The sequence below is a fragment of the Paraburkholderia sediminicola genome (assembly GCF_046027825.1).
In the GTDB taxonomy this organism is placed as follows: domain Bacteria; phylum Pseudomonadota; class Gammaproteobacteria; order Burkholderiales; family Burkholderiaceae; genus Paraburkholderia; species Paraburkholderia sediminicola_D.
Genome location: NZ_JAQQDU010000060.1, coordinates 1 through 55,802 on the forward strand (window position 1 = coordinate 1; position 55,802 = coordinate 55,802).

A 55,802-nucleotide genomic window follows, 5' to 3' on the forward strand; every position below is an offset into this window, starting at 1 on the left:
GTATGGGTCGGAAGGGGGGCCGGAAGCCATGGAAGGTTATCTGGTGACGAAGGCGGTTTCGGTTATGGCTGTGTAACGTCGACTGGGCGTTTCTTTCACGTTCTTTGCGACCCCGCTTCTGGCGATACCCGCGTGCTATGGTCTGTCCGGAATTGAGAAACAGGCATTCAAGGCCGACGGACGCGGGGAATGGAACGGTTCTTTATGCGGCGCGCCAGCGCCGTGATCATGTTGCTATATCACCGCCGCGACTGGCAGGGAAAGATTGCGGCCGTCGCGAGCGGCAACGTCGAAAGGGAAATGCTCGAAATCGAATCGATAGACCGGCTGGTGCTCGACGTCCGCGCCGGTCGGATTCGTACATTCGAACTGACCGATCCAAAAGCCGTTGAAGTGAACGTCATTGACTAACGGCTGGTTGAAGGCATTTATCGCTAGCGAGTTGGCTGATCGCGACACAGCCACCCAGGTTAGCTACCCTGATAAATATCGCACGACAGACCCACCACGCACGGTTGACCGTCTCGGGTTTTGCCGTAGCCATTTCGTCCGCCCGGTTGGGCTCCATAGTCCCACGTACTGCCGCCGTCCATCGGCATCGCCTGCTGCGATGAATTGATTGGCTGCTGACTGGATGAGTGGCTAGTGACGTCTGACGGCTGCATTTCCTGAGCGTCGGCAGCGCCGGCCGCGGTGAGCAGGAATAGCACGACGGTTACAGCCAGGGGTTGCACTTTCATATCTTTACCTTTCGTCATCAACGCGTTGCGTTAGCGACGCCGAACTTGAAACTGGCGCAGCTATTCGAACGCAAGCTTCGCGACCGCCCAACCGCTCTTTACGACGCCCATTCCGCTTGCTCCTGAAGCCGTCGCGCCTCTCGTGCGCCTGTTAGCTCCCTCCGAAGAAAACGTTGCACTGTGGATCCACCCGGCACGGTCTGGCATGGCTTGCACCGCTTTGTACCCGTGTGTCGGGCGTACCGCCGTATGCTTCCATCCCCGCACTCGGGTCAGAGGTTTGGGTCGCGGCGTTTTCTTGCGTGGCGGGTTGAGAGGTTTGTGGTGTGCCTTGCGAATGCGCAACACCGGCCATGACAAACAGCACGACAGCGGATGCAACTATCAGGGGAGATTTCATGTTGGTTCCTTTATCCACGTTGAGTTTTCCGTTCATGCGATTCGTTATTCGCGTTTCGCACGAGCCAACGCCGGTTCAGCTCATCACGACGAGCAACCGTTCCGGGTGCACTTGACGAATGCCCCCTCAGCGTTGCTGTCATATTCATTCTTGGTCAGGCGAAACGCCGTCGCAACGCACATGTGTAGGCGGTGGACAGCAATCGTCGGCGAAAGATGTATGCACTAACACCGCCGTGGGCGGAGTGATAGCCGGCAGGGTGCCGAATGGGGAACGGCTTCGCGTAGATGTGGGGACACGGACGTAGGTATCGCGCACGAGTATCGGGACGCGACATTCGCCGAGTACGATCAGATTGACATGCCTGATCGCGATCGATCGAAAGCACGCTGGCTGAAGTCAGTGGGTTGGGTGCTCGCCGGCAGCCGGCAGGTTTCGGTCAAGCGCCGGATCCGTGACCGGCGGGACGCCAAGCTTGATCCCTCTATCCGCCAGCATGACGATGAGTTCGGTACGGCGCCGCAGATTGAAATGCGCAAGCAGATGACTGACGTATTTCCGGATCGTAATGTCCTCGAGCCCCATTCTCAGGGCAATCGCCTTGGACGGAAGTCCGCGCACCAGCCACGCCAATGTTTCGAACTCTCTCGGTGTGAGTCCCAGCTCGGATGCATTGCTCGTTTCCGATTTAACGTGCGGCTGTCTATCCTCAGGTCCATTTGCCGGAGCCTTGTCAGTGTCCATATCACGACTGAGGCTGGCGATGCTGGAGGCTGGAAGGAACACGCCCCCCGCAAGCACCGCGCTTATCGCGGCACGAAGCGCTTCAGGCGGCGACGATTTGGGCACGTATCCCATGGCGCGAAGCTGGATGCATCGACTGATGGTTTCCACTCGCTCATCGGCCGATATCACGATCACCGGTAACGACGGTCGCGACGCCTTCAATTCGGCAAGCGCATTGCAACCGTTGCCATCGGGCAGGTCGAGATCGAGAAAAACGATATTCAGTAGCTCGCCAAGCGCGTGATTTACCCCCTGCAACAATGTGCTCGCGTGCAGCAATTCGATGTCCGGAAAGAGCTCCGTCAGTAGAAGCGCCAATCCGGCTCTGAACAGTTCATGGTCGTCGACGATCAGTACGCGCATTCCGTCGTCTCCTGGAACTGTCTTCGAGCCGAGCTGTGATCACACATCGGAGGATGGCTAAACCGGTAGTAATCGTCAGATGTCTTCAGGTCAGATAGTACGCAGTGGCGGCTGATCTATATGGCGTTGCCTGAAAAGTGGCGGTTTTCGCCCATCATTAGACGAATTAAGCGTACCAAGCGTGCCAATAGGACCACCGAGGGACCACCGCGGGACCACCGCGGGACCACCGCGCTCGGGACGCTTGCAGTCACTGATCCTTCGCGAGATCGAGTTTCATCTTCCGCTGAGCGCTCACGTACCGGCTGATCTCCGCCAGCAGGTCTTTGGGGGCAGAGGACTTGCGCAATAGCACGAACGGTTCGGGGAAGTCGCGAAGGACGTGATCGGACAGCAGCTCGCCGGTGATAAATGCGACGGGAATAACGCCCGCCCACGCGAAATGACGCCTGATCCGATTAGCAACCTCCTTGCCGGTGGCTCCGTCGCGCAGACGGATGTCGGCGACGATGAGATCGGGAATGCGGCTGTCATCGGCAAGGATGGCTTCGAATCCCGCCATCGACTCGGCGGCGTACACGAGCGCGCCCGCGCTTGAGAAAAGACGCCTCAGGCCTTCGAGGACGGTAGGTTCATCGTCGCACAGGAGCATGAATGTGCCAGTGAGATCGGCCGTGTAGACGTCGCCATCCTGCGCATCTGCCCCGACGCTCGGGGTTGATGCCGAAACCGTCGCGTAAAGGGAAAAGCGCGATCCGCGCCCTTCCACGGAGGCGAAACTCATGCTGTGTCCCGGCAGAATATGGATCGCACGATGCACAATCGACAGCCCCAGTCCCAGCCCTTTCGAACGGTCGCGCCCCGGATTGTTGATCTGATAGTACTCGGAGAAGATCGCGTCCCGATGGGCGGGCGCAATACCGATGCCGGTATCCCAGACATCGACGCGCAGCCGTTCATTCAGTTGCACCCAGCCAAGCACAACGCCACCCGATGACGTGTTCTTGATCGCGTTCGAGACGAGATTCGAGACGGACCGCTTGAAGAGCGATCGGTCGGTCTCGATGGACGGCGGGTACCTTCGCCGTCCCGCGATTCTTAGATCGATGCCACGCAATCGGGCTGTCTCCCGGTATTGCTCGAAGACCTCGGTCAATAGGCCGTGGGTATCGACCGGTACGACATGGGGAACATATGAACCCAGCTCGCTGTAGTCCTGAATGTCCTTGAACATGTCGAGGATGTCGGACGCGGTCTCCTCGATGACATCAAGCTCGCGATCCACGGTGTATCCGCTCCTGATCCTCGTCCGGGCGCTTCGGATGAAAAGGTTGATTGCGGCGAGAGGCTGCTGGATGTCGTGATACGCCGATGAAAAGAATCGCTCTTTCTCCCTGACGAGCTCTTGCATGCGTCTGTTCTGCTCGTTGACCGCGCGCGACGCCGCTTCGACGCGCGCCTTGGCCGCGCGCAAGGTGCGCCGGTAGATGAATTCGCGCCTCGCGGCACGTTCCAGCGGGATGCTGAGCAGCACGCCGACGACAGCCATCAACGGCAGCATCGTGGCGTGCGCAGCGACCGACTCCACGCGCAGTTCGACACTCCCGCCGACGGGTTTGAAATAAAGCATGATCAGATAGCTGACGATGCATATCCCGATTAGCCAGGCCGCCGTGATGACCCGAAGCCGAAAGGCCATGAATATCACGAAAAGACAAAGCATCAGCACCGGATAGACTTCCCGCCAGCCAAGGTCGCCCGGATAGAACTGCAGCATTCTCAGGGTGGCGAACCAGCAACTGATCGTCCAGACACTGAGCAGCCCAACGGCCCAACGCTCATCGAGCGCGCGCGGGGTCCAGAACAGCACGGGAATCGCCATTCCGATCGCTGCGGCGACTCGCAGGAGAATGAGCTCGTTGTGGTGCAGATGGGCGGGATCGAGTACGTTTAACCGCGGGAAGTCGCGGATGGAAAATACGACCCACAACGCGGTGAAGATTGCGATGGCGAGTCTGCGCTGTCCGGAGAACCGTCGCGCGTAGTCCCACCGGAACGCGCGCTCCTGAGCCGCCGAGCTGAACCTGCGCACCCTGAGGCCTGACGATCGCATGACGACGCTCGATCAGGAAATTCGCCGCCTGCGGATAGGGCAGCGTGCAATTTAAACAGAATAGCAGGGCGCGATCCAAAGCTATACATACAAATGTAGTGATCTGGATGCCAGGCGTTCGCTCTCACGGCTGCCGAGGCGTCGGTGGTAAAGATCGAGTTGGCGCTCGCGCTGCAGCGCGCGACCCGTGGACCAGCCTTGTGTTGCATACTTAAGCGAATCACATCAACGGATACATCGACATGGTCGCGGACCTTGCACACTCGTGGTTGACCTACAGCGCACCTGTGGCCGCTGCACAGGCCGCCGGCCGCCCGCTTGTGGCGCTGGAATCGACCATCGTCGCTCACGGCATGCCCTATCCGGAGAACGTTCGCACGGCGCGCGAAGTGGAGGCCTTGATCCGTGACCTGGGCGCCGAGCCCGCGACTATCGCACTGATCGGCGGGCGAATCCGCATCGGCCTTTCGGACGACGAACTGGAACTGCTCGGCCGCTCGGACCAGGTACACAAGGTCAGCCGCCGCGACTTGCCGGCAGTGCTGGCCGACGGAGGGCTTGGCGCCACGACAGTCGCTGGCACGATGATATGTGCCGCTCTCGCCGGCATCGAGGTCTTCGTTACCGGAGGCATTGGCGGTGTGCACCGAGGCGCGCCGGAAACCTTCGACATTTCAGCCGACCTGCAGGAACTGGCAAAGACCTCGGTGGCGGTGGTCTGTGCCGGTGCGAAGTCCATCCTGGACATCGGGCTCACGTTGGAATACCTGGAGACACACGGCGTGCCGGTGCTCAGTTGCGAGCAAGACAACTTCGCTGCGTTTTACACGCGCGACAGCGGCTTTCGCGCGGACTTCAGGCTGGACGACGCGGCACAGCAGGCACGCTTCATCCGCACCAAGTGGGACTTGGGCCTCGTGGGCGGCGTGGTGTTGAGCACTCCGGTGCCGGAAGCGGCAGCGATGAGCGTCGAAGAGATCGACACGCTGACTCAGCAGGCGCTCGCCGAGGCCACAGCGAAAGGAATTGCCGGCAAGGCCGTGACACCCTTCCTGCTAGCTCGCATCAAGGCACTGACGAGTGGACGCAGCCTTGCGACAAACATCGCACTCGTCAAACACAATGCCGAGGTGGGGGCAAGGCTGGCGCTGGCGTTGGCACACGCAGCGAACGACGATAACCGAGATCTCCGACCGTCCCGTTAGTTAGCTGATTAGCTGATTAGCTGATTAACGGATTTTCCGATTTCGTCCGTTTCATTGATCATCGTCATTTCCATCATGTTGCCGGCCACCTCTCGACCGGACCGCGATCCCGCCCAGGGTGACTGGACCTGGGGTGGAGTCCTCGATGACCTGAGACGGCGCCACATTGCCCCTTGCCCCCGGCGCGAACGCGAGAATGCGCAGGTTTGGCTCGGCATCAAGGAGCCGCCCGTCCGAGGAGATGGCGATCTTGTTTCCCGGTAAGCCAGAGCCAGTGATTCCGGTGGCTGGACCGCTGATTGTCCGTACCGGCGCCACGTCGCCGTTCGCCTTGGCGGCGAAAACGCTCACCTGGATCTGCGTCACGTCCGCGGTCTGGTTGTAGACGAATAACTCGTCCGTACGCGGATCGACAGCGATCGTCATGTTGTTCCTTGCAAAAAGTCCGGCCCCCGGCAGCAGGCCGGTTTTGCTACCCGTGAGGCTGCGCAGAAGCGGCGGGGAGGTCATGCTCCGACGCGTGCCAAACGTGTCGATGATCGCCGCGCCCCGTATGTCGTAACCCGCAATCAGCAGATTGTCCTCGCTGTCGATCGCAATGCTCACGTACTGGACGATATTCGGATCTGTAATGTGAATCGCGTTGGTCACAGGCCCAGAGCTGTTGGCGGGAGCGACCAGCACCCCCGCCTCCGAGGGGCGAACGGTCAGGACGAAGTCGTTGAGGTGGGAATCCACCGCGATGCTGAGCAGGTCATTTGTTATCGTCAACATGAACGACCGACTGGGTGCCTCATTGCCCTCGGCCTTCCGCGGAAAGATGTCGACGGTGCTGTCGGTAAGAAACTGCGCGACGTGAAAGGCGTCCTTCTGGTCGATCACCGTCGCTCCAGCGGTCATGAGGGTGGTGAGCGGCCCTTGCAGCACCTGGCAGGGCTCGGTCGCTCCGTTGGCACGCAAGGAGTAACCGCGAATCTGATCACCGAGAATGAGGAAGACGGCGTCGTTGGGGCAGGCGGCGTGCGCCAGTTGGACCCCGAACAGCATACTGACGACGGCGACACATAGCGCGGGTTTCATGACACGCCTCCTTGGTCATATAGTGCGAATGCGCTAATCAAGCATAGACCCGTTGGAGGCCGAACGGAGTTCCGCCAGTTCGAGCCTGTGTTTCGGTGGCAGGCTGAAACGGTGGATGCAACACACTAAGACTGCGCGAGCAGAAGCCGTGTTGCAAATAAAGCTGCGAAATGGATCTGTCGCGTCAGAAAAAGCCGCTCAGGATCGGATAAATAATTGGCAGGGCAAACGACGTCAGAACACCGTTCAGGCCCATCCCGAGGCCTGCAAATGCGCCGGCTTCTTCACTCATCTGCAACGCACGAGCAGTGCCGATTCCATGGGACGCGACACCCAGTGCGAAGCCACCCAGGTCGTGCCTCGACACGTGAATCAACTTCAAAAGGCCGCTGCCGATCACCGCGCCAGTGATGCCGGTCATGATCACAAGGACGACCGTCAGCGACGGTAACCCGCCGATTTTCTCGGAAATGCGGATAGCAATTCCTGCCGTCACGCTCTTCGGAGCAATAGTGGCAAGTATTTGACCCGTGGCCCCCAGGAGCCTTGGGATCAAAATGGCCGATGAGATACCCATCGCACACCCCGCCACAAGTGCGCCAGCCAACTGCGGGGCTAGCCGGCGCAATTTAGGCAATTGTCGGTGCATCGGTATAGCGAGCGCGACGACGGCGGTTGTCAACGTACTTGTCGTGTCACTTCAAGCAAACTGCTTTAGTTTTTCCGGCTGCATGCGCTCCGGATTGAGCCAGACTTCATCCTTCAATTCCCAATTACGCGTCGATCGGGACCAACGCCGTGGATTGCGCTCCCTAGCCTCTGCATAAACGGCTTCACGTTGCGCGAGCACTGCGGCGGCTACGCCGTTGTGGCGCTGCGCCGGCGTAACGAATTTCAGGCCGCTATGTTTGTGCTCCTGGTTGTACCAACGCACGAACTTCTGCGTCCAGGCCCGGGCCTCATCCACGCTGCCGAACGGCCTGCGCGGGTAGTCGGGCCGGTACTTGCAGGTGCGGAACAGCGACTCTGCGTACGGGTTGTCATTACTCACACGCGGCCGGCTAAACGAGGCCGCGACCCCCAAGTTCTCCAGAGTGGCAAGCATCGTCGCACCCTTCATCGGGCTGCCGTTATCCGAGTGCTGCACCAGAGGACGTCCTGCCAGGCCCTCGGCCAGACTGGCACGCCGCATCAGCAACGCGGCCAGTTCCGCCGATTCGGCTTCATGCACTTCGTGAGCAACAATCTTACGGCTGAACACGTCCAGCATCATGTACCAGTAGTAGTACTGTCATTTGACCGCCGCCGGCAGCCACGTGATGTCCCACGACCAAACCTGATTCGGCGCTGTCGCACAATGACTGGTCACCACCCGGGTCGAAGGCTTGCGCGCACGACCCCGATGATGCTGCTGCGAGGCGCTGCGCAGCACGCGATAAAAGCTCGATTCCGACGCGACATACACGCCGCGATCCGCCAGGCTTGGCACGATCTGACTGGGCGGCAGGCTGGCAAACTCCGCACTATTGGCTACCTCAAGAATCTGTTGCCGTTCGGCCTCACTCAGTTGGTTACCCGGCGGCGGCCGTTCGGTCGTGGTACGGCCATCGGCGCGCACCGCGTCACCGTCACCCACCCAGCGCTGGAACGTGCGCAAGCTCACGCCCAGCTCGTCGCAAGCGTTCTCCAGCCGACAGCCCGACTGCGCCGCCTCGCGTATCAACGATATACATAACAGGCGATCCGGGACGTTGATCAATCGTCCTCTTTGTCTCCCCCGATCGCCTGGGCTTTTTTTCTCAGAATCAGCAGCGCAGTCGCTTCCGCCAGCGCCTTCTCCTTGCGCTGCAATTCCTTCTCGAGCTGCTGGATGCGCTTCCTGTCCTCTTTCGACTGATGGCGTTGCTCTCGTGCCTGCTCCGTGACATTCGCATTGGCCGAACGGCAAGCGGCTCGCCAGGCGGAGATCTGTTCTGGATAAAGACCTTTTCGACGGCAATACTCGGCCAGCTCCGCTGCATTGAGCGGCGCGGTTTCCAGCACTACTGCAAACTTGTCCTCCGAAGACCATCCTTCGGGATTCTTCCCATCGCCCGGCACGGCCAACCCTTGTCCTTTCGCCTGTCGGCGCCACGTGTACAACGTCTGTTCGGTAATTCCCGTTTCTCTGGCCAGCGCCGAAACCAGCGCGTTTTCCGGCGGCATCATGCGCCGCACCAGCGCTTCTTTTCTTTCTGCTGAGTAGGTTTTCATTCACCCTGATTTTACCGCCCCCGGACCATGTCTATAAGAATCAGATAACACGACAAGTAGTCTGACGCCGGGGGTAACCGGAACGACCGCGACATCGCCGAGCATGATCACCTGGTGTGTTGCGATGTTGTTAGACCAGTCCTGTTCGTCGTAGTCCTGCACCTTCGTGAAATAGTCACTGTCGCCGGGCAGCTTGTTGTGGCGGTAGGCGTTCCGAAGTCCGTCGACCGTTGCCTTGGTCACGTAGACATAAATGCCCTTGTCCAACAACGGATAGGTATCTTTAGATTCCAACTTGATATACCAAGCATAAAACGCCTTCGTGCTTGCATCAGGAGTAGCGCTATCCGCAAACGCCCCTTGCTGGAAAAGCAAACCGCCAACCAGCAGCAGTACCGACACGGCGAGGGTCAATAGCTTCTTCATCTTTCGTCTCAGTTGTATCGATAAATTTTGTATACCGGCTGCGATTGTCGATAAGACGTGCCCGGATAGAAGCCTTGCGAGCCTAGGTGCGTTTGCTTGAAATCAGATACCCATATGGAGCCGTCAAAGATCGCCATGTGCCCTGCAGGATTTCCCGGGGCTGGCTGTATCACGATCACATCGCCTATCTGCGGATCGCCGACCGCTTAACGAAAGCCGACGGCCTCGAGAAGTGGGCCGTAGTCTTTGGCGTAGTGAGCGTGGTGCAATGAGATTCCGCCCGATTCGATTGCCTTGCGCACGTACCTTGCACAGTTGCCAGTGCTGTGTGATTCCGCATGGTTATCCGCATAGGTCGCTGCTGAAGATTTATCGAACGGCATTCTTATCTCCCTTAACGATTGAGTTGGAACGCTAACACATGGGATTCGTCGTCGTTGTTAAATTCGGTCTGGAACGGCAATGTTATGCGAGTTGCATTGCACCTCGGACTGTTAATGGCGGCATCGCTGAGTGGGTTAGTTGCTTCCTTCGGAAGCAGCGGTGTCTCGGTCGTTTCCGGTATGAGGCCGATGACTTTCACGGCAGCTTTGGAAAACCGCAGACCGGCCGAGTGAGAAGTTGGTTACAGGTCCAAATCCTTGACATTCATCACGGCGTCGTAGCGCTTAGCGACGTGGACCAGTCGTTTGATTCACACCGACGACGGTCAAACGCTACCAGGCGGCCGTTTGTCCGAGTCGAGGGGTTGCCACTACCCGTCGACAATGGCCGACGAAGCGTTGGTGCGAACCGCCCCGGACGGCGACCGGTCATCGGTCTTCGCGGGCGTTCGATTCATTGCTGAAGTTCCGATTTCGAATGGTGGCTTTTGAGAACATCGAGCATGCGCGATTGCTCCTAGCAACAGTCATTAGGCTCAAGCGCGTCAACGGCGGTTTTCTTGCCGTAACGGGTGGTATCTCGATCGGCGGCGGCGCCCAATCAGCGATGGCTTTGCTCATCTCGGGAAAATGATTAATTTGAGCTTGACGGGCGGCTAAACGGATAACGAAAACGTTTGCGCCGCACATTCGAAGCGAGGTTCAACTTGCAAATTTTCACGTTGTTCCATCTGTCGGGTGGAGACCAATAGAAAGTACTCGCTTAGCCCCTAAAGTGTTTCCATAAAATGCCGATAACTCCTTTGTGCGTCATTTAGGTGGGCCCGGGTGATTCGCCGCCAGCAGCTTTTTTGAGCCTGCCGTTTCAGAATTCGCCAGTGAAGTTTCATGTGCGGACGTCCTGATACGGACAAAGACGTTATTGATCATCGCGTTGATATGCTTCGCGAAAAATGCTGAGACCGGTCGATTCGTTAAGAACCGGCTCACCACGCCAGATGCGATTAGGCGGTCTGATGGCACATTCGCCGGAAAGCGCGAAATCAGGCCGCGGCTGAGAGAGAAGAATGAAAGAGAAGGATGGTGAATGGGCGCTGCCCTCGGGGTCATGGCAGCAAACCAATGAAGCGTTCGCATTGGCCGAAACGGCGCGCGGTCGCCCTGTATCTGCACATGTTTCGGCGGTCGATGTAGCCGGCTTCTTGGGCGCTGCCTTCGACGACGCAAGGCCGCCACGTTTCTATCCGCCGGAGTTCACGCATTCGCCGTTGACAGGTAAGTCTCTCGGCGCCCCTCCCGTCAGCGCCGCAATCGGTTGGGCGCCGCCATTCGGTAATGCGCCGATGAATACCGGAAGTGCGACCGACGCACGCGGACTACGTCGCACTCAGCGCACACTCGCGCTCAGCGATCTCAAAGCGCGTCGCGCCGAATCAGAACCCGACCGCACTATAGAGTTGCCGCCACCCGGCGAGTATCAGTTCTTCTCGGCACCTTTCGCGTCGAATGCCGCTTCGTTGATCGCGCTCGATCCGGCCACGGCTTCGCTGTTCGTGTGGTTGGCCGGTTCACGCGAATGGTTGCCGCTCGAACGCGCCAGCCATTCGCTCCTCGACGAATGCCGTCTTCCGCATCATGCTTGGCGAGCCGAGATTGCAAAGTCCGCCAACGCGCCTGCGAGCAGCCTGTTCGTGCCGACGCAATCCGGGTTGGCGTGTATCACACCCGATGCCGCCTCGCTCAGCTATGACGTCGAGCATATCGGCAATGCGCCCGCGGTTGGTTCGCCCATCGCGTTCGACAACCTGATCTGGGTTCCCCTGCAAGCCGCAAACGCCGCGATCAGGTTCATCGGTGTCGATGCTGAGGGAACCCTGAAAGGCGAAGTCACCTTCGAAGGCGCAGTGAACGTCGACGGCATCGGTTTGCCGGTGTCATACAGCCGCGGTGCGGTCTGGGTTTGCGGTGACGGGCAGTTGCGTCTGCAAAAGCAGAACGACGGCGTGGTCAACGCGAGCTTTTCGCCGTGGCCGGACCACGTGAGTCCTCGCTTCGAGTTTGGCAGCCCCTATCTCGCCAGTGACGGCGCTTTCTGGCAGTTCTGCTTCAACACAGCCACTGAGCGCTATGTGTGCGTGCGTATTGATCGTCGTGAAGCGGAGATCGTCGACGCAATGACGCCCCGTCTATGTTCGGGCATGATCAATTTCCGCTTCGGTTCGATGACAAGAACACCGCCGTGGGAAGAGCCCGAACATGCGGACGACGCAGCTTCCAATGAATTCGTCATCCCGCTGCTGGAATCTTCAGTAGGTGACGGGGTCATCGGCCTGCGTGTCGCGAGCGATGTCGGCATTGAGAACGCGCTCCACTCGAAAGAGCGCACGCCATACACCTTGTGCTTCGACAGCAGCGACAACGAAGTACGCTTCTTTAGCGGGAACACCCCGGAGCCGTGGCGCACGAGGTTGTTCATTCACGACGGCGCGCTGTGGGCCTATCACTCACGCGTCCGGCGCATTCATGGTTGGAAACTCGCATGAAAAAATGGCTTCGCATCGCCATTGGTGCAATGGCGATGGGTGCGTTCGGTTGCGCGTCCGCCGCCGGCGTCCAGCAGGCGTTCCTCGTTCAGAACTCGGGATGGATGGAGCCGTTCTATACGGATACAGCTTCGCAGTTCAAGCCGCTTGTAACGGCAGTCGCACAGGCGGTCACGTCCGTCGATGATCCGGTCTTCCTGCTGGCGTTTAGTCAGAGCAGCGGGGCGAATGTTTCGCCTCAACTGCTCGAGGCGGGCAAAGGTGCATCCGACTTCGGGGCGCGACTGGGACCTCTCGACGTTGCACACAAGGGCGCTAGCGCCGCCCTTGCCGATACGGATTTCAAGGAAGCGATCGTCAAGACGATCACCGGTCCGTTCAGGTCCACGTCCGGCATCTTGTGGATATTTACAAATAACAAGAACAGCCCAGGCAACGATCAGGCCACGGCCGCGCGCAATCTCGACTTCTACAAACTGCTTCATCTCGAGCCTTCGATTACGAAAACCCTCGTCTTTCCGCTCCGGATGCCGGTCAAGGGGCGGCTCTACGAAGCGCAGGGATTGATGGTCTACGCGCTCGCTTATGGTGAACCAGCTGCACAGGAACTGGATCGAATCCTGAAAGAGGGACGTCTGTCTCAGGTTTTGACGCGCCCACCGGCACGGCTCAAGCCACTCGACTTCGACGCACTGCGGATCGTGCCGGAATCGATCGCTAACTCCCCCGACGTACACACAAGTCTTGCCGCCGATCAGCGCACGCTGGTGCTCGACGTGGATGCGGGCAAGGTCGTCCCGACAGTCGTATTGCGCGCGTCGCTCCAGAACCTGTTCTATCCGTACGTCATCCAGCATGCCGCCATAAAGGCGACTTTGACAATTCCGGAGCGGTCGGTGCCGGTCGAAGTATCGCCTTCGACGGTCACGGGCTTGCAGCCAGGACAACGCGAATCCGTCGAAGTGCGCCTTGTTCTCCCTGTCGAAAAGGTGCCGTCCGCGTGGTCCGTGCAGGCCCTTTCCGCGATGGGAAAACAGGTTCTGGTGCCGATGACGGTGAAACTCGATCTCAGTGACCAGCAGCTTGGACTTTCGGACGAGTTCAAGTCGGAGCTGAATCGTGAGTTTCCGGGCGATCCAATCTCAAGCATCTTCGCTGCGCCGTCGAGCGTGCGTGCCTCGCAGGCTTTCGTTCCCGTTGTGTTGCGTATCCAGTATCCATTGTTACCGGTATTGCTCGTCATTGTTGCCGTACTCGCACTGGTAGGCGCGCTCGTGACGATTACGCTCCTATCCGGCCGCGGCAGGCGATATTCGCTCGTCGTCGATGACGTGCATCGGCACGTCGTGCTGAAACCTTTCGCGAACCTCCAACTTCGAGACGAGAACGGCACGCTGATCGGGACGGTCAAGCGCGGACTGGGCCGTCCCAAGGTGCTCAAGGTCGCCGATGGCCATTCGTTGAGTTTCAGATAACCAACCACACTAACCAACCTATTGATTTGCCAGGAGCAAACCAGATGGCGCAAGACCAGAAAGACCAGAGCGGGTTCGCATTGCCCGCACCGCAAACCGCTGGCGCGAGTGCGGCCAGTGCCGCCAACGTGACCAGTACGAGCAGCAGTGTGACGCAAACGCAAATCGTCACGTCGACTACGGCCGAACTGAGCGTTGACACCTCGTCCCGCGACCTGATGATCGGTGGCGCGATCCTGCTGGTGCTGTTCGTCGCGTTCTTCTTCGCCAAGGGTGCCTACGCGAACACGCTCGTTTCAAAGCGTGTGCCGCCGAACAAGGCAAATGCGGCGGGTTGGTGGCTCTTTGTGTTCCTCGCAAGCCTTGCTGTCGGTGTGGTGTTGTCGGCCGTGAATCCTGCGAAGTTTCTGGCGCCGCTAATCATTGGACCGCTCGCCGTTGTCGCGGTCGTTGCTATCGTTCTCATGATTCTGTCGAGTCGCAAGTAGGCAGCACCGTCCTCGAAGAAATCACCCAGATGCGCACGACGCGCGGACAGTTCAACATCCGGAATTCGCGACACCATGGCAGATAACATCAATCAAACGATCGGCGCCGACGCGGGCAAGAAGCAGGAACAGACAATCGAACTGCGCCCGACTTTGTTCATCGGTGTCGGCGGCACCGGCATGGAAGTACTGATGCGGGTGCGTCGTCAGATTCTCAATACGCTTTGGGGTGGACCGAACAACGACCGCAAGCGGGTCGAGAGTCTCACGGATTTCCCGATTGCGCAGTTCATTCAGTTCGACCTCGACACGGGCGCGATTGTCGAACTGAACCGCGCTCAGGCGGACGATTTGCAGTTCCCACTCGTCAAGTTCACAGACGACGAAAAAATCGTCGAGTCGTTTGACATGGACAAGTACAGCCGCGACGACGATGCGCTCGAAAAGTATCCGCACGTCAAGGAATGGCTGTCGCTCACGCCGAAAAAGATTCGCGAACTGGGTATCGATCCCGCCAAGGGCGCGGGTCAGATCCGGGCGGTGTCGCGTTTGTATCTGTTCGACAAGTACACAAAGATGCGAGACAAAATCCGCCTCAAGCTTCGCACGCTGAAGGCGGGTCTCTCGCACGAACGCCAGCTTGCCGAACTCGGTTTGCGGATGGAAACGAGTAAGTTCCGTGTGGTGGTGGTTGCTTCGGTGGCGGGCGGCACGGGCTCCGGCGCGTTTCTCGACGTGGGCCTGATGGCGAGATGGCTTGCGAAAACCGAAGTTGGACACGCGGATGTCGAACTGATGCTGTTTCTGCCAACCGGCTACGCTGACAAGAACAAGGACCGCACCGCTGCCAACGGTTACGCAGCGCTAATGGAACTCGAGTCGGCAATGATGGGCAACAAGGGATACGTGGGCCGCTGGGACGCGTACGATCAGCCTGAGTTGCCGCGTGAGCCGTATCAGGAGGTCTATCTGATCGACTCGGGCAACCTGGCGCAACAGAATACGAAAGACATCAACGATGTCTATCACATGGTTGCCGACGCATTGTTCGAAGATTTTGCCTCTGGCGATTTCGCGCGCCGCAAGCGTTCTGTGGCGGTGAACCAGGCGCAGCACAAGAACTTCCTGCACGACGCTCTCGTGCCACGCAATCGTTTCGCCGACATGCGGCTGTCGTATTCCAAACGATTCTCTTCATTTGGGCATGCCGTGCTCGACACCCGCCAGGAGGCCCGGCGCGATGAACTCGCCCATCGTTGGGCGGGTGCGATGCTCCAGGCATTCTTCGGCGTGGGCAGCGGCGATTTCGGTGCGAATCGTGCGACCGACAAACAGCGCGACGATTTCATGGCGTCGCATGTGTCGCTTCGCCCGATGCCGTTCAGTGAATTTCCCGATTTTTCCGATAAGAACATCGAGCTTCAACGATCAAGCGGGGAGTTCACCGATTACGCGATCACAACGGAACTGCTGCAGGATAAGCAAGGGTTGTTGCTCGCAGGCGTCGAACAACGTGTGAACACGCAGATCGACGCTATCCGGACGGGCTTTCAACGCCAGGAATGGCCTACGCATATTCGCGAGGCGATGAAGCAACTCGAGCGGGACGCGGTCCGAGACCAGGATTCGACCGCCGATACGACCGAGGATCGCGTGACCAAGCGTCGTCGCGAGGTATTCGAGCGCGTCAAGAAAACCGTGCGCGACCAACTCTATTCATATCTCGACAACAAAGACTTTGGTGGACTCGAATACGTGCTATCGCTGGTCGAGCAAATCAAGGACCGTCTCGAGGCGCCGGGCACGGGTCTGATCGCAGCACTCGAAACCAATGCGGAACGTTATCGGGAAATCAAGGAGGCAGTGCGCAGTCGCGAATTCGAGCGTCTGCTGGACAACCTCTCGCAAACCAGGTCCCGCCTGTTGGGCGGCGGCGACAAGCAGGCCAGCGCGGTGCTCGATCATTTGCGTACTGAAATGGCCAACGCGCTTAAGTTTCATCTCCGCGCGAAAGCCGCAACCGAAGCAGCTTTGCTGATGACCGACGTGTCGGCGTGGCTCGGTCGAAAGACGGGTATCGACGCACAAGGGCGCGTGGTCTGGAGTGGCCTTGTTGGCGAACTACAGGCAGGACGCGACCATGTGCTCGGCATGCTGGCGGATCTCCAGAATGCCAACACGATTCTCCAGCAAGACCTGACCAAGCAGCACAGCACGCTGATTGTCGTGCCGGCTGCAATTCGCGAAGTGCCCATGCCCGCAGCGCCGCAATTGCGCGAATGGGCCGACGCCGCTTTCAAGGACCTCGGTGGTTCGAAGACGCTATTTCCGATGCTCGCAGAGCCGGAGCAGCGTGGCGAGATTCTCCTGAAGGTCAAACGAATGGCCGAACGGCAGTTGGCAATGCTGAGCGCAGATGATCAGGCAGTGGATGCCCCCGATCCGCTTCTCGACGCACTCGATCAGATGTCACCTGGGCAGCGCGCCGAATACTTCCGTAAGTTGCTCGCATGCGCGATGCCTTGGATCGACGCAAACCTTGGCGGTGATTTCGCGCTGAACGCGGACCAGTACAAATGTTTTATCGGCGTGAACGGCGCGGATGAGTTTCGGCGTAAGTTTGGCGCGGAGTTCGACGCCAGCGTACCGACGCATGCGGGTATTACGCCGGCTCAGATGTCGATCGTCGAGACCGGTATTCCCGGCCGCGCCGTGTGTTACTGCGAGCTCTCCGGTGTACCGATGACGGTACTGCGCGGACTCGAAGGCTGGCGCACCAGTTACCGGAAAGAGTCGGAGAAGAGCCCAACGCACGCGCATATCGATTCGACGCAATTTTCCCACCCGATGGCGCCCAGCACCGACGAGATCAACAGGCTCGCAGAAGACTTCAAACAGTACATTCTTGCGATTATGCTCGGGATGCTAACGCGTGCGACGCAGCGCGTAATGCCGCCGGGCCAGTACCAGTTTGCGGTGGCGCGCGGTGATGTGCGTCGCATTGGCAATGAACGCGCGATCCGGCAAAACGGTCTGCCTGTGACGTACCGTGGCGCGATCGTCAGCCGGGTTCAGGAGATGCTTGCGGACCTCGACGCTCTGCAGACCAGCGCGCTCGGCGCGCTGTGTGCTTACTACGAGACGGCCGTCTACACGCCGAAGCTCGTCTCGGATTCGACCGGCGCAGAACAGGTACGCAAGGGCTTCGCGAGCGCGATTGCTGCGGAGGCAAAGCGTGATCTGCGCGACAGTGCACGACGCAAGGGCTTGAGCGAAAGCGAGCTTGACCGCCATGAGCGCCGCTTGCTCGAGGATCTGCCCTCGTGGGCAGTCGTAATTGCGGATTCGGACGCAGACGCGTACGAGTGGGAAGTGCGGGAGCCGAACGAAGACCAGTTGCCCCGCCTGAAGTTCGCCATCCGCCCGGAGAGGCTCAATGCCGGATGCTTCGACGATCTGCTGCGCGTGCAAGCGGCCACGGCTGGCGCGATGTCCGCCGCGCCGTCTGCGCCGTTTGCAGCCGCCGTTCCGGGAGTGCCCGGGATGCCGCCGTCACTGGCGTCCGCACCTGGCATGCCGCCGCCGCTTGGACTGGCTCCGCCGGTGCTTCACCAATACTTCTTGGGTGTGAACGGCCAGCAGTTCGGCCCGTATACCGCACAGCAGATCAGTCAATTTGTGCAGGCCGGGCAGGTCGCGGTTGCGACAACAAAAGTTTGGCGTCAGGGCCTTTCCGAGTGGATGGATCTGGGCAACTTTGCTGAACTGACGGGCACTTTGCAGGTGGCTCCGCCTCCGCTGGTGCCATCAGCGCCGCCGCTTTCAATGTAGGAACATGTTGTGGAAAACTGTACTTTCTGCAAGAAGCGCCATTTCGGGCCGGTGAAGTTCTGCCCGTTCTGCGGAATGGCGACCAGTGCTGCGCCGGCGCCTGAGTTGGCACGCGAACTGGCTTCGAGCGAGCCGGTTGCGTCGTACCCCGATGTGCCGGAAACGCAATCTGGGGCAACGCCGGCATCGGCGGTGGCCGTCCCCGTAGCGTCGGCAGATGCCAAAGAGCAACCAGCGCCTACTGCCCCGCGGGCGGCCGCAGACTTGCGCAAGGATGCGGGTGTAGCAACGCCCGTCAAGGCGGCAAGGAAAGCGCGGGTGACAACCACCGAACCGGGCGTTGAACAGCCGACACCGCCTTCGAAGCCGCGAAAGCCTCGCAAGATCTTGCGCAATTTGGCGCTCGGTGCGATCGCGATCGTTGCACTGCTCGCGTTTTTAGGGCGCGGACCTAACAAGCAGGACATTTTGTGCACCCAGCAGGTTGAGGAAGGGACGCGGCTCGTGCAAAAGGGTGACTTGGCCGGCGCGACAGCGCAGAGCGATCTCGCCGCTACGTCGTGTACGGGCGATCAGTCTGCGAAGGCCACTCAGTTGCAGACGCTTGTTGCTACGGCGAAGGCGACGCGCAGTGAGTGCATGCGGGCATACGAAACGGTCACTGCCCGTCTGAACGATGGGGGTCTTAGCGCTGCGGTTAACGGATTGAACCAACTCTCGCTGACGTGCGCCGACTCGGACGATGCCGCCCGCCTCAAGACGCAGGTGGAGCAAGCGAGCGCGGCTGCCGATGCTGCGGAACAGCAGGTGCGTACAGCGATCACCGGCGGCGACAGTGTCTCCGCTGCAGCTGCCGTCGCGGATCTGGCCCGTATCGATCGATTCCGCCCGACGCTGGCATCGCTGCGTGCTCAGATTGCGGACATACCGGCGGCGAAACCTGTTGAACCGACGCCGGCGCCACCTGCTCCCGTACCTGTCGTGGCCGGTCAACCTGCGAACGCCCAGTCGACGATGCCGCCCGTCGTTCAACAGAGTGCTCCCGCCTTTAATGGCCAGGCCGCTGCGGCCCAGCAATTCCTAAACGACGCACAAGCCGCTCTCGCGCAAAACCACTTCGACGCGGCCATGACCTATATCGACAGCGCACGACGCATGGATCCCACCAACGCGCGAATCAATGCCTTGGCACGCGTTGTTCAGGATCGCGAGCGCCAGGTTCTGCAAGACGATACAACCATCAAATAACGAGTTAGCGAATGATCAGGACCACAAATAACAGGCTGTTAGTTTCCGTCGTCGTCACGTGCCTGCTGGCAGGCTGCGCCGTACCGCCGCAGAACGGCGCTACGCCGGGCAGTACGAGCGCATCCACCAGCGATCCATGTTCTATCGGCACGACGGCCGTAGCGGGAGCCGCAGTCGGTGCATTGATTGGGGCGCTGGCAGGCGGCTCCAAAGGCGCATTGATCGGCGCGGCAGCGGGAGGCGTACTGGGCGGTGCTGGCTGTTACGCAGTAAACGTCCATTCGCGCCAGGTGAAGACCGCGGCACAGGCTGACAGCGACTATGTCGCAAAACGCGGTGCCTTGCCGCCACAACCCCAACTCGTCGCGTATAACGTACAAGTCAATAACCAGGCCGTTCGGGGTAAGCCTTTCACTGTTAAAACAGAAGTCGAGTTGGTGAACGGTCGTTATCAACAGATCCACGACGTCGACGAGCAGATTGTTTTGCTCGACCCGAAAGGCCAACCGTTCAAAAACGGAACCAAGCCGCTCGAGTCCAAGAATGCATCCGGTGGCCGCTTCGAAAACTCGTTTGAATTGACGTTGCCCGAGGGCGTCTCGCAGGGGACGTATGCGATGAAGACGAACCTGTACGTGAACGGCACTCTCGTTGCGACACGCGACTTGCGCACACAGCTCGTTTTCGACCACGGACAAGCGACCGTAGTCGCAGGTCTGTGACGTCGGTCAACCTGTCGGTAGTCAATTGAGCCTGAGGCGATCGTACTGTCCAGCGCGGTTGCCGGGAATTCGCTTTTGACCTGCGGAGATTCTCTGTTTGACAATCGGGTGTGGTGGGGGACGCCCTTTGCAATGCACGAATCTGTGTCAGTCAACGGTCGGTTTCTGGTTGATGCCGCTGATGGCTGGAGCCCCGCTGTTTCCGTAGGACGGGGCCCGTTCAGTCATTCGCGCGGCCGTGTCGGATGGCAAGTATTCTTGAGGTTTATTCAACGCCTGCCCGCACGCATCGTCGCGCGCCCACGAGCCCGCGGACATGGGCAGGCGTCGAACAAACCTCAAGAAGACCGGCCCGTCGCAGAACCGCAAATGGGACTATGATGCAAGTCGCACGAGGGATAAGGTCTCACGGTGGATATTGGGCGCTGAAAAGTGTCAGCGATGACCGGCCCCTACCTGCCGCGCCTCCCCAAACCCTACTTCACCGCCCCCAACGCCAACCCCTTCACCAAGAACCTCTGCAACCACGCAAACACAATCGAAACCGGCAACGTCGCACAGAGAGTAGCAGCCATCACCAGATGCCACTCAACGACATACTTCCCTGCGACCATATCCGTAACCTGCACGGTAAGAGTCTTATTCTCCGGCGACCGAATCAACGTATAGACCACTGCAAACTCGTTCCAAGCATTAATAAAAGTAAAGATCGCCGTCACAACAATGGCAGGCACAGCCAACGGCAAGAACACCTTAAAAACAGCCCTAGTCCTCCCACACCCCTCCAACCAAGCCGCCTCTTCCAGATCCCTCGGCACCGTCTGAAAATAAGAAGACAACATCCAAACCGCAAACGCGATATTGAATGCCGCATAAGAAACGATGACCCCGATCTTGGAGTCAACCAGATTCCCATCCCCGTAAGGAATCATCGCAGCCAGCCGGAACAAGCCAACAACCAGCAAAATCGGCGACAACATCTGCGTCACCAGCAAAAACTGCGAATACAACCCTTTCCCGCGAAACGGAAACCGCGCCAACGCATAAGCCGCCGGCAAGCTCACAGCCAACGCCAACGCAGTCGACAGAAAGCTGATCACACAACTATTCCTCAGCGCCACACCAAAGTTCGCCGCAACCCACATGTCCGAAAAATTGCTCCACTGCCAATGCACTGGCAACCACCTCGCCGGATAAACAAAGATCTCAGTAGCCGGCTTCAACGCAGTAAACAACATAACAGCAAACGGAAACAGCACCGCCACTATAAGAGGCGACAACGCCAACCAGCACCACAACGAGCGCTTCATCTTGACGCTAAGACTCATGACGCCTCTCCTTCTTTCGCAGGCTGCAGGCGCAGATAGATCATCGAGAAAACAAACAGCATAACGAGCATGATCAGCGACACTGCCGCGGCCTGCCCCGGACGTCCCAACCTGAACCCAAGCTCATACAGATACGTGACGAGAATATGCGTGCCGTTATCCGGCCCGCCTTGCGTCATCACCCAGATGATCGGGAAAGAATTGAACACATAGATCACGTTCAACAGAATCGTCATGTTGATGAACGGGCGCAAGAGCGGCATTGTCAGCTTGCGAAACTGCTGCCACGCACTGGCGCCATCCATCCGCGCCGCTTCATAAATGTCGCCCGGCACCGACGACAACCCACCCAACAGAATCGTCACCGTAAACGGAATCGACACCAGAATACCAACGGCAATTTCCACGGGAAACGCAAGCTCCGGCGTCGCAAGCCAATGTATCTGACCGTGGATCAACCCAAGCCGCTCCAACGTGACGTTGACCATGCCGTAGTCATCGTTGAAGGCCCAGCGCCACACCACGGCGGTCATCGTCAGCGAGACGGACCACGGCAGCATCACAATCGTGCGCGCCACGCCACGTCCGTAGAAATCCTGATTCAGAATCAACGCAACCGGCACGGAAATCAGCACCGTGCCGCCCACCACGCACACGGTCCAGATAACCGTTCGTCTGGCTGCCGAAATAAAGTTTGGGTCGGTGAAAACCGTAATGAAATTCTGCAGACCAGTGAAATCGCGGATCGCGCCGAAGCGCGAGACCTCGTGCAGCGATTGCCACACGATGTTGAAAATCGGATAGCTGATGATAAAAAGCGCCAACACCAGACTCGGCGCAATCAGCAACCAGGGCGCCTGGAGGCGCGAAGAAGCGGAACGGCTCATGCGTGCTCGATCGTAAGACGCGTCCACATTAAAAGAAAGCGGGCGCGACGGGATGGGCCGGATACTGCATTACGTGCATCAGTGCACTACAACCGAAACGCGCACCGCCTTCGCAACGGCGGCGCGCGTTTCGTGTTCAGCAAATCACTACGAGACTACGCGATCACTTACCGAGCGACTTGTTCGCCTGATCCGCAGCGGCATTCAACGCATCAGCCGGCTTCGCCTTGCCCAGGTAGATCGATTGCATTGCATCGGTCACGGCCTTCGCGGTGTCTTCCCAACCGGTCACGGTCGGCGCAAAGTGGGCCGTCGGCAGCAGCGCGACGAACGCTTTGGTGTCCGGATCGTTGAACGCCGGATCGGTCGCCTCAGCCTTGGTGGTCGGCAGGAAGCCTTCGGTCGTCGTGAACTCGACACGCGGTCCCTTCGTGAACAGATAGTCGAGGAACTTCCAGGCCGACTGCTTCACCTTCGAGTTCTTGAACATCACGATCGAGTCGGTCACGGCATAGGTGGCGTGCGTCGTGCCCATCGGGATCGGATCGATGCCGTACTTCAGATTCGGCGCTTCCTTCTTGATCTGCTTGGACAGGAACGGCGCCGAAATCACCATCGCAACGCGGCCTTGCTTGAAGAGGTTCTGCACGTCTTCACGGCTATAGCCGGTCACGCCAGGTTGCGTCAGACCCTGGTCGATCATCGTCTTGTACAGCGTGGCCGCCTTGATGCCGGCCGGCGAATTGAACGCGGCCTTGCCGTCCTTGCCGACGACGTCGCCACCGTTGGTCCACAGCGCGTAGTAATAGTAGACGTCCGTTTCGATTTCCTTGCCTTGCAGGCCGAAGCCGGCAATGCCCTGCGCCTTCAGTTTCTTCGAGGCGTCGATCACGTCATTCCAGGTTTTCGGGCCGTCGGGATAGCCGACCTTCGCGAGCAGATCCTTGTTGTAGTAAAGCGCACGTGCCGAAGCGGCGATCGGCAGGCCATACACCTTGCCGTTGATTTCACCCGGGGCGAGGAACGGGCCGATGAAACGGCTCTTGAAGCTCGCGTCCATGTAGCCGTCGAGCGGCTCAGCCACGTCGTCCTTCACGAAGTCGAGCAGCCAGCGCGTGCCGACGATCGCGAGGTCGGCGTTGGCGTTACCCGTAATGTCCGTCTGCAGTTTCTGTTGCAGCGTGTCCCAGCTCACGTCTTCGATCTTGATCGTCGTGCCGGGATTGGCCTTCTCGAAGTTACGGGCCATCTTTTCGAAGTACGGCGCGGTCGCATCGCTGTAATGCGCGACCGTCACGCGGACCGTGTCGGCGTGAGCCGCGACGGCAATACCTGCAAACGCGAGCGCCACGGCAACTTTGCCGAGCGCGAGGGAAGCACGGGCATGCAACGACATTTCTCTCTCTCCTGTGTCGATCGGAGTTAGCGTTTTAGGGCTTGCTCCGGTCCCATCCAACGATGGTGGGGGTGGTTTGCTGCCGTCGCCGGCCGCTTTGGGTTAAATTGTTTGAAAAAATCCTACATGACGCAAAATAGCTTGTCACGTAGGGTCTGCCATATTTTTTCTTAGTCAGTTTTGTGCATAAGATGCTGTAAAGCAGGGGTATTCTGCATAACGCGAAGTCTCGGATACCCAATCTTCGGGATGACTAGACAACTGAGCGGCGTCAGCTCTGTAGGAAATTTACACGCTAAACGGGCGCTGCAACGCGGTTGAAGACGAGGGCAGACATGAATCGTGTGGTGTTGGTGACGGGCGCTTGCGGCGGTATCGGCAGCGTGTTGTGCAAGCGCTTTGTGGAGCAGGGCGATACCGTGCTGGCGCTCGATATCGACGCGGTCGCGCTTCACGGATTGGTGACGCAACTCGGCGCGACGCATGTCACGCCGATCGCGGTCGACCTCGGTGACGCTGCCGCAGTGCAGCAAGCCGTGGCCGAAGCGGTCAAGACGCGCGGTCCGGTGGACGTGCTGGTCGCCAATGCGGGCGCAGCGAAAGGTCTGACGCTTGCCACGACCGACGCCGCCAGTTGGCAACGCGACATCCATCTGAATCTGAACGGCACGTATCACACGGTGGAAGCGGTGCGCGCGTCGATGATCGAACGGCAGAAGGGCGCGCTGGTGCTGATCGGGTCGGTGAACGGCATGGCCGCGCTCGGGCATCCGGCGTACAGCGCGGCGAAGGCCGGGCTCATCAGCTACACGAAAGCGCTGGCGATCGAACTTGGCCGCTATGGGATTCGCGCGAACATCGTGTGTCCGGGCACGGTGAAGACGCAGGCATGGCAGGCGCGCGTCGACAAGAATCCGCAGGTGTTCGAGGATCTGAAGAAGTGGTACCCGTTGCGCGACTTCGCGACGCCCGACGACATCGCCGATGCGGTGCTGTTCCTCGCCTCGCCGATGGCGCGCGTGATTACCGGCGTCGCCTTGCCGGTCGACGGGGGGCTGATGGCCGGCAACCGGCTGATGGCGGAAGAACTGACGCTTGAAACACTTTGATTCGCTTTGATTCACCGTGATTCGCTTTGAACTGCTTTGACCCGATAGCGCGGCGTGTTGTTTGCTCGATGAAGCAAGGCAGCACGTCCGCATGACAGCACGACGATGAGGACAGCATGGCAGCAGTGCAACTGAGCGGCATCTTCAAACGCTATGGCGACACGCAAGTGGTGCACGGCATCGATCTCCACATCGACGACGGCGAGTTCGTCGTGCTGGTCGGCCCGTCGGGTTGCGGCAAGAGCACGCTGATGCGCATGGTGGCGGGGCTTGAAGAAATCAGCGGCGGCGATCTGATGATCGGCGGCACGCGCGCGAATACGCTTGCGCCGCAGCAGCGCAATATCTCGATGGTGTTCCAGAGCTACGCGCTCTATCCGCATCTGTCGGTCTACGAAAACATCGCGTTCGGGCCGCGGATTCGCAAGGAATCGTCGGAGAGTTTCAAGCCGCGGATCGAAGCCGCCGCGAAAATGCTGAACCTCAGCGGCTATCTGGATCGCTTGCCGCGCGCGCTGTCGGGTGGTCAACGTCAGCGGGTGGCGATGGGCCGCGCCGTGGTGCGCGAACCGTCGCTGTTCCTGTTTGACGAACCGCTGTCCAATCTCGACGCCAAACTGCGCGTGCAGATGCGCACTGAAATCAAGGCACTGCATCAGCGTCTGAAGAATACGGTGATCTACGTCACGCACGATCAGATCGAAGCGATGACGATGGCTGACCGCATCGTCGTGATGAACGCGGGGCGGATCGAGCAGGTCGGCCGTCCGCTGGACCTGTACGACCGTCCGGCCAATCTGTTCGTCGCCAGCTTCCTGGGTTCGCCGTCGATGAATTTTGCGGCAGGCGTGTTGGTCAATCGGGCGCAAGGGCAGGGCCTCGCGTTGAAACTCGATGACGGTAGCGAGATCGTGCTGGAAGGCACGCCGGCGTCTGCGGTGGTCGGCGCAAAGGTCACGCTTGGGGTGCGCCCGGAGCACATCGAGACTATGGCGCCCGCGCCGGACGCCACCATGGAAGTCGAAGTGGTCGAGCCGACTGGCGCCGAGACCCATTTGTACGGGAAAATAGGCGGCAGCACGTGGTGCGTGACGACTCGCCAGCGCTCGAAGATCGAGCCCGGTCAGCGCGTCACGCTGCGCCTGCCGGCCGAGCATATTCATCTGTTCGATACGGAGAGTGGACGCAGGCTCGTCTGAACCGCGTGTTGCCGCCTGATCCTGCTCGCGCTGATTGAAGCGGCGACGCAACGCGGATTCATTTAACCCTTAAGGAACACCGGGTGTCCGCACCGAACTTGATTCCCCACATCCGCGGCGCGCTGGCCAGTCTGCGGCCCGCCGAGCGCAAAGTTGCCGAGATGGTGCTGAGCGACGTCGACTTTGCGATGCGCGCGAGCATCACCGAACTCGCGCAGCGCGCGGAGGTGTCCGAGCCTTCCGTCACGCGCTTTTGCCGCGCGATCGGTGCGCATGGTCTGCGCGACTTCAAGATGCAACTGGCGCAGAGCGTGGCGGGCGGGGTGCCGTATGCGTCGACGGCGGTTGCGCGTGATGATGACGTGCAGACGTTGATGGGCAAGGTGGGGGAGGCGGCTGTCGATGGGATCACGCATGCGTGTGCTGCGTTGGATCCGGCCGTGTTTGAGAGCGCGATTGCGGCCTTGTCGAGCGCCGGGCGGGTTTTCTTCTTTGGCGTGGGCTCGGGGTCGGGACTCGTTGCGCAAGATGCGGCTTTGAGGTTTTTGCGGCTGGATATCGCGGCTACGGCGTTTACCGATGGTCATTTGCAACGGCTTTACGCGGGTCTCATGGAGCCGGGTGATGTAGCGTTTGCGATTTCACATTCGGGGCGCAGCGTCGAAGTGAATGAAAGCATTCAGATCGCCAAGGAGCGCGGTGCGACTACGATTGCGCTGACTAATGTCGGTTCGCGGCTGGCGTGGCTGGTCGATATTCCGCTGTTGCTGCGCGTGCCGAGTCCGATCGATCCGAATACGCCAGGCGTGTCGCGGCTCGTGCATCTGTGCATCATGGATGCGCTGGCGATCGGCGTGGCGTTGAAGGCGGGTCCCAAGACGCTTGAAAAGATGCGGCACGCGAAAGCGCGGTTGTCGTCGCATGAGCCGGAGGCGGCGGGGGATTGACCCGGATGGTCCGCTTCAGGAACCCTGCGAAGAACGTGTGAACCGTTACGCTGCTTGGGGACGGTAAGCGATCATGCCTTCTGTCCGTGCTCGAACCTCCGGCGAGGCTAAGCAGGTCGCGACGGCCTCGTAGCCCGGTGTGCCTGGATAGGGGGCGACTAGCATAGGCGGGCTGTGATTGGCTGGGCACAGGATAATGGATTCATCGGGGCCGATTGCGGCCAGATCCAGGATCGCTGAAGAGCGCGTCATCAGAAACAGCGGGCGCGCGCCTACTTTGGCGCGTTGGCGCAGATTGATGATCAATGCTTCCTGCGTGGCCTGATCCAGCCCTTGCTCTACCAGGTCGACGACTAGCACGGCTGGCCCTTCAGCCTCCAAACCGACCAGCAGTGCGGTTAGTGCTTCCGATTCTGCTGCACCTTCGTCAATGAGCCAAGCCAGTGTCTGATCGACTCGCGATGTGAGAGCCGCGTCGGCTTCGAGGCGGGCTGCGGTATTTTCATCTTTTATCCGATCAAGACCCAGAAATGCGGCATTCGGTAGGTTCTCAGCCAGACATAGCGCCAGCCGTGTCTTGCCGCTTCCCAAAGGACCGATGATGTAGTTCAGCGGCCGGACTTCGCGAAGTTCGAACCGCTCGCCGCCCCACGGCCAAGGGAGGTCAAAGGCCGTGCTGAATTCGGCCGAAGGGTTCAGCAGGCGTACGAGTTCGCCGTCGGCAGGCGCCTGACCTCGGGCAAGATCAGCCCGGAGCGCTTTAACCTTGGTTATCGTATCCACGAGCTGGCGAATGCCAGCTTCGAGCGCTGCCTCATGCGCAGCCAAGGCGGGTTCGAGACTCTGAGGGTCGCCTTTCAGCACTTGTTCCACTTGCGGGAGGCTAAGGCCGAGTGCGCGCAGGGCCACAATTTCTGCCGCGCGGAGCATTTCGTCGGGACCATAGTTGCGATACCCGGCCGCCGTGCGTTCCGGCGTCACCAGGCCGCGCTGCTCGTAGAGCCGCAGGGCCTTGATCGAGACGCCGAGCTGCTTTGCCGCTTCGGACGCACTTAACAATGGAGTGGAACAACGCATGAGTCACCTCTTCGTTTGCTGACCACGCACATCATGCAGTTGGCCCTTGGGGACGAGTCAACAAGATATTTAAAGTGCGTCATTGCTTTCGCGTCATCGTTTTACAACGAACCGCGCGCACCATAAAATCCGCCGGATCAGTTGAACCCGCAAATGCACCGCGCATGGCCACAAAACCCGCAAAGGGAAAATGAAAAAACTACTCGCTTCCGCCGTGCTCTGTCTGCCTCTGTTCGCCCACGCCGGTACGGACGCCAACGCCGACTGCCAGTCCCACCTCGCCACGTGGATGAAAACCTTACACCCCGGCCGTCAACTCGACACCGAGCATGCAGCATGCAAGGTCTGGCCCGCCGACCCTTCACTGACGCTGGCCGTGCAGGCACTGCCGAAAGCCGGCAACACAGACGACGAAGGCGAATACGACGTCGAAGTGCTGGTCGCCGACAGCAAGTCTGGTGCAATCATCGCGCATGCATATGAACCGTCCGCTATCAGTTCAGACGCGATCCGGTTCAGTCAAATCGATCTGGATACGGCGCGCTATCAACTCACCCCGCAGTTGCGTGCATTCGGCGTTCGCGTGACCTACGAGGGCGCGTCGCGCGTCAATCCGTACGAAGGCCAGGCGCTGAGCCTGTATGTGCTGGATGGCCATACGCTGCGGCGCGTGGTCGACGATCTGGCCGTCGAGAACAATTCCGGCGAATGGGACGGCAATTGCGCCGGCACGTTCTCGGCCATCACGCGCACGCTCGCCATCGGTGCGGCCAGCAGCGCGGGCTACGCGACGCTGCGCGTCGGCGAAACGTCGAAGGACAGCGTCAGTAAGCAGACCAGCAGCGACTGCGTATCGACCGATCATCCGTTAAAGCGCACCACCACGACGCTCGAATACGACGGTACCGCTTACCGCGTGCCCAAAGCGTTGCACTATGAATGACGACGGTTCAGCACCGGCGCAGCGGCGAGTGCAGGGCGGGCTCGCTGCCTGGGCCGTGCCGCTGCTCGTGTTGTTGCTGACGCTTTTTAGCGCCTGCAGCAAGCCGCCAGCGCCGTTGTCGAACGACGCCTATATCTGGCAACGCAAATGGACACCTTCCGTCACATCCGCGATTGAATACAGCCGCGGCTTCGTTCAAACGTGGCATGTGCTCGCCGCAGAGAAGGACACCAAAGACGACTGGACCATCGTCTCGCCCGACTGGGCGACGCTTACCGCAGCGCACGCGCCTGTAACCGCCGTCATCCGGATCGATGGACAACTCGACGATCTGAACACGCTGCCGGTCGCGCGCATCGTCAAACTCGCCGCCGATTGGAAGCAACACGGCATCACACTCGAAGCTATCGAGATCGATCACGACTGCGCGACATCCAGGCTCGCCGCGTACACGCGCTTCCTCTCCGCGCTACGCACGCAACTCGATTCCACCGTCAAACTGACGATCACCGCTTTGCCCGTCTGGCTCGACAGCACGGCGCTCGACGCGCTGCTGGCCCAGGCCGATGAATCCATCCTCCAGGTGCACGCGGTCATGAACCTGGCGCAAGGGCTGTTCGACCCGACGCAAGCGCGCGCATGGCTGGGCGCATTCGCGCAACGAACAAAGCATCCGTGGCGCGTTGCCTTGCCGACCTACGGCTCGCGCGTGACATGGGGTGACGACGGACGCGTGGCCGGCATCGAAAGCGAGCGCCCGATGTTGCTCGCGAACGGCTTCACGCAAGGGGCATCGCATGAACTCGTCGCGCAACCTGAGCAGATCAGTGCTTTCGTCACGCGGATTGAACGCGATGCGTTACTGGGACTCAAGGGCATCGTCTGGTTCCGCCTGCCCACCGACGCCGACGAACGCGCATGGAGCCTCGCCACCTGGCGTGCCGTGCTCACGCGCGCGCCGCTGACCGCCGCCATTGCCGCCGAGTTGCGCCAAAGCGCTCAGCAACCGGGGCTTTACGACGTGTCGCTCGTCAGCGGCGGCAATACCGACGCGCCATTACCCGCTGTCGTGCGCACCGATTCCTCATGCGAAGCCGCCGACGGCATCAACGGTTACGCACTCGACTACGACGCGCATGGCATGCTGTTGCGGCGCGTTCAACCCGGCTTGCTGCGCGCAGGCATGCGCCGCGACATCGGTTGGCTTCGCTGCGGCGAAGTCGATAACAAAAAGGTCTCTGTTCATGTTGAACCGTAAAACTCTTGCGCTTGGCGGCGGGGTCGCGTTGTTGGCTGGCGCGGTGATCGTCCACGCGTGCGGACCGTTCTTCCCGCTGCAATTGCTCGACAATCGCGCGGGCACGCTGTCCGGTACGCCGAACAATTCGTTTGCGTACGAGGCGTCGCATCTCGTGACGCCGGGTGACCATCTGCAGGCTCCTGAAGCCGCGAGCGTTCCGGCGGGGCAACAGCCTGTCGATCCCGCCCAGGCGGTGTTGGCTGGTCTCTCGCCAGAACAGATCGCCACGCTGGCTGAAATGGCCAAGGCCGCCGACGGCGATGCGGCCTATGCAATGGGCGCGGGCGTGCCGGAAGCACAGCGGCTCTATGCAGCCGCTGACGTCGATTTCGGGCACGCGCTGGCGGCCTGCATAAGCATTGCAAGTGCCGCGTCGGATGCGGCTGCGCCCAGCGCAAATGCCGCCGCGTCCAGCTTGAACTCGTCCAATACTGCGGATTCAGGCGCAACGTCCGCCAGCCCCGCAGCTGCGTCCAGTGCTCCGTCAGCTACTAGCGTGCCGAACACCACGGCCTCGGCCACTGCCACTTCGCGATCCATCTGCGCCGCACACGAATCGCTACTCACCCGCGCGGCCACGCGACTCGACGCGATCCTTGCATTGCCCGCTTCAACCGGCGCTCCACGCGCGGTCGCCGCAGCAACCGAACTCGCGGCCATCGCCCAAGCCCGCGCGGATAGCTGCACAGGTGGCGACGCCTGCGCCGCCCTCACGGCAGCATTGCCGGCGGCCTATGCAAAACCGCGTACGCTCGCGGCGAACGGCGCCCCCGATCCCGAAGGCCTCGCGGTGGCCAGCTTCGGCGACGAAGCGCTGACCTATCTGCACAACAAGCAGAGCGGCAAACAATGCGATTACCGCAGCTTCCTGAATAACACGTCGTGCGCGGCGGCAATCGCGCCGGCGAATCTCAAACAGGCCATCAACCTTTACGCGCAGCAGGCGGCGCGCGGTGGCAATAGCGGCTTGCAATCCATGCGTTTCATCGCTGCGTGGACACTCGCCGACAAGGCGCGTGTCGCGTCACTGATCGACGATCCGGTCGCGCAACGCCTGCTGGTCGCGTATGCGCTCGCCATGGAAGGCGACATCGTCAGGGACCAACCGTCGAGCGCGTTCGAATACTACGGTGGCTACGACAACAGTTACGGCCCGACGGGCTATGCCGATGCCGCCCGCGGCGACAAGGGCATCAAATCCAACCCGGCGTTGGTGTCGCTGGTCGAGGCGATCCAGCAACGCGGCATCGATCATGTAGCGGGCGCCGATCGCCTCGCCGCGCTTGCCTATCGGGTCGGCCGCTACGATTTCGCCAGTACGCTGGTGGCGCGTGAACGCAGCGCACTCGCAAGCTGGGTGAGCGCAAAGCTAGCCTTGCGTCGTGGCGATACAGCGGCTGCCGTGCAGGCGTATGCGCAGGCATCCAAAGGTTTTCCGGTTACCGATTCGAGTGTCGAACCTGCCGGCGCGGAGTTGATCAAGGGCGAGCAGGCGGTGTTGACACTGTCACGTGGGCAGTATGTCGAGGCGCTCGGCTACCTGTTTGACGCGGCGACGCGACAGGACAAAGTCGGCGCGTACGATGACTCCGTCTCCGAAGTCGCGTACGGCAACGACATGGCTTACATCGCGGAACGCGTGCTCACCACCGACGAGCTCAAGCACTTCGTCGACTCGCGCGTACCCGCATCGGCGCCCCCGCCGACGCTCTCGCCCAGTGCGGGTGCTGACGCCTACTACGCCCTGCATCAGACCACCGCCGACACCTTGCGTTATCTGCTCGCGCGCCGCCTCGTGCGCGATGGCCGGATCGACGAAGCGCTGCCGTATTTCCCCGCCGACGACGATCCGCGCTACAGCTCTTTCAGTTGGGAAGGCGGCCAGACGACCCGTACCCAATTGCAGCTTCGCAAGCTCGCGAGCGACTATGCGGCAGCGTTGGATGAGGCGCAGCATGCGTGGACGCGCACAAACCGCGCGCGCGGCTGGTTCGATGCGGCGACGCTCGCGAAGCAGTCCGGCATGGAGTTGATGGGGTATGAGCAGGGACCGGATTTTCACGACGTCGACGGTGCATTCGCAGGCGGATCGGGGCGCTCAGGTGTCATCGGTGCGCGCGTGAATCGCGCTGCCGATGCTGGCGCGGCCAGTGCGGCGGCGGTACCGGACACGCCGGCGGCGCGCGCGGAGGCGGATCTGGCTGGACCGTTCGTCACTGCCGACGAGAAGCGCCGCTATGCGGCCAGCGAGAGTAAACCGCTGACGCGTTTTCACTACCGCGAAATTGCCGCCGACTACATCGTCAAAGCGGCGGATGGGCTGCCGCCGCGTTCGCAGGCATTCGCCGCCGTGCTGTGCCGTGGGACTGGCTGGATGCAGAACGATGATCCGGCGCGCGCCCGTGGTTTTTATCAGCGGTATGTCAAGGAGGGGGCTTACGTCGACTTCGGTGGCCGGTTTGGCACGCAGTGCCCTGAACCGGATTTCCCGGCCGCGGCGACGCTCACTTATACGCAGGCGTGGCACAACGTGAAGCGCGATGCGGGGCGCAGCAAGAAGCGCGTGGCGCTGATCGGGTTGCTACTTGCAGCGGGTGTGATCGGCGTGGGCGTGTGGCGCTATCGGAGGGGGAAAGCGCAGCGCACCGACGCCAATGGCAAGTGATCTTGCTTCGGCGGGGGCTAGCGGTTGTTCTCGTCCGAAAATGATTCGGTGACAGCCTGCACGATTTGCGCACTCAACTCCGGCCGCTCGTCAAACAGCGGATAGCGCTTGCGCAAGCTGTTCGACACGCTGTTGCCGTTCTGCCGGACGCTACGAATGATGCTGTCCAGATCGTTGTCCGGCGCTTCAAGAAACTCCTTGATGGCGCGCCGTGCTGTGTCATTGGCGTGCAGAAAGCGCGCTTCGGCGCGCATCTCATGCGTTAGCGTCATGTTGATCACATCAGCAAGATAGATGACGTGTGCGGTCAGATCGGGATAGCGCCAGGCGGGCAGCGCGTCGTCATAGGCGCGAAAGTGCAGGTTGTATTCGACACCGTCTTCCGCGATCTCGGTCTTGCCAAACGTGTACAGGTCCGCATAGTGCTTCATCAACGGGCGCGAAAAGCGTTCGAGCACTTTGTCGTAAGCGGCACGATCGCGCGTGCTGTGGGTGATCGTGGCGGATACCGGCAAGATGATTGGCGCAGGCACCGCGCCGTCGCGACGCAGAATATCGTTGATCAGGAAGCGCGAAATGCGGCCGTTACCGTCGGCCATAGGGTGAACGTAGACGAAGCCGAACGACGCCGCGGCAGCACGCACGATAGACGCCCCCCCTTCGGTACGTTCCAGAAAGCGGCTCAGCCCTGCGAGCATCGTTTCGATGTGTTCCCAGTGCGGCGCGATGTAGTCGACCACCGGTTGATAGCGGGCGATGTGTCCCACATACACCGGAGAGCGGCGGATGCCGTAGCGCAGGGCCGACTGCCCCAGGATGCCGCGTTGCAAGACGTCGAGCGTTTCAGCGTCGAACGGATTCGCATGCTGTCCGCATTCGCTTTCCATGACCGCGGCAAAGCGGCGGATTCGATCCTCTTTGTCCTGCTCGTGTTCGATCAGAAAACTCGCGCGACTCTCTTTGACCGTCAGCCAGACGGCGCTGCGCAAGATCAGATCGATGCCATAGGCCGCTTCCAGTTCGGCAAGCGGTGCGGCAAGGTCGTAATCTTCGGCGCGCTGGACCGCTTCGACACGTCGAATCACCGGGCAAAAAACCCGATTGCCCGGCAGGTTGTCGCGCACACGCCAACGTGCGTTGTTGACCGGCGTGCCTGCGATGAAGTCCTCGGGATTCAATGCATCGACATAGTTTCCCCGGGAGACGCCCGGCGCGTCTAACGCCTCCGGCATCAACCACTCATAAAAGAAGCAGGCGCGGCGGGCATACGCGCCTGTGGGTTCGCGGGCGATCCATGCCTCCAGTTCGTGGCGCACCGGTTGCAGCGCAAAGAGTCGCGCGAGGAATTCGAGGTGAATGCCCTCGTGCCGGAAGGCGAAAGTCAGGTTATCGGTCAGGCTGGCGCCCGGACGATAACGTTCGGGATAAACCTCGCGGCGGATGTCACCGTCGGTGGACGTTGAGCGAATCCGGCCGATTTCACTCTGAACGGCGAACGGGTGGACCGGTACGACGCCGTACGTGTTCGATAGCCATTGATAACCGATCTGCGGCATGATTTTCGATCCGGGATGGCGGAGACGCGCGCGAGGACACGTTGTTTCGCTCAGTTTTGCGTAGTTTCGATTACTCGGCTCGCAAAACGATTACAAAACGTATGTTTTCTGGAAAAACGATTATACGGCGTCTGCGCTTCATTTCGATTACTGGGCGCGCAAAACGATTACAAAGTGCCAGTTTTCCGGAAAAACGATTATTTATCCCTGGTTGAGGCAGCTTTTCAGGCCTCGCTTGCCACCGCCATCCACCCAAACCGCCGCGACAACCTCAGGGTTGCCGCGCGTAAGGTCTGCGCAGGGCCGCCCGCGAGCTCGCTGTCGAAGCTGCCACTCGGGCCCATCAACGCGAGCACCAGACAGATACTGCCGGTATGGTCCAGCACCGGCGCGGCCAGGGTGTCGATGCCTGGTACGGGCCGGCTCAATGCGGTGTCGATGCCGTCCGCGCGGATTTGCGCGAGGCGTTGTGTGTAGGCCTTGGTCAGTTGCTGCAGCGGTGGCGCGGCGTCTTTGCGACCTGAGGCCGTAGCTGGTTCAGCCGCCGTCGCCGCCCCCACAAAAATCTCCCCCGCCGCAGCCCCCGCCAGCCGCAAATGATCCTGCGCCAGCAGACCATGACGCACATCGTCCGCGACATACGCAGCAAACACCCGTCCGATCGCCGTATTCACCAGCGACATCACCGTGCCGACCCGCAAGCTCACGTGCAGCGGCCGGGCCGACTCCTCCAGACGCACGACAGTCGGTCCAAGCGGCCCAAGCACCGCCATCGCGACGCTCATTCCCGTCGACGTCGCCAGTTCGACCACTTCCGGCTCAGCCTCCCGCGTCGGCGACAAACGCTGCAAGCCGATCAAGCCAAGCTCAAGCGCCAAAGGCCCGGCTTCGAAACAACCCGCGGCATCGCGGTTCAGCAAGCCGATCTTGAGCAGACTCACCAGATGCGGAAACGCTTTGGCCGGCGGCATGCCCGCAGCCGCCGCAAGATCGCGCAAACTCAACGGCCGCGCGGCCGCCACCAGTGCGCCGAGCAATTCGCCGGTGCTATCGAGCGACTGGATGCCGCGCTGCGGTTTCGCATCGGCGGAAGCAGCGGAAGCGCCGGGGGCGGCGTAAGAAGTGTCGAGCGAGTTAGTCACGATGCGGAAGAAGCTAACAAGGAAGGCGCTGCCGCCAGTTCGGCGCTGATGTCATGGGCCGTCGAAAGCAGCGCGCGAGCTGTCGGGCCGTCGGCGGCGACGTCGATCACGCCGGTCGAGCCGATCACGGTCAGCGCGAGGCACAACTGGCCGTTCGCATCGAGCACCGGCGCGCTCAAACTGCTGATACCCGGACTCGGCAAATCGACACTGCATTCCAACCGGCGTGCGCGGATTGCGTCCAAAGCGGCCTCGAAAGCGGTGCGTTCGTCAGGCGGCGTCACCGCGCGACCCATCGAGCCCGACTGATTCGCCCACATCCCCTCCAACGCCTCGCGCGGCAGATAAGCGCAAAACACGCGACCTGTCGACGTCGCCGGCAGCGACATCACCGTGCCCACATGCAGATTCACATGCAACGGAAAGCCCGCATGCTCATAGCGGACGATGGTCGGCCCCTGCGGCCCGGCAATACAGATTGCGACGCTGAACCCGATCGCCTCGGCCAACGCCGCCACGCGCGGCACGGCGGCGCGAAACGCCGGCTGGTTCTCCAGATGCATCAATCCCAGCCGCAATGACAGTGGGCCGGGTTCATAACGGCCCGACAGCTCGTCACGTTTGATCAGACCTAAGCGGCTCAGGCTTACCAGATAAGCATGAGCCTGCCCCGGCGCGATCTGCGCGGCGCTGGCGAGATCGGACAAAGCCAGTGGACTGCGCGCCTGAGCGAGCGCCAGCAACACGCGGCCGCCCACTTCGACGCTCTGAATCCCGCGCTGCGTCTTGCCGCCATCCGCCGTCTCGCTGCCGCCCGCGCCTTTGCCGGTGGCCGGTTTCGCTGCTTTGCTCACACCCGCGCTCGTCCGTAAAAAGGGTCCATGTTAGCCGAAGCCCTGCGCGAAAGCCCGCGCCATCCTGTTCTCATCTTAGGCGCCCGAGATTTGCGTATAGCGATACATTTCGCTATTGACAAATAAACTGGTGCGGCCATAAGATGCATTCACCCCGACATACCGGTGCAGTCACAGAGTCAAAACGGGGCGAGACAACCCCCAATACCGCCAGCCCGCGCATCTGGAATCTGAACGCGCAGCCGGCCGTCTCGCCTCACGTCCAACTTTTGAGGGAGACAAGCATGGCAAAGGCATTCGCATCCCAGGCAGACCTGGAAGTCAAGAAAGTCACGTGGACCAAGCTGTCCGAGAACGCTTACGCGTACACCGCTGAAGGCGATCCGAACTCGGGCGTGATCATTGGCGACGACGGCGTGCTGATCGTCGACACCACCGCCACGCCGGCCATGGCGCAAGACCTCATCGAGAAGATCCGCAGCGTTACCGACAAACCGATCAAATACGTCGTGCTGTCGCACTACCACGCGGTGCGCGTGCTTGGCGCGTCGGCGTATTTCGAAGAAGGCGCGCAAGAGGTGATCGCGAGCCGTGGCACGTACGAGATGATCGTCGAGCGCGGCGAAGCGGACATGAAGTCGGAAATCGAACGTTTCCCGCGTCTTTTCGCCGGTGTCGAAACGGTGCCGGGCCTGACGTGGCCGACGCTCGTGTTCGAAAAAGAAATGACGCTGTTCCTCGGCAAGCTCGAAGTGCGCATCGCGCATCTGGGCGCGGGTCACACGAAGGGCGATACGGTGGTGTGGCTGCCGTCGCAGAAGGTGCTGTTCTCCGGCGACCTGGTCGAATACGACGCGGCCTGCTATTGCGGCGATGCTCAACTCGAACAATGGCCGGCCACGCTCGAAGCGCTGCGCGCGCTGAAGGCCGACAAGCTGGTGCCGGGCCGCGGCCCGGCATTGACCACGCCGGAAGACGTCAACAAAGGCCTCGATTACACGAAAGACTTCGTCACCACGCTGCTGCAGCAAGGCCGCGAAGCGGTCGAACAGAAGCTCGATCTGAAGGCCGCCATGGCGCACACGCGCAAGGCAATGGACCCGAAGTTCGGCCAGGTGTTCATTTACGAGCACTGCCTGCCGTTCGACGTCTCACGTGCCTTCGACGAAGCAAGCGGCATCACGCATCCGCGTATCTGGACCGCGCAGCGCGACAAGGAAATGTGGGACGCGCTGCAAGCCTGATTGAAACCCTGATCACCGCATAGAAACGCCGGAAAGCGTCAAGCAGAGCAGAGAAGGACGGAGACACAAGATGAGCATCAACTACCAGACGCTGTCGTTCGAGTATCAGCCGAGCCGCGAACAAAGCGGGCAATGCGGGCAAAGCGGTGCCGAGCAGACGGTCTATCCCGTGATCGTGGTCGGCGGGGGGCCGGTGGGCCTCGCTACCGCGATCGATATCGCGCAGCAGGGCGTGCCGGTCGTACTGGTCGACGACGATTGTTCGTTGTCCACCGGTTCGCGGGCGATCTGCTTCTCGAAGCGCTCGCTCGATATCTTCGACCGGCTCGGCTGCGGGCAGCGAATGGTGGACAAGGGCATCAGCTGGAATGTCGGCAAGGTGTTCCTGAAAGATGAACTGGTGTACACGTTCAATCTGCAGCCGGAAGCGGGCCACAACCGGCCCGCGTTCATCAACCTGCAGCAGTACTACGTCGAAGGCTTTCTGCTCGAACGCGCGCAGGAGCTGCCGAATCTCGAGATCCGCTGGAAGAGCAAAGTGGTCGGCGCGCAGCAGAACGGCACGCCGGGTACGCAGGAAGCCAGCGTGACGCTGACCATCGACACGCCTAACGGGCAGTACCCGTTATGCGGCCGCTATGTGGTGGCCGCCGACGGCTCGCGCAGTCCGATGCGCAACTTTCTGGGGCTCGACAGCAAGGGCGTCACGTTCAAAGACCGCTTCCTGATTGCCGACGTGAAGATGGAAGCGGAGTTCCCGACCGAGCGCTGGTTCTGGTTCGATCCGCCGTTCCATCCGAATCAATCGGTGCTGTTGCATCGTCAGCCGGATAACGTATGGCGGATCGATTTCCAGTTGGGCTGGGATGCCGATCCAGTGCTGGAAAAAACGCCGGAACGTGTGATTCCACGCGTGCGTGCGTTGCTCGGACCGGATGCAAAGTTTGAGCTGGAATGGGTTAGCGTCTATACGTTTTCGTGTTTGCGCATGGACCGTTTCCGGCACGGTAACGTGTTGTTCGCGGGCGATTCCGCACATGGCGTGTCGCCGTTCGGCGCACGCGGCGCGAATAGCGGCGTGCAGGACGCGGAAAATCTCGCCTGGAAACTGGCGATGGTGCTCGAAGGCAAAGCGTCCGATGCCTTGCTCGACACGTATGCGAGCGAGCGCGAATTCGCCGCCGACGAAAACATCCGCAACTCCACGCGTTCAACCGATTTCATCACGCCGAAGAGCCCGGTTAGCCGGGTGTTCCGCGACGCTGTGCTGAAGCTTGCGCGGCATCACCCGTTTGCGCGGCAGTTGACGAATAGCGGCCGCCTCTCGGTGCCGGCGGTGTTGCGTGATTCCCCGCTGAATACGGCAGACGGCGACAGCTTCGACGGTCTGATGGTGCCGGGGGCATCGTGTGTCGATGCGCCGGTTCATGCAGCCGGACAGCCGGCGTGGCTGTTACAGCAACTCGGCCAGCAATTCACGGGCGTGTTGTTCTGCGGCGAGCAAGGTATCGATCAGGCGACGCAATCGGCGTTGGATGCGTTGCGTAGCAGTCCGATTCCGCCGAAGCTTGTCGTGGTGACGAGTAGCGCTGCGCAGGTCGCTGTGACTTCGGGTGTCAATGTGTTGCACGACATCGACGGTCTTGCCGCCGCGCGTTACGACGCCAAACCCGGCACGTTCTATTTGATCCGTCCGGATCAGCATGTCTGTGCGCGTCAGCGGCAACTCGACGTGAGCTTTGTGGAAGTCGCATTGAAGCGGGCATTGTGCGTTGAAGGCACGGCCTGAAGTCTCCGCGTAGATGGCACGGAGCGAAAACGCGGTGAAGGCGGCAGGCGCGCAATATGCCGCGCACGCAGCCTGGCCGACATACGCAGCACATCGGTAGAAGAAAAGAGCAGGAGACAGTCATGGCATTGAACACGCAACCCAATCTCGCCCGCCCCGACGATTTCTACGAGGCGCTGATCGACATGCATCGCGATCTGGACGATGCGCAGAGCCAGTCGGCCAATGCGCAACTGATCCTGTTGCTCGCTAATCATATCGGCGATCACGCGACGCTGCTCGAAGCGATGCGGCACGCACGCGAAGGCGTGACCGACGTGTCGACGCAAGGCGCACAGGCGCATCCGCTGGCTGCCTGAACACGCGGCACAGCGAACGGTAACGATAAAACGCTGTACGCGCGGGGCCGTTCGAGCCACGCGCAATCCACCACGGCGCGCGGCGCACCTATACCGTCGCATGCCGTTCCAGTAGAAAACAGAAACGCGGCGCATCAAGACGCCGGACCCAGCGGGTCCGCTGGACCCTCACGTTTGGAGATAACCGATGAGCCAATCCCTCGCCCCTGCGCTGGGTGCATCCGCCGTTGCGCACGACGATCTGTTATATCGCAAGGTTTCGAAGCGGATTATTCCGTTTCTATTCCTCTGTTATGTGGTGTCGTTTCTCGACCGCATCAATATCGGCTTTGCGCAGTTGCAGATGAAGCACGACCTCGGTTTCAGCGACGCCATGTACGGTTTGGGCGCCGCGGTCTTCTATATCGGCTACGTGCTGTGTGAAGTGCCGAGCAACATGCTGCTGGCACGCTTCGGTGCGCGTCGCACGTTCACACGGATCATGCTGCTGTGGGGCATCGCATCGGTGGGCATGATGCTGGTGTCGAAGCCTACACACTTCTATGTGCTGCGGTTCATGCTTGGCGTGTTCGAAGCGGGGTTCTTTCCAGGCATCGTGCTGTATCTGACCTACTGGTATCCGGCGCGGCGGCGCGCAGCGGTGCTGTCGATTTTCTTCGCGGGCGTCGCGGTGGCGGGTGTGCTTGGTGGTCTGGTGTCGGGCTGGATCATGCGCGATATGGGCGGCGTAATGGGGCTGTTCGGCTGGCAGTGGATGTTCGTGATCGAAGGGGCGCCGGCCATCGTGCTTGGTTTGCTCGCCGCGTTTTATCTGGTCGACGGTCCGCAGCATGCAACGTGGCTCAATGCCGCGGAGAAGGCGCAACTGATTGCGCAGCGCGATGAAGACCGCCGCGTTTCGTCGGACGCGCACTCATCGCGTTCCGTCATGCAGTCGCTGCGTAATCCGCGGGTTTATCTGTTTGCGTTCATCTATTTCTCGCTTACCTGTGCATCGCTGACGCTGAACTTCTGGATGCCGTTGATGATTCGCGACTTCGGTGTTCACGATGTGCTGGCGATCAGTCTGTACACGGTGATTCCGAATGCGGTCGGCGCGGTGGGCCTGATTCTGATCGCGCGGCACTCGGATCGTCGTGGTGAACGGCGTCGGCACTTTGCGGTTTGCACGATCGGTGGCGGCATTGCACTGTCTCTACTGACGCTGCATCTGAGTAGCTTCCCGGCGATGCTCGCGATCCTTTCGCTGGCGGCCGTGCTGATCTTTGCTGCGTTGCCGATTTTCTGGACCGTACCGTCGGGCTATCTGTCCGGTACCGCGGCGGCGGCCGGTATTGCGCTGATCAGTAGCATCGGTATTACGAGCGGCATTGTCAGCCCGTGGGTGATTGGTCTGATCAAGACGCACACCGGCAGTATGGACAATGCGCTGTATCTGCTGACCGCGCTGCTGTTCGTCAGCGGTGTTGCGTTGCTGATTGGCGTGCCGAAGGAAATGAAGCGGATCTAAAGATCGAAGGGGTTCGGACGTCATATCGGGTAGAGTCGCGCATATTCCTTGCGACGCTTACGTGTGAAGCCCGAACCTGCGATGTACTCGATCGAACCTCTTGCGTTACCTCATGACGCCCCGTCCGACGTTTCGTTGTGGCGGGTCGATTTCGCTTTCGGTGCGTCGTTGGACGATGCCGCCTTCGCCGCGCTAAGCGACGACGAACGCGCGCGAGCCGGCAAGTTTCGTCGCAACGAAGATGCGCTTCGTTTCGCGTCCGTGCGCGTGGCGCTGCGAGAGCAACTCGCGGGGTATCTCGGCATGGCGGCACACGCCGTTCGGTTCACGCTCGACGAAAACCGCCGCCCCCGTCTCGCCGATTCCGATGCATACGACTTCAACGTTTCACATGCGGGTGCACATGGACTGATCGCGATGTCGCCGTGCCGGCGCGTCGGCGTCGATATCGAGCAATGCAGCGATAAATTCGATTGGCATTCGATCGTCGATTTGACGCTCAATGCGAACGAAGCTGCGTGGATCGAGCGCCTAAACGTCACGCAACAGTCCAGCGCGTTTTACGACGCGTGGGTCGCCAAAGAAGCGCTCGTCAAAACGACGGGCGTGGGCATCACGCGCGGCTTGCAGCATCTGACGGTCCTGCCGCGCGACAGCATGCAGGTGACGCTACGCAATGAGATGCCGGATGACATGCACGAGATTGCCGCGCGCTGGATCGCGGCACCAGAAGGCTATGCTGCATGCGTGGCGTGGTCGACGAAAACGTTCGCCCACTAGGCGCTCGGTTTTCCAAACACCAACGCCTTAGGCCATCCAACGGCCTGCACCTGCGTAACCGGCTGAGCCAATGCAACCGCCGCGCGAATCTTGCCCGACATCGGCAGATCGAGCACGTGCCAACGGCCATGCCCGGCGAGATCGAGCGCGCAGACTGCGGCATCGCTCGACAGCAGATCCAGATCGACATCGGCGGGCGCATAACGCAGCGCGTTGCTCAAGCTGCCGTAACGCGCACGTCGGCGGGAGCCTTCCGGAGGCTCGTCGAGCGCAGCGCCCGGCGAGGGGATGACCACGTTCAGCCCGAGCGTCGCCGATGCAATACCGATCACGATCCAGATGCCCGCGTACGCGATATCGATCGTGATGCCGCGACCGTCGTGCGGATGACGCGCACGCAACTTCTCGTGGCCGTCGTCCTGCAAATCGACGGCATGCGGCTTGCAATCGAACAGATTCGCGACGATCCAGCGCGTCACCACGCGTGCGCTAACAAAGCGTTTGCGTAGCGCCGAGTTCGGATGAAGCCGCGCGCGTTCGCGCTCGCCTTTCGACAGCCACGCATCGCCTTCCTGCACCGGAACGGGCAGCCATTCGCAACGGAACCGCCACAGATGCAACTCACCCGCGCGAGGCGCGGTGACGCTGCGCGGATAGTGGCGCGTTAGCGGATGCGAGACGAAACGCGGTAGAGCCGCGTTGACGATAGCGTGCGCGGTTCGAACGGATTGTGCAGGTTGAGCAGGATGAGCGGCTTGCAAGGCGTTTGCGCTATTCGTCGCCTGCGAGCCGATGTTGTCACGCACACGCGACGGAGCGGGAGGAGCGAGTTCTAACGGCATACGCTCGGGTCCTCAATGCATATAGGTGACGCGGCGCGCTTGCACGTCGAGTTCGACACCGGCGTCGAGCAGATCGATGGCGAACCAGCGGATCAGCTTCAACACGCCACTGACGGCCGGCCCCGGCAGCCATTCGCTCAGCATGCGCAAGGCAGCGCCGCTGTGTGTTTTTTGCAGCAACGCGATGGTTTGCAGGATCACGGCTTCGTCCTTGCCGAGATCGCTGGCGCAGCGGCATCGCATGTCGAGCGGACGATAGGACACGTGCATCAGCGAACGCATCAGCAGATCGAAATGTTCGATGCCGTCTTGCCGCAAGCCCACGCCGCTCAGGATGTCGCGCCAGTGCACGCCGCCGCGTGCCGATTCACACGCCGGCCGCAGCCAGGTGCGCACGGCGCTCAGGACCGTGCGGTCAGGCGCGTCGGGGGTATCCGTGACGTGATCGTCGACCAGTTCGGGACGGCTGCTGTAGTGAGAGCGGAAGTTCATCTTGGCTCCTGAATGGACACGGTCCAATGAGTCGCGCCGGCCTGATCGGAGAAGGGCCACGTCGCAGGCCAGCGCATGTCGCGTGCGACGGACAGGCGGTGACGCAGTGCCTGCGCCGGATGCTTGCTTCAAACTTTTGCCGGCTGCGCTGGCAGCCATTCGCGCACATGTTCGCTGCGTGCCGGACGGGCCGGTTGTTTACCCGGGTTTTTCGGCGTGCCGACAAAGAGGAAGCCCACCAGTCTCTCGTTCGGCGCGAAGCCCAGCGTGTCGCGCAGTTGCGCTTCATAGCTGTCGGGGCCCGTGGCCCAGAACCCGCCGTAGCCGAGCGCGTGGATCGCATTCAGCATGTTCATTGTGGCTGCGCCGACTGCCAGCAATTGTTCCGTCTCGGGCACCGTCGACTGGGCCGAGATCGCCGCGCCGAGCGCGATCACGAGCGGTGCCGCGTAAGCCTTCTGCCGCCGATGCGCATGCGCGGAGCGCGGCTCGCCGGGCGAGCGGGCGCAGGCGAGGTCGACCAGCACGTCGCCGAGGTGGCCGCGAGCGTCGCCGCGGATCGTGACGAAGCGCCACGGCCGCAGATTGCCGTGATCGGGCGCGCGCAGGGCGGCGTCGAAAATCAGATCAAGTTCGGCGTCGGCCGGAGCCGGTTCGGTGAGCGGCCAGTGGGACTGGCGCGACAGCAGTACTTCAAGCGCGGCCGCCGCCTTGGGCCCGATGGCGGTGTCAGGCGTCGCGGTTGCCGGGCGTTCGTTTTCGGTTTCGGGGCGGCTGACGTCGAGTGTGCTCATGATTTCGGTATCCGGCTGATGGTATGAGCGCCATGATGAATCAATTCGTCTGTAAATGCAAATCATTCGCATTTAGAAAATGAATTTGACAGGTCATCGCATCGCGGGTCGGCAGCGTCTGCAAGCGTCCCGGCGGGCTTGTAGTCGAACGTCGGACGTCTGGTTCGCAACTAACGGTCAGCCGTATGGAGCGTCCGCAGATATGATGGCGACATGCCGCAGCAGGCCTGCCGCATCCCTGTCTACCCACGTTAGCCAATGCCGACAAAATCTCTCGACGCCGCATCGTCCGCCCCGTCCACCGACGCAGCGCAGCGTCTGCCCACCTTGATGCTCGCCGCCGGCCTGTCCTTAGGTAGCGCGATCGCGCTGGGTCTTGCGCGCTTCGCTTACGCGTTGCTGTTGCCGGCGATGAAACTCGACCTCGGCTGGAGCTTTGCGCAAGCCGGCGCGATGAACACCGCTAACGCGCTGGGCTATCTGCTGGGCGCGTTGGCTTTTCCGCGACTCGCGCGCCACTGGTCGGCCGGGATGGTGTTCGATGCCGGTTGCGTGGCCACTGCGCTACTGATGGCCATCGGCGGTCTGCTTGCCGATACGCATTCGCTACTCGTGTTGCGCGTCATCACTGGTGTGAGCAGCGCGGCGATTTTCATCAGTGGTGGCGTGCTGGCGGCGCGGCTGGCGTCGGCGAGACCGCACGATGCGGGGCTCGTGCTCGGCTTGTATTACGGCGGAACCGGTTGGGGCATCGTCGCTTCGTCGGTGCTGGTGCCGCTGACGATCTTCAACGTCGCGCATGGCTGGCAGTTTGCGTGGTTCGCACTGGCGGTTGCGTGCGCGGTGTTCGCCGCAGTCGCTATCGGCGCGGCGAGGAAAATCGAACGCGCGCATGCGGCTGCACCTTCGGCCGCGCATGTTTCCGATGCCGCCGACGCGCCACGTTGGCCGCGTTTCAGTCCCGCACTGGCAGGCTATGGATTGTTCGGTGTCGGGTATATCGGCTACATGACGTTCATCGTCGCGTTGCTGCGCAATGCGGGCATGAGCGCCGCAGTGGTGACGGGCTTCTACCTGCTGCTCGGCGTAGCGACGGTTGTCTCGGCGCGCCTGTGGTCCGGTCTGCTCGACCGCATGCGCGGTGGCCACGCGCTCGCGATACTCAACGCGTTGCTCGCAGTGGCGACGCTGTTGCCCGCGCTCTTCACGCAACCGTGGGTGGCGTTCGTCTCCGGCGTGCTGTTCGGCGCGACGTTTCTCTCAGCGGTCGCATCGACCACGGCTTTCGTGCGCCACAATCTGCCCGCGAGTCATTGGGCCAAGGGCATCAGCGCATTCACGATCGTGTTCGCCTTCGGACAGATCGTCGGGCCAATGGTGATTGGCTGGGTTTCGGATGGCGCGGGTCTCGCACGCGGGCTGGTTTATTCCGCGTTGCTGCTCGCGGCCGGCGCGGTGCTGGCGGTTTGCCAGAAGCCGTTGCGTGGAGTTTGAGTCGGCTTAGCGATGCGCAGGCGTATGAGTGCGCCAAGGCCAGGAAGGCACCCACATCCTAAATCTGCACCGACGGAATACTCTTCATACACCGCAGTGCAAACATCGAGCGGCTGTGACGGATGCCGGCGATCTTGTAGAGCTTCTCGCGCAGAAACCGCTCGTAGCCCGCCGTACCGTCGACTGCCACTTTGACCAGATAGTCGTAATCGCCCGACACCAGATACGCTTCCAGCACTTCAGTCAGTGTTGCCAGCTCGGCGCCGAAGCGGGCGAGGGCGTCATCGTCGTGACGGTCGAGCGTGACTTCGAGCAGCACCACGTCCGCGAAGCCGAGCTTCTGCTGATCGAGCAACGCAACGTAGCCGCGGATGTACCCCTCCGTCTCCAGTTGACGCGTGCGGTTCCAGCACGCCGTGGTCGACATGCCGACCAGTTCGGCGAGCTCGGCGTTGCTCAGGCGCGCGTTCTTCTGCAACTCGCGCATGATCTTCCGATCCTGGTTGTCCAGTGGGCGATTTCGGGTGGTCATGGCATTTGTGGAAGTTTGTTCAGGTAAATGCCATTTTAACGGAAGATCATCCTTAAATCGGCGAATGGATGCATTGCTTTAGGAAGCATATCCAGCCTGCGCCTGGGTATATTTTCAGGGTGCATTCATGCCCGGGACAACCGTCCGGGCCGCCGGCCTCAGGCCTGCGGTCAAGCGCTGCCACAAGCTGCCATCCGGTGTCTCGCTGCCTTCACAGGAAGGCGGCACGCGGGCGAATTCCGGCGTTACCTACGCCGGAAGACGCGCTCGCCGGGCATGGGCGCATTTTCCTAACCGAATGCTTGCCGGTACCTACCGTCCGTACGCCGTCCTTGAACGATCTTCGAACGCGGCGGCGGCGCGCACTGCTGGCAAAGCCGTAACCTGGCCTATCGATGTCGATTCAGCTTTACGTTTCATTTCTCCTCGCTTCCCTCGTACTCGTTTATTCCCCTGGTCCGGTCAACGTACTGACGATGAGTCAGGCGCTCAGCGCCGGCTGGCGCGCCGCGTTGCCTTGCGTGTGGGGTGGCACCTGTGCCGTGCTCCTGCAACTGGCATTTACCGCGCTCTGTCTGAACTCGCTGCTGCTGATCGACGCGCGTGCATTGATCGTGTTGCGCTGGGCCGGTGCGATCTATCTCGTGTATCTCGGCTGCAAGCAATGGCGCAGCGGCAGTCTTGCGGCGGCCACGGGCACCGATCAGCAACGCAGTCTGTTCTGGCGTGGGTTCGCTACGTCCGGGCTCAATCCGAAGACGCTGTTGTTCTTCCCGTCGTTTTTCCCGCAGTTCATCAGCGCGCCTTCGGAGGAGGTGCACTGGTCCGCGAACCAGCAATATCTGCTGCTGGCCGCGACGTTCGCGCTGGTGTTCGCGCTAGGTGTGGCATCGACGGCGGTGTTTTCGCACCGCTTGCGGACGGTGTTGCAGAGGCCGAAGCGCTTGCGTGCTGTCAATCGTCTGATGGGCAGTCTGCTGGTCGGCATGGGCGCGTTGATGGCGGCGGTTCGCTGAGCGAGTCAACTGCGTACCGCCGCCATCAACGTCATACCACTGACGATAAAACTCATCACTGGCGAGACAGATGACAGGCCACGTTCAGCTTGGTTTGGTTGGCGTTCTGACCGCGCTTTGTACCTCGACATTGCGATAGACGTCACGACAGAATTGCACGCCGCCTTCATGTGTGCCTTTGACGGCGACCGCTATCTGCGCAGCGCCTTCAATATGTGCAGACACCGGCGGATTGACGAGCGCGGCGTCGATAGCGAGTGGATCAGTAGGCGAGGTCCGCATGATGCCGATGCCCTTGATCGTCACAGCGAGGCAGGGGTCCGGCACTTGCGGACCGTGAGTGGCGGCGACGTTGAAATTGATGTTCAGCGTCCAGAAGCCCTCATGAATGTTCTGATGAATGATCACTGCCTTCACCACGTCCTGATGTGACAGTGTGTATTCGTTGTTTGCCATTGGTCCCTCCTTGCTCGTACGCAGTCTGTGCGTGCGCGTGCAGATATGGCATATGTGAGGACTAGGGGGCTAGTTTTACGCACCGTTTTGTACCGCGCAAGTGAAAAGGCACGGGCGCCGATGCGCGACGCTGCGCTGAGGGGAGGACGACAGCCGGGGTGCGGGTGTATAGGGACGCGCGGCTGCCGCAGCAGGCGGCACCACGCGGATGACCTTCAGGTGAACTGTCTATGCTGAGGATTAATGGAAAATGAGGTACAGGATGACCAGAACGATAACCGGGACGCCAAGAAGCCAGCCGAGAAGGTAAGGCATGGTGTGATCTCCTTTCGTATCAACGTTTGAATACGATGGTGATTCAGCATCCCGCGTGCCTGACGCTCTTCGCTCGCCGTTGCAGGTCTGTGAAAAAGGCCAAAACCCCCGCTAATCAAGGCAGATTCTCCCTCAGAACAATAGTGAACTGCACGGGCTTAACATCACTCATGGCATCGCGCTTCTCTCGTACATTGCGAAAAATCCTCAAACAGTTCCCCACCATGGCCTGCGGCGTCTGCGTGATCAACGCGTCCATCGTCCCGTCGATTAGCAGCGCTCGCGTGTCAGGCGTCAACCCGTGCCCGACAAACAGGATCTTCTGCTCGGAGCGCGCTTCCACAATTGCGCGCGCCACGCCGTCGGATCCGCCGCCACTGCTGTAGATCCCGGCGAGATCAGGGTGCTGTTCCAGTAGCTTGCGGGTCTGTGCATAGTTGCGCTCGCTATCGTCGTGCCCTTCGCGTAGGCCGATTACCCTGACCAAAGGAAACGTCGATTCGACCAGGTGTAGAAAGCCGATTTCTCGCTCCTCATGCCCGCGATAGTTGAGGCTGCCCGCCAGCATCGCGATTTTCCCGCTCGGTCGTGGACCCATGAAGCGCCCTAGCAGCAGCGCGGCCGTGCGTCCGGCAGAACGATTGTCGATGCCCACGTAAGCCAGCCGCCGTGCATTCGACAAATCGGAAATCAACGTAATCGCCGGCACGCCCTGATCGGCGAGCGTATTTACCGCGTCGCGCACAACGGGATGCTCGAGCGCCATGAACACCACGCCATCCGCACGTTGGCCGTAATGCAGCAGACGGTCGGCGAGTTCTTTCGGGTTGAAACTCTCGACGTAATGGACACGGCACTTCATGTCCAACGCGTTCCACTGATCGTGCGCGAAGTCGATGTAGTCGCCGAGCATGTGCAAATAGCGATTGGTGCCGGCAGGCAAGAGGAAAGCGATGCGCATCGGTCTCGCAGCAGACACCGCGGGTGCTTCCGGCGTTAGCAGATAGCCGAGTTGCGCCGCCGCTTGAAGGACACGTTGCGCGGTGACGGCGCGAACGCCTTCGCGGCCATTGAGTACGCGATCCACCGTGGCGGTCGAGACGCCGGCGGCGCGCGCAATGTCGGGAATGCGCGCCCGTGCGGTGGCGCTGAGGAGAAGCAGTTCGGACATAGCCGTCCTTCGCAAAGTGGAAGTCCATCAAAAACCATCAAGTTCGCGGTTTGACAGCGATTGCCGCGCACGCCTAGTCTTGCAGCTATCACACGACGACTGATGTGCAGTGAACGGAAATCAGAGCAGTGTCAGCGGGTGATGATGGTTTTTGATGGATTCGACAGTCACATCAATTATAAGCAAGGAGACACCCAAATGACCAACCTCGCGAGACGCACGTTGCTGCGTGCCGCGGCCGCCCTGCCGGTAGCCAGCGCGCTGGGCTTTCCGGCGATCGTGCGCGCGGCGTCCGGCCCGGAGTTCGTGTTCAAGTACGGCAACAACCTGCCGCTCACGCATCCGCTGAACGTGCGCTCGCAGGAAGCGGCCAATCAGATCAAAGAGGCATCGAAGGGGCGCATGGAGATCCGGATATTCCCTAACAACCAGCTAGGCGGCGATACCGACATGCTTGCGCAAGTGCGCAGCGGTGGCATTGAAATGTTCACGCCGTCGGCGCTGGTGGTGTCGACGCTCGTGCCGTCGGTGGCGATCAATGCAGTCGGCTTTGCCTTCAGCGACTACAACCAGGTGTGGAGCGCGATGGACGGCAAGCTCGGTGCCTACGTTCGGGCCGCGATGCAGAAGGCCGGTCTCGAGTCGTTTGAAAAGATGTGGGACAACGGTTTTCGTCAGACCACCACCAGCAATGGTCCGATCGCCAGCGCGCAAAACATGCGCGGTCTGAAGATCCGCGTGCCGGTGAGCCCGCTTAGCATAGACATGTTCAAGGGCCTCGGTGCCGCACCGACTAGCCTGCAATTCAGCGAGGTCTATTCGTCGCTGCAAACGCATATCGTCGATGCTCAGGAAAACCCGCTGCCGATCGTGCAGGTCGCGAAGCTCTACGAAGTGCAGAAGTATTGTTCGTTGACCAACCACATGTGGGACGGCTACTGGTTCGTGCTGAACCAGCGCGCATGGCAACGCTTACCAAAGGACTTGCAAGGTATCGCGAGCGACGCGTTCAATCAAAGCGCGCTGAAACAACGCGATGATGTTCGCAAGCTCAACGATGCTGCCGTCGCGGATCTGCAAAGCAAAGGACTAGCGATCAATCGTCCGGCGCCGGACACGTTTCGCGCGGCACTGCGTCAAGCGGGTTTCTACGCCGAATGGAAGAGCAAGTTCGGCACGCAGGCGTGGGACCTGCTCGAACAATCGGTCGGCAAGCTGGCTTAGCTGTGAACCGTGATCTGTGAATCCTGAGCCCGGACCGTGCGGCACATCGGTGAGCATGAGACGAAGCGCGGCGAGTGGCCGCGAGGAGGCATCCGCATGTCGAATCACGCATTGAATCCTGCCGAGGCGGCCGTCGCGCTGGACGCGGCGAGCATGCCACGCCGCTGGCTGAGGGCCTTCGACCGCGGCCTGATTGCACTTGTCTCATGCTGTGCGGCGGCGCTGCTGGCGGTGGAGATTGTCGTGATGCTGGCGGGCGTTATTTGCCGCTATGCGCTGCACCAGCCGCTGGTGTGGTCCGACGAACTCGCCGGGATTCTGTTTCTGTGGCTTGCCATGCTTGGCGCCGTGCTCGCGTTGCGGCGCGGCGAACATATGCGGATGACGGCTTTCGTCAGTCGTCTTTCGCCGGAGCGGCGTGCATTCGTCGATACGCTGGCGATTACCGCATCGATTGCCTTGCTCGCGCTGTTGATCGGACCCGCATACGACTACGCGTCTGGCGAGGCGGCGATCGTTACGCCCGCGCTGGAGATCAGCAACGCATGGCGCGCGCTCGCGTTGCCGATCGGTGCCGTACTCATGCTGATCGTCGGCTTGATTCGTCTCGCACAGGTGAGCCGCGTGCGCGACGTACTGATCGTGCTCGTGATTGCCGCACTACTAGGCGCAGTGGCGGTTCTCGCCGGTCCGTGGTTCCAGACGCTTGGCAAGGTCAACCTGGTGATCTTCTTCGTCGGCGTGGTGGCGATTGGTATTTTTTCGGGTGTGCCGATTGGTTTTTCTTTCGCGCTCGCCACGTTTGGTTATCTTGGTCTTTCGACGTTTACTCCGCTCGAGGTGGTGGTCGGACGAATGGACGAGGGGATGTCTCATCTGGTGTTGCTGGCGGTGCCGCTGTTCGTATTTCTCGGCTTGCTGATCGAAATGACCGGTATGGCGCGCGCAATGATCGAGTTTCTCGCGAGTCTCGTCGGTCACGTGCACGGCGGTTTGTCTTTCGTGCTGATCGGCGCGATGTATCTGGTGTCGGGTATCTCCGGTTCGAAAGTCGCGGATATGGCGGCGATCGCGCCGGTGCTGTTCCCGGAAATGAAAAAACGTGGCGCTTCTGAAGGCGATCTGGTTGCGCTGCTTGCTACCACCGGCGCGCAAAGCGAAACCATCCCGCCGAGCATTGTGCTGATAACGATCGGTTCGGTGACAGGCCTGTCGATTTCCGCGCTCTTCACCGCGGGGATGCTGCCGGGCGCCGTGCTCGCGTTGATTCTGTGTGTGGTGGTGTGGTGGCGCTACCGCAAGGAGGACCTGAGCGGCGCGCAGCGTTTCAGCAAGCGGCAGATCGGGCGTCTGTTCATTGTGTCGCTGCCCGCGCTGGCTTTGCCGTTCGTGATCAGAATGGCGGTGGTCGAAGGCGTGGCGACGGCGACCGAAGTGTCGACCATCGGCATCGCGTATTCGATGGTGATCGGGCTGTTGGTCTATCGGCGGTTTGAATGGAAGCGCCTTGGCCGCATGCTGGTGGATGCGGCGACCTTGTCCGGTGCGATTCTGTTCATTATTGGTTGCGCGACGGCCATGGCGTGGGCCCTGACGCAATCCGGTTTCTCGCAGGACCTCGCGCAATTGATGGGTTCGATGCCCGGCGGCGCGTACGGCTTTCTCGCGGTGTCGATTGTCGTGTTCGTGATGCTCGGCAGTGTGCTCGAAGGGATCCCCGCCATCGTGCTGTTCGGACCACTGTTGTTTCCGATCGCGCGGCTTGCGGGCGTCAATGAAGTGCACTACGCAATCGTCGTGATCCTGTCGATGGGGGTAGGCCTGTTCTCGCCGCCGTTCGGCGTCGGCTACTACTCGGCGTGCGCGATCAGCAAGGTCAATCCCGATGCGGGCATTCGTCCGATTGTCGGCTACATGGGCGCTTTGATCGTCGGCCTGATCCTGGTCGCGGCGATTCCGTGGATTTCGATCGGCTTTATTTAAGGTCTCTTTCAAGTCTCTTAACAGGTTCGACATTCGGGCGCTGCGTTTCCGCTGCGCCGGGGCGTCGCTCGTCTTTTAAAACTGGCAGTATCGGGAGAGTTTCATGAGTCGTTTCTTTGGCGAAATCCGTCAGGCCGGGTACGTCGTGCGCGATATCGAGGCCGCCATGGACTACTGGAGCCGCGTGCTCGGCGTGGGTCCCTGGTTCTACAACGAACGTGTGCCGATCGAAAATTACACCTATCGCGGGCAATCGTACGACGTGCATAACTCAGTGGCGCTGGCGAACTCGGGACCGTTACAGGTCGAACTGATCCAGACACGCAACGATGCGCCGTCGATGTATCGCGACTTTCTCGCTGCAGGCCACACCGGCTTGCAACACAACGCGTATTGGACCACCTCGTTCGATGCGGACCTCACCCGCTTGCAGCAGCAAGGCTTCAAAGTTGCGATGAGCGGCGAAGTGGGGCGCAATGGGCGTTTCGTTTACTTCGACACCGAAAACCATCCGGGCACGGTGATTGAGCTGTCGGAAATCGCCGGGCCGAAAGGCAAGCTGTTCGACATGATCTACGCGGCCTCGCGCGATTGGGACGGCCGTGAGCCGGTGCGCCCGTTTCCCGATCTGGGTGCGCTATGAACGCGACACTGCAACGGCCAACCGTGAATGACGATTGCCTCGAAGCCGACTATCTGATCGAGACGCCGCTCGATCCCGCACGCGTCGCCGATGTGATGGCGGGCGAGCAATCGAGCGGGACCTTTGTGCGCGTTGCCAACGAGTCTGACGCGCTGCGCGCGCGCAGCCGCGCGAGCGTATTGCGCATCGACGAACTCGCGCCGGCTTCGCAGCCCAGCTTGCCGAGCGCATGGCTCGCACGTCAGGGTACGCCCGGACCGTGGCGGCGCGCGCGCGTCACGCTGTCGTTTCCGCTTGCCAACATCGGCGCGAATCTGCCGACGCTTGCCGCGACTGTCGCCGGCAATCTATATGACCTCGGCGAAGTCACCGGCATGCGGTTGTTGTCGCTGCGCTTACCGGCGACTTATCGTGCGCGCTTCGAATTGCCGAGTCACGGCGTAGCCGGTACGCGGACACTCACGCAAGTCACGGGCCGGCCGATGATCGGGACCATCATCAAGCCGAACGTCGGCCTGAGTGCTGAAGAGACAGCAGTGCTGGTGCGCGAGTTGTGCGAAGCGGGTGTCGACTTCATCAAGGATGACGAAGTATGTGCGAATCCCGCGCATACGCCACTCGCTGAACGCGTGCGAGCGGTGATGAAGGAAGTGCGCAATTACCGCGAGCGTAGCGGCCGTCCGGTCATGGTTGCCTTCAATATCACCGACGACCTCGACGCCATGCGCCGTCACGCGGACCTGGTCGAACGGGAAGGGGGAAGTTGCGTGATGACCAGCATCAACTGGTGCGGTTTCTCCGCGATCCAGACGCTGCGTCGCGCAACGCCGCTCGTGCTGCATGCGCATCGCAACGGCTACGGCATGATGTCGCGCGATCCGGCGCTCGGTATGTCGTTTCAGGCGTATCAGACGCTCTGGCGTTTGACGGGTATCGACCACATGCACGTGCACGGTCTCGCTGGCAAATTCGCGCAGAGCGATGCCGAGGTGATCGAGTCTGCGCACGATTGCGCCACGTCTCTTGCGCCGGGTTGCGACGACATTGTGCTGCCTGCGTTTTCGTCCGGACAATGGGCCGGCACCGCGCAGGCGACCTTCGACGCCGTGCGTTCCACCGACTTGCTGTTCATGTCGGGCGGCGGCATTCTCGCGCATCCCGATGGTCCCGCGGCGGGCGTTACGAGTGTTCGACAGGCATGGGAAGCGGTGCAGACGCACAAGCCGCTGGAGATTTACGCCGAGCACATGCCGGAATTGCGGCGTGCGTTGGAATTTTTTGGCGGCCGCACGTGAGCGATACACGGGAGGCGAATGGCATGCATGACATTCGCGGCGACGGCCCGGCATATGGCTTCTACGGAGACGACTTTACGGGCGCGACTGATACGCTCGCTCATCTCGCCCGCGCGGGGTTGCGCACCATGCTGTTCTTCGCCCCGCCGGATGCGGCACGTCTTTCGATGCTTGACCGGCTCGACGCAGTCGGCATCGCGGGTGCCGCGCGGACCATGCCGCCGCACGCTCAGCATCAGGAACTCGCGCGCGTGGGGGCCGCGTTCGCCGCGCTTGGCGTGCGCGTGATGCACTACAAGGTGTGCTCAACCTTCGATAGCGCCCCGCAGACCGGCAGCATCGGCGTGGCGATTAGCACATTGCGCGAGTACTGCACGAATCCTTTGGTCGCGGTGGTTGGCGGTCAACCGAGTTTGCGCCGTTATTGCGTGTTCGGTGAACTGTTCGCGGCAGCCGGTGCGGACGATCAACATCATTCGATCTACAGGATCGACCGCCACCCGACCATGAGCCGTCACCCGGTCACGCCGATGAATGAAGCGGACTTGCGTGTCCATCTGCAGCGTCAAGGGCTGGGAAATGTGCAATCGATCGATTGGCGCTGCTATGCACGCGGCGATGCGGTGCTGCAAAAAGCGCTGGACCATCGGCTCGAATCAAAACCTGACGCCGTGCTTTTCGACGTACTCGACGACTCGCATTTGCGAGCGATTGGTCGGCTGATCGCACGTCATGCCAGAGCACAAGCGCCATTGCTCGCGGTGGGGGCAAGCAGCGTGGCGCAGGCCTACGCGTCTGTGGTCAACGATGCCGGTGAGTGTAAAGAAGTCAATGCAGCGCCTGCGCCGCTGGCGCGCGCGCACGGACCGGTGTTCGTGCTGGCCGGCAGTCTTTCGCCTTTAACCGAAGTCCAAATCGCCGCCGCGCATTCTTATCTGCGTGTGGAACTGGATCCGTTGCAAATGACCGGCGATATGGCGTCGGCCTATCTGGCCGAGCGCGCTGCTGCAATCACAGGGCCATTGCGTGATGGGCGCAATGTGCTTGCTTTTACGACGCGCCGCGCGGCGCAAGTAGGCGATGATGCAACCGATGCACGCGTAGGCGCGCTGCCACAGCTCGCTCACGCGTGCGCCAGGTTGCTGCATGCGGTACTCGGCAAGGTGAGATTGCAACGCATCGGGGTTGCAGGCGGCGATACATCGAGCTTCGCCGTCCGCGCACTCGACGCCTGGGGCTTGTCGTATCTCGCGCCCTTGTCGGCAGGCGTCACCGTGTGCCGCCTCCATGCCGATCGGAGCGAACTCGACGGCATGGAGATCATGCTCAAAGGCGGTCAAATGGGTGATGCCGATCTGTTCGAGCAACTGCTGAACGGCGGTGCCGTAACCAATGGCTAATTCC

At 60.9% G+C, this 55,802-nt stretch carries 48 protein-coding genes and 1 pseudogene; 28 read left to right on the top strand and 21 right to left on the bottom strand.

Annotated elements, in window-relative coordinates; all coding sequences use genetic code 11:
- Positions 1–204: 204 nt before the first annotated feature.
- On the top strand, positions 205–411 hold the full coding sequence (locus PQQ96_RS27640; RefSeq protein WP_408298545.1) for a hypothetical protein: 207 nt from the start codon (positions 205–207) through the stop codon (positions 409–411).
- A 59-nt stretch (positions 412–470) separates the two neighbouring features.
- On the opposite strand, the gene PQQ96_RS27645 is transcribed toward PQQ96_RS27640, so the two are convergent.
- From PQQ96_RS27645 to PQQ96_RS27660, 4 genes are all read right to left on the bottom strand, one after another.
- On the bottom strand, positions 471–740 hold the full coding sequence (locus tag PQQ96_RS27645; protein ID WP_408298547.1) for a hypothetical protein: 270 nt from the start codon (positions 738–740) through the stop codon (positions 471–473).
- A gap of 151 nt (positions 741–891) precedes the next feature.
- Complete coding sequence (locus tag PQQ96_RS27650; protein WP_408298549.1) at positions 892–1,176, bottom strand: hypothetical protein; 285 nt, start codon at positions 1,174–1,176, stop codon at positions 892–894.
- A 363-nt stretch (positions 1,177–1,539) separates the two neighbouring features.
- The gene (locus PQQ96_RS27655; protein WP_408298551.1) at positions 1,540–2,289 is read right to left on the bottom strand and encodes a response regulator transcription factor; all 750 of its coding nucleotides are present in this window, start codon (positions 2,287–2,289) and stop codon (positions 1,540–1,542) included.
- Between the two features lie 250 nt (positions 2,290–2,539).
- Positions 2,540–4,402: an ATP-binding response regulator gene (locus PQQ96_RS27660; RefSeq protein WP_408298553.1), complete on the bottom strand. Its 1,863-nt coding sequence runs from the start codon at positions 4,400–4,402 to the stop codon at positions 2,540–2,542.
- Positions 4,403–4,644: 242 nt separating this feature from the next.
- On the opposite strand from PQQ96_RS27660, the gene PQQ96_RS27665 reads away from it, so the two are divergent.
- Positions 4,645–5,607 carry a pseudouridine-5'-phosphate glycosidase gene (locus PQQ96_RS27665; RefSeq protein ID WP_408298554.1) on the top strand — a complete coding sequence of 321 codons (963 nt, stop codon included), beginning with the start codon at positions 4,645–4,647 and terminating at the stop codon, positions 5,605–5,607.
- A 51-nt stretch (positions 5,608–5,658) separates the two neighbouring features.
- On the opposite strand, the gene PQQ96_RS27670 is transcribed toward PQQ96_RS27665, so the two are convergent.
- From PQQ96_RS27670 to PQQ96_RS27685, 4 genes and pseudogenes are all read right to left on the bottom strand, one after another.
- The gene (locus tag PQQ96_RS27670) at positions 5,659–6,687 is read right to left on the bottom strand and encodes a hypothetical protein (RefSeq protein WP_408298556.1); all 1,029 of its coding nucleotides are present in this window, start codon (positions 6,685–6,687) and stop codon (positions 5,659–5,661) included.
- Positions 6,688–6,871: 184 nt separating this feature from the next.
- Positions 6,872–7,369, bottom strand: coding sequence for an LrgB family protein (locus tag PQQ96_RS27675; protein WP_408298558.1), 498 nt, complete (start codon positions 7,367–7,369; stop codon positions 6,872–6,874).
- A gap of 18 nt (positions 7,370–7,387) precedes the next feature.
- A pseudogene (locus PQQ96_RS27680) lies at positions 7,388–8,940 on the bottom strand (IS3 family transposase).
- Positions 8,941–9,366: a hypothetical protein gene (locus PQQ96_RS27685; protein ID WP_408298560.1), complete on the bottom strand. Its 426-nt coding sequence runs from the start codon at positions 9,364–9,366 to the stop codon at positions 8,941–8,943. It lies immediately after the preceding pseudogene.
- 137 nt (positions 9,367–9,503) lie between these two features.
- Between PQQ96_RS27685 and PQQ96_RS27690 the strand changes: the two genes are divergently transcribed.
- The 8 genes from PQQ96_RS27690 (at position 9,504) to PQQ96_RS27725 (ending at position 20,056) form a co-directional block, all read left to right on the top strand.
- A complete protein-coding gene (locus PQQ96_RS27690) occupies positions 9,504–9,638 on the top strand; it encodes a hypothetical protein (protein WP_408298561.1) in 135 nt (44 codons plus the stop codon).
- Between the two features lie 589 nt (positions 9,639–10,227).
- Positions 10,228–10,383 carry a hypothetical protein gene (locus PQQ96_RS27695; RefSeq protein WP_408298563.1) on the top strand — a complete coding sequence of 52 codons (156 nt, stop codon included), beginning with the start codon at positions 10,228–10,230 and terminating at the stop codon, positions 10,381–10,383.
- 433 nt (positions 10,384–10,816) lie between these two features.
- On the top strand, positions 10,817–12,292 hold the full coding sequence (locus PQQ96_RS27700) for a hypothetical protein (RefSeq protein WP_408298565.1): 1,476 nt from the start codon (positions 10,817–10,819) through the stop codon (positions 12,290–12,292).
- Complete coding sequence (locus PQQ96_RS27705) at positions 12,289–13,767, top strand: hypothetical protein (RefSeq protein WP_408298567.1); 1,479 nt, start codon at positions 12,289–12,291, stop codon at positions 13,765–13,767. Before PQQ96_RS27700 ends, PQQ96_RS27705 begins: the two co-directional genes overlap by 4 nt.
- A gap of 44 nt (positions 13,768–13,811) precedes the next feature.
- Positions 13,812–14,255, top strand: a complete 444-nt coding sequence (locus tag PQQ96_RS27710; RefSeq protein WP_408298569.1) for a hypothetical protein — start codon at positions 13,812–13,814, stop codon at positions 14,253–14,255.
- A gap of 75 nt (positions 14,256–14,330) precedes the next feature.
- The gene (locus tag PQQ96_RS27715; protein WP_408298571.1) at positions 14,331–18,086 is read left to right on the top strand and encodes a tubulin-like doman-containing protein; all 3,756 of its coding nucleotides are present in this window, start codon (positions 14,331–14,333) and stop codon (positions 18,084–18,086) included.
- Positions 18,087–18,095: 9 nt separating this feature from the next.
- Entirely contained in the window at positions 18,096–19,334 is a 1,239-nt protein-coding gene (locus PQQ96_RS27720; RefSeq protein WP_408298572.1) for a hypothetical protein, read from the top strand.
- 11 nt (positions 19,335–19,345) lie between these two features.
- Positions 19,346–20,056 carry a YMGG-like glycine zipper-containing protein gene (locus PQQ96_RS27725; RefSeq protein ID WP_408298574.1) on the top strand — a complete coding sequence of 237 codons (711 nt, stop codon included), beginning with the start codon at positions 19,346–19,348 and terminating at the stop codon, positions 20,054–20,056.
- Positions 20,057–20,532: 476 nt separating this feature from the next.
- Here PQQ96_RS27725 and PQQ96_RS27730 read toward each other — a convergent pair whose 3' ends face one another.
- From PQQ96_RS27730 to PQQ96_RS27740, 3 genes are all read right to left on the bottom strand, one after another.
- Entirely contained in the window at positions 20,533–21,384 is an 852-nt protein-coding gene (locus PQQ96_RS27730; RefSeq protein ID WP_074286267.1) for a carbohydrate ABC transporter permease, read from the bottom strand.
- Entirely contained in the window at positions 21,381–22,271 is an 891-nt protein-coding gene (locus PQQ96_RS27735) for a carbohydrate ABC transporter permease (RefSeq protein ID WP_408298576.1), read from the bottom strand. The genes PQQ96_RS27730 and PQQ96_RS27735 overlap by 4 nt, the downstream gene beginning before the upstream one ends.
- Positions 22,272–22,434: 163 nt before the next feature.
- Positions 22,435–23,667, bottom strand: a complete 1,233-nt coding sequence (locus tag PQQ96_RS27740; RefSeq protein ID WP_408298578.1) for an ABC transporter substrate-binding protein — start codon at positions 23,665–23,667, stop codon at positions 22,435–22,437.
- Positions 23,668–24,002: 335 nt separating this feature from the next.
- Here PQQ96_RS27740 and PQQ96_RS27745 point away from each other — a divergent pair, with 335 nt between their 5' ends.
- The 3 genes from PQQ96_RS27745 (at position 24,003) to PQQ96_RS27755 (ending at position 26,922) form a co-directional block, all read left to right on the top strand.
- The gene (locus PQQ96_RS27745) at positions 24,003–24,776 is read left to right on the top strand and encodes an SDR family oxidoreductase (RefSeq protein WP_120306909.1); all 774 of its coding nucleotides are present in this window, start codon (positions 24,003–24,005) and stop codon (positions 24,774–24,776) included.
- A 116-nt stretch (positions 24,777–24,892) separates the two neighbouring features.
- Positions 24,893–25,975 carry an ABC transporter ATP-binding protein gene (locus PQQ96_RS27750; RefSeq protein ID WP_408298580.1) on the top strand — a complete coding sequence of 361 codons (1,083 nt, stop codon included), beginning with the start codon at positions 24,893–24,895 and terminating at the stop codon, positions 25,973–25,975.
- 83 nt (positions 25,976–26,058) lie between these two features.
- A complete protein-coding gene (locus tag PQQ96_RS27755) occupies positions 26,059–26,922 on the top strand; it encodes a MurR/RpiR family transcriptional regulator (protein WP_408298582.1) in 864 nt (287 codons plus the stop codon).
- 45 nt (positions 26,923–26,967) lie between these two features.
- Here the strand turns inward: PQQ96_RS27755 and PQQ96_RS27760 are convergent, their stop codons facing one another.
- Positions 26,968–27,999, bottom strand: a complete 1,032-nt coding sequence (locus PQQ96_RS27760; protein ID WP_408298584.1) for a MerR family transcriptional regulator — start codon at positions 27,997–27,999, stop codon at positions 26,968–26,970.
- A gap of 190 nt (positions 28,000–28,189) precedes the next feature.
- Here PQQ96_RS27760 and PQQ96_RS27765 point away from each other — a divergent pair, with 190 nt between their 5' ends.
- The 3 genes from PQQ96_RS27765 to PQQ96_RS27775 are packed head-to-tail and all read left to right on the top strand — an operon-like array spanning position 28,190 to position 32,907.
- A complete protein-coding gene (locus PQQ96_RS27765; RefSeq protein WP_408298586.1) occupies positions 28,190–28,942 on the top strand; it encodes a PA3715 family protein in 753 nt (250 codons plus the stop codon).
- Positions 28,935–30,200 (top strand): DUF3142 domain-containing protein, encoded by a 1,266-nt coding sequence (locus PQQ96_RS27770; protein ID WP_408298587.1) that lies wholly within the window; start codon positions 28,935–28,937, stop codon positions 30,198–30,200. The genes PQQ96_RS27765 and PQQ96_RS27770 overlap by 8 nt, the downstream gene beginning before the upstream one ends.
- Positions 30,187–32,907: a hypothetical protein gene (locus PQQ96_RS27775; RefSeq protein WP_408298588.1), complete on the top strand. Its 2,721-nt coding sequence runs from the start codon at positions 30,187–30,189 to the stop codon at positions 32,905–32,907. The genes PQQ96_RS27770 and PQQ96_RS27775 overlap by 14 nt, the downstream gene beginning before the upstream one ends.
- Before the next feature lie 17 nt (positions 32,908–32,924).
- Here PQQ96_RS27775 and PQQ96_RS27780 read toward each other — a convergent pair whose 3' ends face one another.
- The 3 genes from PQQ96_RS27780 to PQQ96_RS27790 form a co-directional block, all read right to left on the bottom strand.
- A complete protein-coding gene (locus PQQ96_RS27780) occupies positions 32,925–34,463 on the bottom strand; it encodes a Fic family protein (protein WP_408298590.1) in 1,539 nt (512 codons plus the stop codon).
- Between the two features lie 224 nt (positions 34,464–34,687).
- Entirely contained in the window at positions 34,688–35,605 is a 918-nt protein-coding gene (locus tag PQQ96_RS27785) for an IclR family transcriptional regulator (protein WP_408298591.1), read from the bottom strand.
- Positions 35,602–36,459: an IclR family transcriptional regulator gene (locus tag PQQ96_RS27790; RefSeq protein ID WP_408298593.1), complete on the bottom strand. Its 858-nt coding sequence runs from the start codon at positions 36,457–36,459 to the stop codon at positions 35,602–35,604. Before PQQ96_RS27790 ends, PQQ96_RS27785 begins: the two co-directional genes overlap by 4 nt.
- Before the next feature lie 284 nt (positions 36,460–36,743).
- On the opposite strand from PQQ96_RS27790, the gene PQQ96_RS27795 reads away from it, so the two are divergent.
- The 5 genes from PQQ96_RS27795 (at position 36,744) to PQQ96_RS27815 (ending at position 42,141) form a co-directional block, all read left to right on the top strand.
- Positions 36,744–37,703, top strand: a complete 960-nt coding sequence (locus tag PQQ96_RS27795) for an MBL fold metallo-hydrolase (RefSeq protein WP_408298595.1) — start codon at positions 36,744–36,746, stop codon at positions 37,701–37,703.
- Between the two features lie 70 nt (positions 37,704–37,773).
- Positions 37,774–39,492 carry an FAD-dependent oxidoreductase gene (locus PQQ96_RS27800; RefSeq protein ID WP_408298596.1) on the top strand — a complete coding sequence of 573 codons (1,719 nt, stop codon included), beginning with the start codon at positions 37,774–37,776 and terminating at the stop codon, positions 39,490–39,492.
- Positions 39,493–39,614: 122 nt separating this feature from the next.
- Positions 39,615–39,851, top strand: coding sequence for a DUF2783 domain-containing protein (locus tag PQQ96_RS27805; RefSeq protein ID WP_408298598.1), 237 nt, complete (start codon positions 39,615–39,617; stop codon positions 39,849–39,851).
- A gap of 187 nt (positions 39,852–40,038) precedes the next feature.
- Positions 40,039–41,361 (top strand): MFS transporter, encoded by a 1,323-nt coding sequence (locus PQQ96_RS27810; protein WP_408298600.1) that lies wholly within the window; start codon positions 40,039–40,041, stop codon positions 41,359–41,361.
- A gap of 81 nt (positions 41,362–41,442) precedes the next feature.
- The gene (locus tag PQQ96_RS27815; RefSeq protein WP_408298602.1) at positions 41,443–42,141 is read left to right on the top strand and encodes a 4'-phosphopantetheinyl transferase family protein; all 699 of its coding nucleotides are present in this window, start codon (positions 41,443–41,445) and stop codon (positions 42,139–42,141) included.
- Here PQQ96_RS27815 and PQQ96_RS27820 read toward each other — a convergent pair.
- From PQQ96_RS27820 to PQQ96_RS27830, 3 genes are all read right to left on the bottom strand, one after another.
- Positions 42,138–42,983 carry a 4'-phosphopantetheinyl transferase family protein gene (locus tag PQQ96_RS27820; protein ID WP_408298604.1) on the bottom strand — a complete coding sequence of 282 codons (846 nt, stop codon included), beginning with the start codon at positions 42,981–42,983 and terminating at the stop codon, positions 42,138–42,140. The genes PQQ96_RS27815 and PQQ96_RS27820 overlap by 4 nt on opposite strands.
- A 12-nt stretch (positions 42,984–42,995) precedes the next feature.
- Positions 42,996–43,475 (bottom strand): hypothetical protein, encoded by a 480-nt coding sequence (locus PQQ96_RS27825; RefSeq protein WP_408298605.1) that lies wholly within the window; start codon positions 43,473–43,475, stop codon positions 42,996–42,998.
- A 128-nt stretch (positions 43,476–43,603) separates the two neighbouring features.
- Positions 43,604–44,269: a nitroreductase family protein gene (locus PQQ96_RS27830; RefSeq protein WP_408298607.1), complete on the bottom strand. Its 666-nt coding sequence runs from the start codon at positions 44,267–44,269 to the stop codon at positions 43,604–43,606.
- Positions 44,270–44,527: 258 nt separating this feature from the next.
- On the opposite strand from PQQ96_RS27830, the gene PQQ96_RS27835 reads away from it, so the two are divergent.
- Complete coding sequence (locus PQQ96_RS27835) at positions 44,528–45,763, top strand: YbfB/YjiJ family MFS transporter (RefSeq protein WP_408298609.1); 1,236 nt, start codon at positions 44,528–44,530, stop codon at positions 45,761–45,763.
- Between the two features lie 58 nt (positions 45,764–45,821).
- On the opposite strand, the gene PQQ96_RS27840 is transcribed toward PQQ96_RS27835, so the two are convergent.
- Positions 45,822–46,295: an Lrp/AsnC family transcriptional regulator gene (locus PQQ96_RS27840; protein WP_074286292.1), complete on the bottom strand. Its 474-nt coding sequence runs from the start codon at positions 46,293–46,295 to the stop codon at positions 45,822–45,824.
- A 395-nt stretch (positions 46,296–46,690) separates the two neighbouring features.
- Here PQQ96_RS27840 and PQQ96_RS27845 point away from each other — a divergent pair, with 395 nt between their 5' ends.
- On the top strand, positions 46,691–47,311 hold the full coding sequence (locus PQQ96_RS27845; protein WP_408298612.1) for a LysE family translocator: 621 nt from the start codon (positions 46,691–46,693) through the stop codon (positions 47,309–47,311).
- 84 nt (positions 47,312–47,395) lie between these two features.
- On the opposite strand, the gene PQQ96_RS27850 is transcribed toward PQQ96_RS27845, so the two are convergent.
- On the bottom strand, positions 47,396–47,767 hold the full coding sequence (locus tag PQQ96_RS27850) for a hypothetical protein (protein WP_408298614.1): 372 nt from the start codon (positions 47,765–47,767) through the stop codon (positions 47,396–47,398).
- Between the two features lie 430 nt (positions 47,768–48,197).
- A complete protein-coding gene (locus PQQ96_RS27855) occupies positions 48,198–49,253 on the bottom strand; it encodes a LacI family DNA-binding transcriptional regulator (RefSeq protein ID WP_408298616.1) in 1,056 nt (351 codons plus the stop codon).
- A 198-nt stretch (positions 49,254–49,451) separates the two neighbouring features.
- Here PQQ96_RS27855 and PQQ96_RS27860 point away from each other — a divergent pair, with 198 nt between their 5' ends.
- From PQQ96_RS27860 to PQQ96_RS27880, 5 genes are all read left to right on the top strand, one after another.
- Complete coding sequence (locus PQQ96_RS27860; protein ID WP_408298618.1) at positions 49,452–50,477, top strand: TRAP transporter substrate-binding protein; 1,026 nt, start codon at positions 49,452–49,454, stop codon at positions 50,475–50,477.
- A 96-nt stretch (positions 50,478–50,573) separates the two neighbouring features.
- Positions 50,574–52,460, top strand: coding sequence for a TRAP transporter large permease (locus tag PQQ96_RS27865; RefSeq protein ID WP_408298620.1), 1,887 nt, complete (start codon positions 50,574–50,576; stop codon positions 52,458–52,460).
- A gap of 103 nt (positions 52,461–52,563) precedes the next feature.
- Positions 52,564–53,103: a VOC family protein gene (locus PQQ96_RS27870; RefSeq protein ID WP_408298622.1), complete on the top strand. Its 540-nt coding sequence runs from the start codon at positions 52,564–52,566 to the stop codon at positions 53,101–53,103.
- The gene (locus PQQ96_RS27875) at positions 53,100–54,398 is read left to right on the top strand and encodes a ribulose-bisphosphate carboxylase large subunit family protein (RefSeq protein WP_408298624.1); all 1,299 of its coding nucleotides are present in this window, start codon (positions 53,100–53,102) and stop codon (positions 54,396–54,398) included. Before PQQ96_RS27870 ends, PQQ96_RS27875 begins: the two co-directional genes overlap by 4 nt.
- A gap of 23 nt (positions 54,399–54,421) precedes the next feature.
- Positions 54,422–55,798 (top strand): four-carbon acid sugar kinase family protein, encoded by a 1,377-nt coding sequence (locus PQQ96_RS27880; protein ID WP_408298626.1) that lies wholly within the window; start codon positions 54,422–54,424, stop codon positions 55,796–55,798.
- Positions 55,799–55,802: the final 4 nt, after the last annotated feature.

Excerpts from the sequence above, each read along its gene's own strand:
- PQQ96_RS27840 (WP_074286292.1), bottom strand. The coding sequence starts at position 46,295 with ATGACCACCCGAAATCGCCCACTGGACAACCAGGATCGGAAGATCATG.
- PQQ96_RS27805 (WP_408298598.1), top strand. The coding sequence starts at position 39,615 with ATGGCATTGAACACGCAACCCAATCTCGCCCGCCCCGACGATTTCTAC.
- PQQ96_RS27650 (WP_408298549.1), bottom strand. The coding sequence starts at position 1,176 with ATGAACGGAAAACTCAACGTGGATAAAGGAACCAACATGAAATCTCCC.
- PQQ96_RS27715 (WP_408298571.1), top strand. The coding sequence starts at position 14,331 with ATGGCAGATAACATCAATCAAACGATCGGCGCCGACGCGGGCAAGAAG.
- PQQ96_RS27775 (WP_408298588.1), top strand. The coding sequence starts at position 30,187 with ATGTTGAACCGTAAAACTCTTGCGCTTGGCGGCGGGGTCGCGTTGTTG.
- PQQ96_RS27745 (WP_120306909.1), top strand. The coding sequence starts at position 24,003 with ATGAATCGTGTGGTGTTGGTGACGGGCGCTTGCGGCGGTATCGGCAGC.
- PQQ96_RS27730 (WP_074286267.1), bottom strand. The coding sequence starts at position 21,384 with ATGAGTCTTAGCGTCAAGATGAAGCGCTCGTTGTGGTGCTGGTTGGCG.
- PQQ96_RS27710 (WP_408298569.1), top strand. The coding sequence starts at position 13,812 with ATGGCGCAAGACCAGAAAGACCAGAGCGGGTTCGCATTGCCCGCACCG.
- PQQ96_RS27815 (WP_408298602.1), top strand. The coding sequence starts at position 41,443 with ATGTACTCGATCGAACCTCTTGCGTTACCTCATGACGCCCCGTCCGAC.
- PQQ96_RS27685 (WP_408298560.1), bottom strand. The coding sequence starts at position 9,366 with ATGAAGAAGCTATTGACCCTCGCCGTGTCGGTACTGCTGCTGGTTGGC.
- PQQ96_RS27875 (WP_408298624.1), top strand. The coding sequence starts at position 53,100 with ATGAACGCGACACTGCAACGGCCAACCGTGAATGACGATTGCCTCGAA.
- PQQ96_RS27695 (WP_408298563.1), top strand. The coding sequence starts at position 10,228 with ATGGTGGCTTTTGAGAACATCGAGCATGCGCGATTGCTCCTAGCAACA.
- PQQ96_RS27700 (WP_408298565.1), top strand. The coding sequence starts at position 10,817 with ATGAAAGAGAAGGATGGTGAATGGGCGCTGCCCTCGGGGTCATGGCAG.
- PQQ96_RS27865 (WP_408298620.1), top strand. The coding sequence starts at position 50,574 with ATGTCGAATCACGCATTGAATCCTGCCGAGGCGGCCGTCGCGCTGGAC.
- PQQ96_RS27645 (WP_408298547.1), bottom strand. The coding sequence starts at position 740 with ATGAAAGTGCAACCCCTGGCTGTAACCGTCGTGCTATTCCTGCTCACC.
- PQQ96_RS27810 (WP_408298600.1), top strand. The coding sequence starts at position 40,039 with ATGAGCCAATCCCTCGCCCCTGCGCTGGGTGCATCCGCCGTTGCGCAC.
- PQQ96_RS27850 (WP_408298614.1), bottom strand. The coding sequence starts at position 47,767 with ATGGCAAACAACGAATACACACTGTCACATCAGGACGTGGTGAAGGCA.
- PQQ96_RS27760 (WP_408298584.1), bottom strand. The coding sequence starts at position 27,999 with ATGCGTTGTTCCACTCCATTGTTAAGTGCGTCCGAAGCGGCAAAGCAG.
- PQQ96_RS27795 (WP_408298595.1), top strand. The coding sequence starts at position 36,744 with ATGGCAAAGGCATTCGCATCCCAGGCAGACCTGGAAGTCAAGAAAGTC.
- PQQ96_RS27820 (WP_408298604.1), bottom strand. The coding sequence starts at position 42,983 with ATGCCGTTAGAACTCGCTCCTCCCGCTCCGTCGCGTGTGCGTGACAAC.
- PQQ96_RS27780 (WP_408298590.1), bottom strand. The coding sequence starts at position 34,463 with ATGCCGCAGATCGGTTATCAATGGCTATCGAACACGTACGGCGTCGTA.
- PQQ96_RS27670 (WP_408298556.1), bottom strand. The coding sequence starts at position 6,687 with ATGAAACCCGCGCTATGTGTCGCCGTCGTCAGTATGCTGTTCGGGGTC.
- PQQ96_RS27640 (WP_408298545.1), top strand. The coding sequence starts at position 205 with ATGCGGCGCGCCAGCGCCGTGATCATGTTGCTATATCACCGCCGCGAC.
- PQQ96_RS27735 (WP_408298576.1), bottom strand. The coding sequence starts at position 22,271 with ATGAGCCGTTCCGCTTCTTCGCGCCTCCAGGCGCCCTGGTTGCTGATT.
- PQQ96_RS27870 (WP_408298622.1), top strand. The coding sequence starts at position 52,564 with ATGAGTCGTTTCTTTGGCGAAATCCGTCAGGCCGGGTACGTCGTGCGC.
- PQQ96_RS27845 (WP_408298612.1), top strand. The coding sequence starts at position 46,691 with ATGTCGATTCAGCTTTACGTTTCATTTCTCCTCGCTTCCCTCGTACTC.
- PQQ96_RS27765 (WP_408298586.1), top strand. The coding sequence starts at position 28,190 with ATGAAAAAACTACTCGCTTCCGCCGTGCTCTGTCTGCCTCTGTTCGCC.
- PQQ96_RS27800 (WP_408298596.1), top strand. The coding sequence starts at position 37,774 with ATGAGCATCAACTACCAGACGCTGTCGTTCGAGTATCAGCCGAGCCGC.
- PQQ96_RS27660 (WP_408298553.1), bottom strand. The coding sequence starts at position 4,402 with ATGCGATCGTCAGGCCTCAGGGTGCGCAGGTTCAGCTCGGCGGCTCAG.
- PQQ96_RS27665 (WP_408298554.1), top strand. The coding sequence starts at position 4,645 with ATGGTCGCGGACCTTGCACACTCGTGGTTGACCTACAGCGCACCTGTG.
- PQQ96_RS27835 (WP_408298609.1), top strand. The coding sequence starts at position 44,528 with ATGCCGACAAAATCTCTCGACGCCGCATCGTCCGCCCCGTCCACCGAC.
- PQQ96_RS27880 (WP_408298626.1), top strand. The coding sequence starts at position 54,422 with ATGCATGACATTCGCGGCGACGGCCCGGCATATGGCTTCTACGGAGAC.
- PQQ96_RS27830 (WP_408298607.1), bottom strand. The coding sequence starts at position 44,269 with ATGAGCACACTCGACGTCAGCCGCCCCGAAACCGAAAACGAACGCCCG.
- PQQ96_RS27725 (WP_408298574.1), top strand. The coding sequence starts at position 19,346 with ATGATCAGGACCACAAATAACAGGCTGTTAGTTTCCGTCGTCGTCACG.
- PQQ96_RS27825 (WP_408298605.1), bottom strand. The coding sequence starts at position 43,475 with ATGAACTTCCGCTCTCACTACAGCAGCCGTCCCGAACTGGTCGACGAT.
- PQQ96_RS27770 (WP_408298587.1), top strand. The coding sequence starts at position 28,935 with ATGAATGACGACGGTTCAGCACCGGCGCAGCGGCGAGTGCAGGGCGGG.
- PQQ96_RS27740 (WP_408298578.1), bottom strand. The coding sequence starts at position 23,667 with ATGTCGTTGCATGCCCGTGCTTCCCTCGCGCTCGGCAAAGTTGCCGTG.
- PQQ96_RS27750 (WP_408298580.1), top strand. The coding sequence starts at position 24,893 with ATGGCAGCAGTGCAACTGAGCGGCATCTTCAAACGCTATGGCGACACG.
- PQQ96_RS27855 (WP_408298616.1), bottom strand. The coding sequence starts at position 49,253 with ATGTCCGAACTGCTTCTCCTCAGCGCCACCGCACGGGCGCGCATTCCC.
- PQQ96_RS27705 (WP_408298567.1), top strand. The coding sequence starts at position 12,289 with ATGAAAAAATGGCTTCGCATCGCCATTGGTGCAATGGCGATGGGTGCG.
- PQQ96_RS27655 (WP_408298551.1), bottom strand. The coding sequence starts at position 2,289 with ATGCGCGTACTGATCGTCGACGACCATGAACTGTTCAGAGCCGGATTG.
- PQQ96_RS27860 (WP_408298618.1), top strand. The coding sequence starts at position 49,452 with ATGACCAACCTCGCGAGACGCACGTTGCTGCGTGCCGCGGCCGCCCTG.